Below are 49,978 nucleotides of genomic sequence, written 5' to 3'. Positions count from 1 at the left end.
CGCAGCGGACGGGACTCGAACCCGCGACCCTCGGCGTGACAGGCCGATATTCTAACCAACTGAACTACCGCTGCACTTTATATTCTCAACGTTAAAGCTTGGTGGGCGCTGACGGGATCGAACCGCCGACATTCTGCTTGTAAGGCAGACGCTCTACCAACTGAGCTAAGCGCCCTAACGACTTCATCGTTTGTGAGGTGCATTATAGAGAATCTTTACAGCGTGTCAAACGCTTTTCTCCATCATTTTAACTTTTTAGGTCTGAGTGATTAAAAAATAGATCATTTTGAGGTTTTTTATACTTTTTTGTTTATTATTTATCTATTTATCAATAAAAAACTTTCACTTTATATTTTCTTTTTCATACTTATTTTAAAAATCTAATGCAAATATCTCTCATTTTTTAAATGCTAGATGGAATTAACCTATTCCAATACTCATAAAATGGTCAGTATTTTCATGATCTCTCAAATATCATCATGAAATATAGAAAGACTAATGTGTATTTATTTTAACCTTTTTAGGTTCTGGACGTCGCCAAAGCCAAATTGCAACACACAACATTGTGCCATTGGTAAAAATTTTGACTGCTAAAGGTGCATTGGTAAATAACATGAGTATTCCACTAAAACTCATCATCATAGTCGCAAACCATTTTGCTTTGCGTGGCACTGTTCCATTTTCTTGCCATGCTCTTAAATTTTGCCCATATTTAGGATGATTCAGTAACCATTCATACATTTGAGGCCATCCTTTCGAAGCTGCCCACAATGCAAGAATAAGAAAAACAGTTGTTGGCATGCCCGGCAATAATGCACCAATAAATCCTAGTACAATAAAAATAATGACTAGACTACGCCAAAACAAGACTCTCATAAGCCAACTCAAAAGCATGAATTAGGTTAGTATATATGTTTTAAAATTAACTCTGTATTTTCTTTCTTACCATGCTTGCAAATTTTGGCGTTATTTATGTCTAATTACTTTGAACCTTGGTTGGTCTTTAACACCCCAATCGTGAGACAATTAGCTTTTGCTATTGCAAGTCCTAATATCATTCATCAAATCCCGACTGAACTCTCTTGCCAATATTCATTTCAACTGCATGATTCTGCAATGTGGCAACAGCTCTATCAACAATATGAAGGTCGTTTACAACAATTAGATCAAGATCCTACTGAATTAATTGATTTTATTAAACAACTCAAAAGCACACGCCTAGGTTTACGGTTTGAATACTTAATGTGGTTTTGGCTCAAAGATCATGCTTTTCATCACTTTCAGTTATTAGGACATAGCATTCAAATTTTTCAAGGTTCACAAACGCTAGGTGAAATTGATTTTTTAATTTTTAATGAAAAAACTCAACAAGTTGAACACTGGGAAGTGGCATTAAAATATTATTTAGCTGAGGCAGATTTCCAACTTAAGCACTGGTATGGTCTTAATCGACAAGATACGCTTTTAAGAAAATTACAGCATTTCACCTCAAAACAGTTTCAGTTCCAACAAGTAGAAAATCATCAGATTCAACAACGCTATGCAGTATTAAAAGGACAACTCTACTATCCAGCACTCCACTTTCCAAAACAACTGAATGATTGGGTAAATCCCGCTCGTCGACTTGGCTTATGGGGAAATCACATTCCAGATCAAAAATTTTATCGTGTTCAACGACATGAATGGATTTGCCCTGATTTAATACAAAGCTCATCTGCTGCATATTGGTGGACAAGTGGACTATATAAACAAGAAAATGAACACGTATTTTTTATGTATCGTCAACATCATCTACCCGATATTCGTGTTCAAAAAGTGTAAAATTCAAGCAAAAAAAATACGAATTTTAACCAAGCGTACATCAAACAATCATAGTTTTAATCTTCTTATTTCCCTTAAGCTAATGAGGCATCAAAATAATTTTAACTGGAGATGATGATGAAAAAAGTTTTAGCTGCTTCTGTTGTATTGGCATTCGTTCTTACTGGTTGTAATACCATTAAAGGGGCTGGTCAAGATGTTTCTAAAGCAGGTAATGCTGTGACGAATTCTGCTGAAAAAGTTGAAAATAAACTGTAATTTTCACAAAAAACACCAAAAGCCTTATCCTATTGATAAGGCTTTTTAAATGATACCTCAAATAAAATTTTTATAATTAATCAAAGCAATTGCGCTTTTTGTTTTCAATTTAATCGATCTTCTCTATTATATCCTTTCTTTTTGATGACGTTGTTTTGACACCATGAATGCCTCTGAAACATTAAATCTCAGTTTAGAACTCCTGCGCCAACCCTCTGTGACACCAGTTGACCATAGCTGTCAAAATATTATGGCTGAGCGTTTATCTGCGATCGGTTTTAATATTGAAAATATGAGATTTGATGATGTCGATAATTTATGGGCACGTCGTGGTACAGAAGCACCAGTTTTCTGCTTCGCAGGTCATACCGATGTTGTACCTACAGGTCATTTAGATGCATGGGAATCTGACCCATTTTTACCTGAAATTCGTGAAGGTAAACTCTATGGTCGTGGCAGTGCGGATATGAAAACAGCACTGGCTGCAATGGTGGTTGCTTCTGAACGCTTTGTTAAAAAGTATCCTCATCATAAGGGCTCAATCGCCTTTTTAATTACTTCAGATGAAGAAGGTCCTTCTATTAACGGTACAGTAAAAGTTGTTGAAACACTTGAGGCTCGCAATGAAAAAATGACATGGTGTCTTGTTGGTGAACCTTCGAGTACCTCAACACTTGGTGATATCATTAAAAATGGGCGTCGTGGCTCTTTAAACTGCGTACTAACAGTTAAAGGAAAACAAGGGCATGTTGCTTATCCTCATTTAGCAATCAACCCTATTCACACCGCATCGAATGCCTTAGCTGAGCTTTGTGAAACAGTGTGGGACAATGGCAATGAATATTTCCCTGCAACCTCTTTCCAAATTTCAAATATTCAGGCAGGTACAGGTGCAACAAATGTTGTCCCTGGCACAATGACAGTTACCTTTAATTTTCGCTACTCAACTGAAGTGACGGCTGAACAACTAAAAGCACGTGTGTTTGAAATCCTAGATCGTCATGAGGTTGTTTATGAAACTCAATGGACATTGTCTGGTTTGCCATTTTTAACGCCTGTTGGTGAGTTGGTGAATGCAGCAACCCAAGCCATTAAAAATGTTACTGGAACAAATGCTGAGCTTTCTACAAGTGGTGGCACATCAGATGGTCGTTTTATTGCCCCAACAGGCGCACAAGTACTAGAACTTGGTGTATTAAATGAAACTATCCATCAGATCAATGAACATGTCAATATTGATGAGTTAGATCCATTAACAGACATTTACGAACAAATTTTAGAGCAATTATTAACTTAAAAATTGATATTCATAAAAAAGGAATGCTTAAGCATTCCTTTTTTTAAGATGTTAATCCTAATCGTTTTTGAATTTTGACGAGATTTGGAATATGGAACTGCTGTGCTCCAACACGAACCAGATATAAAATTGTTTCATCTGAGGATTGCTGTTCCTCATCAATCACTTCAGAAATACGTAAACGAATTGAACGAGGCATTTCATTACACAATAAGGCAAAACGCTCACTTGCAACCTCACCTTCAATCACCAAAGCGACCCCTAAAGTCGTATTTGGATCACTCACTCGAAAAGTTGGCAACTTTGTTTCATGCCACTCTACGCTTTTAACTTGTGTTGGACTATCAAGTGCTGAAATAACAATATTTTGAGGCAATAACATTGCTGCTTTTCCATAGCAATCAATAATATATGCATCAATAAAACCTGTTGACACAGTAATGAGGTGCTGAAGTTCCTGTGTGTTAGTTTGATCTAAAATAGACCCACTTCCATTTTTAGACATCATAACTCCTTATTGTACAACCAACAAATTTTGGATATTTTGCAATAAATCTGCTTCTTGGAACGGTTTACCCATATAGTTCGTTACACCTAAGCTAAATGCTCGCTCACGATGTTTTTCACCTGTTCTAGAGGTAATCATGATAATTGGTAATTCATGATGAATCTCATGATGTCGAATCCAATTTGTTACCTCAAAGCCATCCATTCGTGGCATTTCAATGTCAAGTAACATCAAATCTGGTTTAACATTTTCCAACTGTTCAATAGCATCGACACCATCTTTTGCAGTAATCACATCAAAATTATGACGCTCTAGCAAACGAGAAGTAACTTTTCGAACTGTAACAGAGTCATCGACAATCATCACTAAATGACGTTGATCACGACTACGTGTTAACTCACGTTGATCTTTGGTGACTTGACGTTTTTGACTTAATGTCTGACGAGCAATATTTTGTGCGTCTAAAATTAAACAAACTTGACCATCACCTAAAATGGTGGCACCTGCAACAGCACCAATCGAAGTAAACTGCTTACCGATAGGTTTTACAACAATTTGTGATCGTGAACCAATTAATTGATCAACCAATAATGCTGTATTTTTACCACTATTATTTTTGATCAAAAGCACAGGCAATGAATGCGCAATACCTGAGAAACGAGGCATTGGTTGGTGAGCAACAAACTCTGCCAGATAACGTAAGTTATAAGATTGCTGATCTATTTCAAAACGATCTTTCTTACTATTGAAATATTCTTCCAATGTGCTTGGTGCAATACGAACAATACGATCAATTTGTGATAATGGTACCGCAAATTGCTGATCGCCAACTTTTACCATCAACGCATCACTTACCGCCACTGTAGTTGGTACACGTATCGTAAATACTGAACCTTGCCCTAAGATTGAAGCAACACTAACTTGACCACCTAAAGATTTAATTTCACTTTGCACAACATCTAAGCCAACGCCACGACCTGAAATTTGTGTGACTTGTTGTGCAGTACTAAAACCATGATGGAAAATATATTGTAATACTTCATCATCTGACAGATTTTGATCCGCTTGAATTAAACCACTTTGCAGGGCTTTGGTTCTGATAATATTTGGATCAATCCCTTTACCATCATCCTTAAATTCAACCAGAACATCTGTACCTTGACGACTAATATTTAACTCAATCCTTCCCGTAGTCGGTTTAGCAAACTGTTCACGTGTTGCAATGTCTTCAATTCCATGGTCAATTGCATTACGTAGCATATGCTCCAATGGGGACATTAACTTTTCAAGAATATTTCGATCTAATTCGCCTTCTGTATTATGAACAATTAACTCAGTTGGACGATTTAAAGTCGAAGACGTTTGACGAACTAAACGTTGTAAACGTGGCAATAAACGCGTAAATGGCACAAGACGTGTGCGCATTAAACCTTCTTGAATTTCGGCTTGAATACGCGCTTGTTGTAATAACAATCCTTCAGTATCACGAATTTTTTCAGATAACGTTGTCTTAAAATCAATTAAATCCGATGCAGATTCGGCAAGAGATTTAGACAGTTGGTTTAAAGAAGAATATTGATCCATCTCTAAAGGGTCAAAATCTGCATAACGTGCTGTTGAATCACCATGTTTTGCAATAATTTGTGACTCTAACTCACCTTCCATTCGACGCAACTGGTCAGCCAAACGCTGAATCGCAAGCTCCATTTCCTGCAAAGTATTAACAAATTGCCCCAAGTCCATTTCAATACGTGAACGGTTAATGGAATTTTCACCAGACAAATCAATCATTTTCTCAATGAGATCTGCCGAGATACGAATCATCTCATTGCTATTTTCAGTATTTTCAATCTGCCCCCATTCACCCAACATTGAAGGAGGTTCTGTACCATCACCTTGCACAAACTCAACGGTTGGATTATCCCAAAAAACATCACCGCCCGTGATTTTTTCAGGTAACTGCACAGAAACATCAACATACTGAATATTTTTAAGGCTTAACTTGATTGATTCAAATAAATCATACTTTTGCAATAGAATGGCATTTTTTAACCAACTTAATGCCTTAGAAATTAAATGATCATAAGCATTTGAGTTAAAATTATATAAGCCAAAACGTTCAAAAGTATTTTCTAGTTCATATGCAATATCTGAAATTTGTATATTATTAGTCATTTTTGCCCCACCTTTTAAGGTATGGGCAATACGTTGTAATTGTAATAATAAACTACGGTTACTACGCTCATCAAACCATTGTTCAAGTGCTTCATTTGCACGAACTAAAAGCTCTTCTGCCTCTTCTACAAATGCTGCATATACAACATCTTCGACTACTGAGTCTTGAGCTATTAAAGGCTCAGCATCAGAAAGTATCGCTTTTTCATTTTCTAGATTAGTTTGACTGTCAGAGGTCAAACTCTCAGATGCTATCGTTGTTTTTTCTGATTCTAATTGTTCTGAAGTGGCGTCATCAAAATCATCCATGCTCACTGCTGCAATTGGTTGTTGTTTTTCAATTGCATTTAAAATTTCTAAAACATGAACTGCTGGATAATCAACGCCTTTTTCACGAATAAGTTGTATACGTTCAGCAATATCATCCTGAACCATACGAATAGTTTGCATCAAACTTTTATCAACAGGAATCTGCTGCTTAATAATTCGCTCATAAATCGATTCAAGGTGATGGGCAATCAAACCGATATGCTCCGCCTGAACCATATTTGCTCCCCCTTTAAGGGTATGCAAATAACGCATTAGATTATTTAATGATGTTAAATCTTGAGCATCTGTAAACCATGCAGCCAAATCTTGATCAATTCCAACCAATAATTCGTCCGCTTCCTCAAGGAAAATATCCAATACTTCTTCATCAAAATCATGAAAACTTTCAGCAGATTGCAGGTATTGTTGGTCTTTGGAAATTAAAGCAAAAATTTGGTTTGTATTTAACGCTAATGCCGAACCTGCAACAGACTCAATACTTTCTGTTGCAGGTTCTACAACGGCATCAACATTTGGTGCTGTGAGCAACTCCAAATCTTGCGTTACATAATCGTGTAGCTGTTCTAAAATATGCTGACTATTTTCATTTAGTACAACACGCTGACCAGAAGCCAAGGCATCAAATAAATGAATAAATTCTTGATGTGCTTGATTAAAAAGCTCAAAAACATAATCCGTATTTAGCAAATTTTGGTGTGCCAAAACTTGCTCATACGCCATTTTCAAAGCAAGGCTAATTTCATAAATACCATGTGCAGCACGATTATCGGTGTGTTCAATTAACACACTTGCTTCTTGCACTAGGCTTTCAAAATACTGAGGATATTCCACCTTCGCTCTTTGATCAAAATCGAACTCTGCATCAAGCAGGTGTTCAATATTCAACTCAACAAGTTGTGAAACAAGGTCTTGCTGATGATCATTGTGCTCAAAATATTCAGTTTGGAAGTCATAACGATCCCAAGCATCATTAAACTTTTGATAAATTAATTGTTGTTGCTCACCACTATTTTCACGACCTAAAGTATGTAAATAGTCGCGAACAAACTCAGTATAATGTGTCAATAAAGCATTTTCATTTGTACTGTGTTGAGTATCATCTTTTAATAAGACTTTAAACAACTGTTCAACTTTACTACTTGCATGAAATACATCATCAACATGTGCCATCGCGGAACTACCGCGCAAAGTATGCAATGCGCGGATTAAACGATTATAGTGGTCTGATGTGTGGTTTTCTATGCTTAAGAACGTGTCAACTGCTTCCAGATGTTCTTCAGACTCTTCAATAAAGATTGCAATAGTCTCGGCCAGAAATCGACGATCCTCAGCTTCGTCAACCGCCTCCTTGTGATTCTCAAGTGAAGTTGATGGTGTAGATACACTAACTTCTGGTTGTTTTGGCGCAGCTTGTGGTTGTTCTACAACAACAGAATCCTCAGCTAAACTTGGACTTGTAAGAGCCTCATCAGGCGATTCAACAGCTTCAGACTCAACCCCAGCAGAGTATTCTAAACCTGTAATAAATGACGCACTCTTCAATTGTTCAGACAGAAGCAACAGTTCTTCTAACGCAGGCTCCACGCTGATGTTTTGCTGAATTTGCTGTCCTAACAAAACAAGCGGTCTGAAATCTATACGATGCGGTTGAGGCTTTTTAAAATCATCATAAAGTTTAAACTTATAAACATTAAATACAGCATTTACATAATGCTGCACAGGTACAGACAGAACCACAGCTTTTGAAATGACACGATTTAAAGTGTCTTCAACAGTCCATGCCAGCTCTCCTGATGATTTTGCCCCGACCATACGTCCTGAACCTTTCAAAGTATGAAAGTTACGACGAATGACTGTCAAAAGCTCTGCATCTGAAGGGTTTTGTAACCATTGAATCAGCAAAGGCTGCAAGTTTTCAATGATTTCCTCTATCTCTTCCACGAAAATTTCTAAAATTTCTGGATCCTGATCCAAAAACTCATCTTCAGGAAGATTTATGTTTTCCACTAAATCTTTTAATATTTTTCTCATAGCTCAGGCTTCTATGTTAGTTCCTTTACAGGACTAAAACCTATCAACATCTTAATTTTAATAAAATTAAGTGATCCAAGTGTACTTAACACTCTGAAGAATATTTAAAATAAATATTCTTCCTTGAGTAGCTGATTTATTGCTCTGGTAATTTAAAGTCAGATACAGATTGACGTAAAGAGTCTGCAATATTTGCCAATTCAGAGACCGAACGTGCCGTATCAAATGTTGCCGTTGTGGTTTGAGATGTAATCTCTTGTACAACGTTCATCGTATTCGCAATATGACCTGCTGAAGCTGACTGTAATTTTGCTGAATCTGAAATGTTTTCAATTAATTTCGCTAAGCTTGTTGATACGCTTTGAATTTCGTCCAAAGCAACACCCGCATCTTTTGCTAAGTGAGCACCACGTACAACCTCAGAAGTCGTTTGCTCCATGGAAATAACGGCTTCATTTGTATCTGTTTGAATGGTTTTTACTAAAGTTTCAATCTGTTTCGTTGCTGATGCTGAACGTTCAGCAAGACGCTGTACCTCATCGGCTACAACTGCGAAACCTCGACCTGCCTCTCCTGCCATAGATGCTTGAATTGCCGCATTTAAAGCCAAAATGTTTGTTTGGTCTGCAATATCATTAATTAGAGAGACGATATTACCAATCTCTTGAGAAGACTCACCTAATCGTTTAATACGCTTAGATGTTTCTTGAATCTGCTCACGAATCGTGTCCATCCCTTCAATTGAACGATTTACAACTTCTGCACCATTTGAAGCAATTTGTACAGAACGTTGTGCTACATCCGCAGACTCTGTGGCATTCGCAGATACGTGTTCAATAGATTGAGCAATTTCATTAATCGCTGTAGATGCACCAGCAATCTCTTGAGCCTGATGCTCAGAAGCTTCAGCTAACTGGTTCGTAATGGTCTGAGTATTTTGGGTATAGTTTGCAACTTCTTGTGAGGTTTCATTAATTCGAGATACAAGATCACGTAGCTGGTCGATTGCGAAGTTAATCGAGTCGGCAATTGCACCTGTAAAGTCTTCAGATACTGTTGCATACGAACTCAAATCACCATCTGCCAAATCTGCAATCTCATCAAGTAAACGTAAAATTGCGTTTTGGTTACGGTCATATTCATCTTGTAAACGTGTTACACGAACTTTATCTGAAACACTACGCAAGTTCAGCAATTTAATCACTGAAAATAAGAACCCAGCCAAGGCTAAAACTAAAAGAATACCTGGAATAACTGTTTTCGCCCATGAACTGGTACTTAAATTATTGAGGTCTTTTAACAACTGATCTGATTGTGAAAAAATATTAGAAGATGCTTGACGAACTTTAACAATTTTTGATGAATTTTTTAAAATTGAGTTAGATGCAGATTTTAAAATATCATTATAGTCCGCTTGAATACTTTCTAATGATTCACGCATAGAAGGTTGTTCAATACGCAATACACCAAGTTCCGAATTTCCTTTTAACTGCGCTTCTAAATAAGCACCAAAAGTTTCTGTATCCGCGTTAAAGTCATCTGCTGATGCACGTGCATTTTCAGAACCACTTAATACTGAGGAAATAGAACGTAAAATACGTTCAGCAATGAATACTTGGTTTTTTGCAATAACAACCTGAGAAGCTGGCATATTTTCACGTGCCATTTGGTTCACCATGAGGTTATATTCCGCTTGGATCCCAGGAATCGCTTCTTCCATTGTGATATTTGTATCATATAAGTGGTTAATTACTTTCTGTTCAGAAGCAATTAAATTAATATCATCAGATACCTTAGCCCATAACTGACTAACCACTTGCATTTCTTTGTTTGATGGATGAATATCCTCAACAATTTCTAAGTTTTCATCAAATCTTTTTTGTGAAGCAACCAGTTCTTTGATTGCATCTTCTTTACCTGAAGCCGTTGCCTCGGTTGCCTGACGTGATATTTTTTGTGATAAGAGCTTTAACTCACCAACACTACGCGTTAAATCATTGTTTCGTGGAACATTATATAACAATGCAAGCAAACAAATAAGCGCCAATACAATTGTTAAAAAAGCAATAATAATATACGGCTTGGATTTTTCACTCTCACCGAATAGCTTTGAAAAGTGATCAAGTCTAGATTGTAGTTTTGACACTACAACTGGACTACCTTTCTGCGTATTCTCAGATGTATTTTTCTTTTTTAGCTTAAAGCCCATTCAGCTTCTCCCCGAAACGCGTAACTGTCATTGAGCGTAGAAACTCATTTATTTAAATTTTTCCGATGCATTCATGTACTTAGGATCATTCAACAATTGACTAAACAAGAATATATTCCATGCACGATTGTGCTGTTGAAAATATCCCTGACAATATGTTTTTAGATTTTTTTCTAAATTGTTATTCTCTGAAAAAAAACCTTTTTTATTAAAATGTTGAATACCTAAAACTTGATCTACAACCAGCCCGACATAATGATCATTATGGCTTATGCATAAAACTTTTTGTGTTGGTGAGAACTGACTTCGTTGTCCAGAAATAAAAAATGTTAGATCTGAAACAGACAGTAAACGCCCTCGAATATTAGCTAACCCTTTCACCCAATTTTGTACGTTAGGAACAGGTGTACATTTAGGTGGATAAATAACTTCGGTGACTTCACCTAATGGAGCAACAAAATATTGCCCCATAATTTCAAATGCAATGCCTGACCATCTATTTACTTCATTTTCTTTGTCTGCATAGTTTTGATTACCACGCTTTGACAGCCGAAGTAGTTCGATAAATCCATTTGCTGCCATAATTATCCCACATTGAGATATTGTTTAATCACATTGATTAAGACATTCTCGTCAATTGGTTTGGTTAAATAATCACAAGCACCTTGGCGTTTTCCCCAAACACGATCGGTGTCCTGATCTTTGGTACTTACAATTACAATGGGAATATGTTTGGTTGTTGCACCACGTGCAATTTGTCGTGTTGCCTGAAAACCATTAACGCCAGGCATAACTACATCCATTAAAACTAAGTCTGGCTGTTCAGCTTGTGCTAGTGTGACACCATCTGCACCATTATTTGCTTCTAAAACTTCATAGCCATGTTTACTTAAAATTTCCTTAAAGCGATACATCTCTGTAGGAGAATCATCAACAATTAAAATTCGTGCCATTTTTTACTCCCATTCAGAATTTCGTTTTTAAACATGCTTCCGAATAGCATTTAATAATTCATCTTTACTAAATGGTTTTGTTAGATATTCGTCAGAACCAACCACCTTCCCTTTTGCTTGATCAAACAAACCATCTTTACTTGACAACATAATTACAGGGATATTTTGATAATTTTGAGAGTTTTTAATCAGTGCACACGTTTGATAACCGTCTAAACGTGGCATCATAATATCAACAAATACAATATCTGGATTTGCTTCAGCAATTTTTGATAACGCCTCAAAGCCATCAACAGCAGTAATCACCTCACAACCTTCACGTTGCAAAAGCGTTTCAGCCGTTCGACGAATTGTTTTAGAATCATCAATGACCATGACTTTTAAATTTTGGAATTTCTCTTCCATTTAATGCCCTTCCCCATAAATTCAGAGATATGAAGTTCTGAATACATTTATTTTTTGAAATTTATCAGCCTTATTTAACATACATTTGCTCTCTTTATCAATGAAGATTTAAAGAAACTTAGGAATATGCCGAAAAACAGTGATAAAAGCTGAGTAAATGCTAATTTACAGTTGATTAGAGAACTTATATATTCTTAGAATGCATCATTAGATTTATATACGATTCAATTAAGTTATTAAAAAAATTATTGAGTGATGTTGTCGCTTTATTTGGGGAAAAAAGGGATGCAACAACTAATTTCTAAATATATGCTCTATAAAAAATCTTTCAAAAAAAGCTTTTTAGCATTATTTTTTGGGGTTTTAAATATCATATTACTGTCGCATAGTTTTGCGGCTGAGACACAGCCTAAAGCAGTATGGTACCGTTATTATGATCAAGGTGTTGCAAATATCAGTAGCTCGATTACACCTGCTCATATTCGTCATGGCTATGAAGCACTTGATATTAATATGCAAGTGATTCGACGGGCTCATCCCTATAATGCTGAAAAAGACCTACAACAAGCAGGTGCTCGCGCCCAGCAAGCACAACGCTATGAACAAAATGCACGACTAAAACGAGCTTATAGTAATAGCACTGTTGCGACCAATAAGAAAAATGAACATCTTGCAAGTATCAAAAAACAAATTTCAACGCAACAAGCACGACTGAAGCTTTTACAAAATGACCGAATTATATTAAAACGACAAGAAATTGAACATTTCCGTAAAGGGACAACTGTGCCCATCGAGCTTAAGCAATCGATCCAATATAATAGTGAAAATATCAACCAAACCAAGAACAATATTACAAACTTACAAAATAGTTATCGTAAAACCCAAACTTTTTATGATGATATTATTCATCGTTTACAATCCCTAGAATAATTTTAAATACAATCAGACTCAGCACAATTCTAAATCTTGTTTTGTGCATTTATTTAATTTCATACCCCCACATCTACACCATATTTTCTCAAATTAAAGATCTTCAATAATAATTTTCCTCAAAAGCACATTATCAAATGTTGCCTTGTTTTTTTTATCGTATAATCTCCTCTTTAATGCTTAAATTTTTAGGACAGTTTCCATGCGCGCGAGTCGCTTTTTATTTGCAACGTTAAGAGAAACCCCAAACGATGCTGAGGTAATTTCTCATCAGCTCATGTTACGTGCTGGGATGATTCGTAAATTGGCTTCAGGGTTATACACTTGGTTGCCAATGGGTGTACGTGTGTTAAATAAAGTTGAAGCCATTATTCGTGAAGAAATGAATCGTGCTGGCTCATTGGAAACACTCATGCCCGTAACACAGCCTGCATCTCTTTGGGAAGAGTCAGGACGTTATGTGCAATATGGTCCTGAACTTTTACGTTTTAAAGATCGTCACACCAATGATTTTGTGCTTGGTCCAACACATGAAGAAGTCATTACTGATTTAGCACGTAATGAGCTAAAGAGTTATAAACAGCTTCCAATGAATTTTTATCAAATTCAAACAAAATTCCGTGATGAAATTCGCCCTCGTTTTGGTGTAATGCGCTCTCGTGAGTTTATTATGAAAGATGCTTATTCTTTCCATGTAAACCAAGCATCACTACAAGAAACCTATGATGTTATGTATGACACTTATTGTCGTATTTTCACACGTTTAGGTTTAGATTTCCGCCCTGTTCAAGCAGATACAGGTTCTATTGGCGGTTCAGGTTCTCATGAGTTCCATGTACTTGCTTCTAGTGGTGAAGATGATATCGCATTTTCAACTGCCTCAGACTATGCTGCAAACGTAGAAATGGCTGAAGCTGTTTTAGTGGGTGAACGCGCTGCTCCAACACAAGAATTAAGCATTGTTGAAACTCCAAATCAAAAAACAATTGCTGATGTTTCTGCATTTTTAAATACTGATCCAGCTCATTCTGTAAAAGCATTATTGGTTCAAGGTATTGCAGATGAACAAGGTAAAACACCTGTTATTGCTTTATTCTTACGTGGCGATCATGAACTTAATGAAATTAAAGCAGAAAAACATCCACTTATTGCATCTCCTCTAACATTTGCAACAGAAGCACAGCTTGCAGAATATGGCTTAACTGCTGGTTTCTGTGGTCCACAGGGCTTAGTTGAAAAAGGTTTAACGGTTATTGTTGACCGTGCTGCTTCTGTATTATCTGACTTTGTTGCAGGTGCAAATGCAATAGACCAACATGCAACTGGTTTAAACTGGGAGCGTGATGCACAATTTACTGAAGTTTATGATCTACGCAATGTTGTAGAGGGTGATCCATCTCCAGATGGTCAGGGTACTTTACAAATTAAACGTGGTATCGAAGTTGGGCATATTTTCCAACTTGGGCAAAAATACTCTGAAGCACTAGGTTGTAAGGTTCTAGGCGAAGATGGCAAACCTTTGGTTGTCACAATGGGTTGTTATGGTATTGGTGTAACTCGTGTTGTTGCCTCTTCTATTGAACAAAACTTTGATGAAAAAGGTATTATTTGGCCAACCGCAATTGCACCTTTTGAAATTGCCATTGTTCCAATGAATGCACACAAATCTCCTCGCACCCTAGAAGCGGCAGAAGCACTTTATACAGAGTTACAAGCTGCGGGTTACGATGTGCTACTTGATGACCGTAATGAGCGTCCTGGTGTGAAATTCTCTGACTTAGAGTTGACAGGTATTCCACATCGCATTGTAATTGGTGAAAAAGGTTTAGATGCTGGTACTTTTGAATATAAAGGTCGCCTTGATAGCGAATCTGTAAATATTTCTAAAGAAGAATTATTGGCAAAAATCGCTAAATAATCTTTAAATGGAAATAAAAAATCCCGCTGAGTGCGGGATTTTTTATACCAATTTTTAGCAGAATTTGAGAGTGCCGTAGCAGTTCTTAGCAGGTATTTGTCCTAAATCAATACCTTGAATATCAACTCTCCCTCCAAATAATCCAACACCCGCACTTAAAAGAGAAAGCTCAATTCTCTGCGTAATTACTGGGTCCTTGATCGTCACATCAGGAAGAGATAACCACCAACCTCTTTGTGCTGCTACACTACGAAATGTTCCAGGAGATGCAACTGAAGGCCATTTAACACTTTGCTTTTGTAAACTTAGATAAAAGTCTTTTGTTCCACCCGTCCCATTAGAATTTTGTAATATAATCTCATGAATTGCTTTTACACTTTGGTTCACCAAATGCACATTGTCTAATTTTAAAGTAATCCCTAAGCTTGCATTAGCAACCAATGGACCAATATCATTTACCACAGATGTCCTATTTAAGACCAAAGGAACAGTTGTATTATCTATCTTAGCATTTGTAGAAATAGGAAATAGACAAGTCAAAACACATATCTTAATATTTTGGATATATGCTCCGACTAAATTTAAATTCAAATCCCCTGATATCGAATTAATACCAGTATCATCATTAGGAGTTGAGGTATTATTATTTGTTCCTAATGAAAGTTTACCTAATGCTTCTAATGATCCAAAGCGAAATCCTACTATTTCTCGAGTTGCACTATTATCTGCATTTTTTACAGCAAACTCGATAAAAGGATTGGTAAGCTTAGCGTCACTTGCTGCATATTCACCATTGACTGGGTTGACCCCTGTTAATGCTAAATTATCAATATCAATATCACAGTTCCCTGCACCATTTACACCACCACATCCTAATTGCAACTTCTTAATATTAGCATTTAGTTCAATCTCAGCCTCCATTCCTAAACGATAAAAATTAAGTCCTTGGCTTGTATCATTCGTTCTAGTTAGGTTCATCAAAGCCTGTCCTTGTACTGCTGACAATTCTTCATCATTCAAAGACACCATGTGATTTTCTTTTCCAATGGTCGTACTTATACTTGGTAGAGCTTCTAGATGAGCATTGTCAACATCATTTACATTTGCATAAGCAAATGATGTAAATGCTGAAAAAAGTAATATGGGTAAACCTTTCATGTGATCACCTATCCCTATATATTTTTTTATTTTTGTCTAAACACATAGACAGTTGATTATTTTTAATACAAAAATCATATCATTTATTAAAAAAACTAAACAGAAAATATTATTATTTCAGATGAATTACAAAAAAAGCGCCAAAAATGGCGCTTAAAGGTTAACAACAGAACAATCAGCAGAATGTTAGTGAACCATAACAGTTACGATAAGGAGCTTGTAACATCACGGCATTACCATTTCTAGCATCACTACTATTCACAATATTTTGTACAAAAGTAGTTGTTCTATCTGAGATATTTAATTTAAAACCTTCAGGAATATACATTGCCCACCCTGTACTTACAGGTGCAACATAGCCAGGATATTGAATACTTTGCTTCTGTAAAGATAAACCAAATACATTAGATTTAACATCCAATTGATGCACATTGCTTAAATTATATGGAAGTCGATAGCTATTATTATTTAAACTTGCAACAGTGGTTCCCAAACCCTCTGCGAGTTGACTACTAATTTTATTACCAGCACTAGTTTTAATCAGTCCCAATACGATGTTCAATAAAGTTGAACCAAAAACATTTGTTGTTCTTTCTATTTGCATTGAGTCCGTAATGGACTTAACAACTCCCCCTGTTCCCATACCTAAGTTCGCATTTAATACAAATGCTTGTGATTGGCGATTACCTGAAACAACAACAGGAAGATTTGTTCTTTTTACACCAGAAAACTTAATTGTAAGCTGTCGAAATTCAGCACAAGCCACTATAAGAATACATTCTGTGGCATTATCTAAACCTAAATAACGATAATCTGCCATACCCTGATATGCACTTTGCCCACTAGCATTAGCACATAAAGTTGGTGCTTTACAAGTTACAGCAACATCCTCTAAATTATTTGGTAAATTTCCTGCTAAGTTACCTTGCCCTTGCATTTCCAGATCTGCAAAACCTGTTAAATAACCACTAAAACTTGTCAATGCACCAAAGCTCATTGGACCTTCAACTTCTGCGGCACCAATACGAACCCCAACTACTTCACGTGTAGAAGCTGAATCAGCATTTTTGATCGCAAATTGGTAAAAAGGATTGGTTAAATTAAAATCCTTCATTTGACCTTGAGCTTTATCACCTGCTTGAACTTCTTGTACTGCCCCATCTGGTTGACGTGAGTCACTTTTTGGTATGGTAATACATGTTCCAGAAGCGTTCGCAATACATCCAAATGAAACATTTTGAATATCAATGTCACATCCAGCCTTACTACCACTATTCACCCCTCCACAGCCAAGTTGTAGGTTTTTAATATTCGCATTCAAGCCAATATTTGCCTCCATACTTAAAGTATAAAAGGATAATCCTCCCTGATCCTGTCGATTTAAAGAATATAACGCCTGCCCTTGTGTTTCAGACAACTCATCATCAGTCATTGCAACAAGTGAACTCATCTGTGCAAAATTATGATCCTGTAATTTTACTTCTGCGACAACTTGATTCTCTGTATCTGCGTAAATACAGGAGCTTATGAGCCATAATACAAAAAAATATAAATACTTCATCCCCATCCCCATTTTTGTATTAATTTAATTAATTTATTTCATAATCACGAGATATAGTACATATTTTAACACATTTAAGACACATTAAAAAAATAATAATAAATATAAAATTCAAAAACTTAAATTAAAGTAAATCAAAAAACAATCAATCAATATTTAATAAAACTTAACAATAAAAAAGCACCATTTCGGCGCTTTAAATATTTTTGAATAAAAATCAGCGTGGTGTAATACCAAATGTGCTACGAATGTTGCCGCCTGTCATCACCATCTGTCCTAATGTTTGTGGTGCAGGCAATACTGCTGGGGCAGTTGGCGTACCTGACACTTTTGGATATAAATTTACATCCGCTTTTAGGACATAAGTAGGACTATTACCCCCATTTACTCTTAAGTTATTTGTAAAAGATGTTGTTGTTGCATTCATTCCAATTTTACTGTCTAAATTTAATTGTCCAGATAAGTTATCTATACCTAACTGTGATGGAGAGTCATTTTCAGTACTACCCGATTTATCACTAATTCTTAGGTAGTTACGAGGAACTGAACCAGAACTCCCACCATACAATACTATATTACCATTGATTCCTAAACCGTCTCCCGAACTTGGAGTTACTGTTAATGTTGCACTACCATCAATACGTGCAGAAATTCCAAACAATACATCAGCAGTTTGAGTAAAATTATTACTTGGCACAAAACAATTACTTGCTATTGTTGTCGCTGCTTTACACCCATCTGTTACAATCAAAGAGCCAGGTAACTGACCAATAGCAAGCTCTGTATCAAGCGCAGCCACTATTTTAGGTAAACTTAGGCTAAGACCATTATTTTCAAAACTTAAAGTACCTGTTAAATCAGCCAATAAGTTAATATTTCTTAGACCTGCATAATAGTTTACGGTCTCATTGGCATTAAATGGATTTTTTGCTCCATCAATCAACATGATGGAAGTCGTATATGTACCTGTTGAATTACGACCTTCGGTACTCATTGAAAGACCAAAACCAAGACTTTGCTTGGTATTCGCTGTATCTTTAATACCATAGAGTCCAAGATTGGCATTTAAATTATAGATAGGTAAACCTAAACCCCAAGAATTATCAGTATTGGTTACAGGTGCAGTTACACTATTATCCGCAACAAAACGCCCTTGTCTTGCAACTGCCTGAAAACTCATTCCTCTTACTGTTGCAATCAAGGCATTCGGGTTGGTAAGACCCGTTGTATTATAATGCAAAGCTGTTTTTAAAGTTGTTGGTGTAAAACTACCGCTATAGATTCTATTTAATAATGCACTTATGGGCATATTCACAGTATTTGTTTGCGCTGCATTTATATAAACATGACCAAAATCAATAAAAGCCAAATCATTATTTAATGCTGTTGAGCCAATCCCTGTATCTTTACGTATTTGTAAAGGTGTTAAGTTTCCATAGCGTAATACATAAGCATTTTTTCCAGATAAACCCAAATCAAAATAAGTTTTTTGATCCGCTGCATTTGCTGTATCTTTCGCAAAGTCAGCTTTCATTTGCATATGCAAACCACCGCTACCAGCCAAATTACCAGTACCTGTTGCAGCAGTACCAATATTTGTTGTCGAAGCACCTAAAGCTGGGGTATCACCATTGACTTTAATATACGCATTTTTAAGCGTACCAGAAGCCCCAATTCGACCAAAACTTAAAATATCTGTATCCTTACCAGTCGCTTGATACGCCTTATAATCTGAACCCACATTGGTTTTATAACGTAAGTCTACATTTAGACCAGGTTGTTTTTTCCCACTAAAATCTGGATCATCAACATCACCAAGGACTACAGTGTTCGCACTAGAGGTTTCTCCTTTTTTATTGGTTGATAATACTAAACCATCTGCTGGATCTAAATATAAATAACCATTACCTGCAAAGTTAAAGTTAAAGTCCTTTAAAATAAGTTGGTTAAATGACGAACCTGTATCTAGGGTGTAAAAAAGGTTAGCATTTTTAAGACCGAAGCCTAAACTTGCTAAACTTCCACCATTAAATAGACCACTTTGAGTTTCAAGTGAAAATGTTAAGTCTTTACGGTTTTGAAAAGTTAACCCACCCAAAGATTGACTATTTGCACCACTACAGTTGGCAGTAATGCCTGCACCATTAGGACAAACAGCTAAACTCTTGATATTCATGGTTGCTGGACCAAATACCGCATTTAAACGCAATCCATTGGATGCAGCAGCACTAGCACCTGGTTTTCCGCCAACGTCTGCTGTAAATGCTGCCTTAAGTCCATCAGACTTATAAGGTGTGGTTTCAATATTACTCATATTGACGTTAAGGACACTATTTGCGCCTGCTGAAGTTTGAGTGCTATCTTTCCAATTGACCTGACCAATTTGCACTTTGGTTGCATCTATTTGCAGACTGATCCCATCTTGACCTGAGATCTGACTTAAAGAGCTATCTTCTAGTTCCTGTAAAGCAAAACCATGCTGAGCATATAAAATACTCAAAGTTAATAGATTTAACTGTATTATTTTTTTTCTCATCACTTATTCCTACCTGTGATTATTGTCCATCTTAAAACTATAAGACAGTTTTTAACAACGTGATGCACCCGATGTATTACCACTACATCCAAAAACTTTTAATGTTCCTGCAAGCGCAAGATTTCCATGCATATTTAATCCCGTAAAGCCCGTTTCCTGACCACGGTCATAAACCGATGCTATCGTATCTGGATATCTACTATTATTTAAATACCCTTTTGTTGCTGGGTTTGTGCCACCATCCGCATCTTTTTCGATTTGTAACGCAGCATAACCAAAGTTACGAATTTTGAGCGGTTGAAAATAAGTCTCAGCACCTGCACTATCTTTACCAATACCAAATGTAAGCTGCAAAGCAGTTCGATTGACTGGTGCAGAAGGTGCACCAACACTCACAGGAACACCATCTAGTTGAAATTTATCCAACTGTAATGTGCCTTGTAATTGTTTAAATACCAACCAGTACATATTACCAGCAGCATCTTTACGGTTATTGGGTGAAATTGCTAAACGACAATAAAGATTATTGCTACATTCATATTCTCGAGATAGCGTTCCATCTGAAGTAGCTTTGTGGTTTAAAGATAATGTCCAGCTTAAATCAGCCCCACCTTGTCCATTGACCTCACCTAACTGCTCATTATCCAAACCCACCAAACCTGCTTGAACCGATGTTGCTAAAAGCAATAAAGAACCTAATATTAATTTCATATAAAGCTCCTATAAACCTGTCGTCGTGATTTTAAAGTGCTGAATCAATAAACCATCTATTGCAGCCGAACCTAAGTTAACATCGCCACTTGGTCCTCGCATTAAAACCCCTGTTGCACTCGTTGATTTATCTGTGATACTAAGATTTTTATTTGCAGCATCAAAACCGACTTTACCAATCGAGATACTACTATGCGTTGCATTAGTACCTTGATATGAAGTACCTGCTATTGTTCTAACATCACCACAAGAACGAACATTACAAGTGGAACCTTTATAACTGGTATCACTTCCTGAATAGTCTGTATAAATATTTTTATAGACACTCGCTTGATTTGGAATACGGGTCACTTCGAGTGTTAAGTTCTTACCGTCTGGAGTATCAATGATAAGAGGTTGATAAATATTGCCTAAAACTAAGTTAATATTTGGGCTATACATATAAAGCCCTTCTGTATCTTCGAAACCTGGAGCTAATCCACCATCAATCGCAGGTGTTGTTAAATCCTTGGTTGTTCCTGTTTTTTCACGCGTACTAATACGTAAAACTTTATCTGCCGAAGTTCCGCCCCCATCTGAATTAAGATGCGTATTTAGCCTTAATAACAATCCAAGACCTAATGTATTGTTATAACTTGCAGACAATCCACCTGTACCTGTGGTTGCACCATCTAAGGTTTGGAAGATACGCATTTGTGAGCCTTCTAATAACAAACCGTTTGCAATCATTTGAAAACGCAGTTTTTCTTTTAAAGGATTGGCAGCATTTGTATTCGGATTGGTTACTGGAGATGGTGCACCTGTTGCAGGATTTATAGGATTACTTGCAAGTGTCTGATCTCGAGCAAACACATCTCCCCATAAACCTAATTTTATAGTTTTATCATTTGTAGGCTGAAGACCAACTTGTGCTAAAGGAGCCTCTAATTGCAAATAACTTAAAGGTTTAGAAACACCTGCAAAGTTTGGAATAGATTGAGTCTCAACACTCATCACCCAAGGGTTACTTTCAGTACCAGAATCTACACCTACATTACTAAAACGAGTGGTTACATTATTATCATTTCTAGAAAGTGCCAAACCATATAAGAAAATATCTGCTTTTTTTGCACCAGCATTTGCAGCTACTGTGGTTAATGGTCCTACAGGGATTATACGAATTAGCCCTGTGTCTTTATCACGATTTGCCCAATCTGCTTTGGCATCGACTAAACCGTCATTTGCTGCTTGGAAAACCATTTTCACATTTTGAGGTAAAAATGCAATTCCTTCACCTGTAGACTCGCTTAAGCTCTCATCTGTCAATGCTTCCAATGCAAAGCATGACTGTGTCAAACCAAGTCCTAACAGTGAAGCCAGCACCGTCTTTTTCAACTTTACCGTATAACTAAACTGAGTCATCTTGACCTTCCTAATTTATACGATGCTCCGCACCATATTTTATTTTTCTAAACACTCTTTTTTGAACAAATGACCACTAATTTTGTTCAACTACGGCAATAATCCAATTTTGCCAACCTTTTCTCATTTTCTATTATGCTTAAAATTTTAGCAAATGCAAAAAAAATAAGCCCGTAGACTTATTTTTCCGATGAATGTGGAGCATTCTGTTTTTTAACTCAATTATTTCAATTGGTTAGTTTAAAACTCAGCTAAAAATATTTGTAATGTTCTGTATCTTTAACAGAACTTTAAAGTTCCATAACAGTTAGGTGTGAAGTCCTGATTTTTTAAGGATAGATTTGTCATATCCATATTAACAGGATTAGCGTTATTGGGTAAATTTGCAGTTCCTAATGGAATATTACCTAATAAACAACTTGCTGCTAGTGTGCCACATTGTACATAGTTTGCCCCTAGATATTTATTCACCTCAGCTAAAGCATCTTTAATAGTCGGCATAGCAATATCTACATTTTTATTTGGAGTAATATCCCCAATATCAATTGGGTTTGAAAACTCAAGCCACCAACCTTTTTGAGCAACTGACTTTGCACCTGTCCACTGAATATCTTTAGACTGTAAAGATAATGATGCAGAAGTTCCATTTAAACTTGCTTTATGAAATAGACCTAAATTTTCATCAATAATCGCATTTACCTTTAGATTATTAAGCACACCTGAGGTCTTACCTGAGATTTTTATCCCCAGTAAATCAGTATCTGCTGCTAAATTACCTGATAAAAGAATATTATTCACTGTTGTACTGGCATTTAGCGTCGCTGAATTAATTCTTTTCCCTGTAATGACTTGCTGAGGTAAATCTAAAGTCGCAACAGACTGAGGGGTTAAAGTAATATCATAACTTGTGGTCACATAATTAGGTCTGAGCAAGCCACATCCGCCAATAATAAGCAGCGTATCACAAGCCTTACCTTTCAAAGCAACATCTGTTGGATTCATTGTGCCATTTTGGCTGATTGTAATAGGATTAATGGTTGCTGAACCTTTTTGTGGGGCAATTTCCATATAACCACTTAGGCTATTGATACCATTTGGTATCCCATTGTTGTTATTATCTTTTAAGTTTTCCTTACCAAAAGAAATTAAGCCTAATGCCTTTTCGGCACTTAATCGAACTCCAACTAGTTCTCGCTGTGAGGCTTTATCTGGATTTTTGATCGCAAACTCCATAAATGGATTTGATAAAACTGCACTAGAACCCGCTCTTGCTGCACGATCACTTTCACTGTTTGTATTGGATGTTGCGGCATTACCTAAGCCACTTAAACTGATATTATCAATATCAATATCACACAGCCCACCCTTACCTGCTATTGCACTATTATTTCCACCACAGCCAAGTTGTAGTTTATTAATATTTAAGTTTAGTTCTAAGTTGGCTTCCATACTGAGTTTATAAAAACCTATTGTGGTATCACCTTTGCGACCTGTCTCTAAATTCCTTACATCTGTTGGTGAAACATAACTCAAACTCATCAAAGCCTGACCTGTCGTTGCTGATAACTGCTCATCAGTCAACGGTTGTAATGGTGCTGCATGAGAAACTCCATTCCCTAGACCACTTAATGCGCACAACATTGCTAAATATTTTAATTGAAATTTCACGCCTCTATCCTTAGTCGGTTTAAATTTTATTTCTACACTAAAAATACTGATACAAAAAACAGGAAAATTACCCCAATAAAATAGGGGAAATATTTACATTTTCAGCGACAAGATAATCAAAAAAATTGAAATTTGATAACATTTTCAGATAAAAAACATTATCTTAAATAAACCTAAACAAAGGATTAAAACAATATTAACAATAATAAAAAAAATATAACATTTAAAGTTAAAATAAAGAGAAATATCTCACATTATTTTTAGCAATAAAAAAAGCAAGTGATTAACACTTGCTTTTAAGCTCTAAATCAAATTTAAAGGAGTTTATGCCTTAGGCAAAGTCACCCCTGTTTGACCTTGATATTTACCACCACGATCTTTATAAGATGTTTCACACACTTCATCAGATTCAAAGAATAACATTTGCGCAACACCTTCACCCGCATAAATGCGTGCAGGCAAGTTTGTCGTATTTGAAAACTCTAAAGTCACATGACCTTCCCATTCAGGTTCTAATGGTGTGACATTCACAATAATGCCGCAACGTGCATAGGTCGATTTTCCTAAGCAAACCGTCAAAACATTACGTGGAATACGGAAATATTCTACTGTACGCGCTAAAGCAAAGGAGTTAGGTGGAATAATACAAACATCAGACTCAATATCGATAAAGCTTTTATCATCGAAATTTTTTGGGTCTACAATTGCAGAATGCACATTGGTAAATACTTTAAATTCACGTGCGCAACGAACATCATAACCGTAGCTTGATACACCATATGAAATCAACTTTTCCCCATTTTCGTCATAACGAACTTGGTTCTCAGCATACGGTTCGATCATACCGTGTTTTTCGCTCATTTCACGAATCCAACGATCAGACTTAATTGCCATGTATTTTCCCAAAAATGCTTAACTCAAAACTGTGTCTACTTTAACTGAAAATAGCTTTGATTGAAATGTCACTGGGTTTAAAACTCGTTTTTACTTTTGCTTAATAAACTAAAAGCTCAGTAATGCAGAATAACAAATAGGAACAGAAAAACCGACCAAAATTAAAGAAGCTGTACGTTGCATATTAAACGGATTTAACCAAGAGATTTTATTTGATGTCAGCTTTTTACCCAAAAATATCCAAAAAAATGCAATAGGAATAATCAAAATTAAAAAAGTGAGCATATGTGTTACATAAGCAGACGTATTATGCCAAACATGAGTTGGAAAAATTACTGAAGCAAAAAGTAAAGCTTTCGGATTGAGTAAAGTTGCACAAAATAACGATCTTGGACGTATCGTAGCTTGATTATAGTCAGGATTTGGCTGTGCTTTATGCCACAACTGAAATGCCAAATAAATAATAAAAGCAGCGCTAAATAGTTTTAATATCACAGGAATCATTGGAAATTGTTTAGACAAACCACCAATCAAAGTTCCCCAAACAGTAATTGCGATAAAATAACCAAGTGCTTCGGCAGGAATGAGTCCTAGAGATTTACGGATACCCACTTGTATGCCTGAAGAAGCCAATAAAGTATTGGTTGGACCAGGAGTCAATAAAATTGTGGTCACAAGACCAATAAAGAACCATGAAATCATTAAATGACCTCATCAAATGATTGAGCGCAGATTAAATCAGTTGCTCAGACTTATCAAAAAAATAATTGTAAGTAGAGATATAAAATCTATATAAATAATGAAAATAACATTAAATATCAACAAAATAAAAACAATTTACAATTTATTACTTTTAAGTCATTTTATTGCAATAATTTAGATAAGCGTTTATTTTTGAATATTATTTATGCAAATACACTCAACATTGTGTGCTTTTAAGCCATTTTTCAGTTGAGCTTGGTATTGTCTCTTCATCTTTTTTTAACAAAATATCATTTTCCTGTTGTTTTTATAAACAATCATGCACAATAACCCCTTATGATTTACGTTCAATGATTATGGCAAAACATTTTTTCAAATCATGGCTTCCTTCTCCCGAAAAAGTCAATCATCTGAAAATTATGAAAATTTTTGGTCAAAACACACTAAATCCACAGCTTTGGTATGTGAATCGTCGCTCTATTTCCAACGCGATGTTTATTGGTACATTTTGGGGTATTTTACCAATCCCCTTACATAGCGCTTTGATTGTATTAACAGTCTTAATTTTTGAGGCGAATTTACCTATTGCCTTACTTTTGGCATGGATTATGAACCCATTCACGATTGTTCCTATTCTTATTTTTGCTTTTTGGATTGGTGCAAAAATTTATCAGGTGCAAATGATCAATCAAGATATGCTCTTAGGTGTATTTCATCAAATTATTCATTGGATTCAAAACTTTGGTCATGGTCATATTGATTTTAGTTTAGCTAAAATTTTAGCCACAGGTTTATTTTTTGAAGCTTTATTATTTGCGATTTTATTTTTTCTAGGCACACGTATTTATTGGCGTTGGAGTGTCGTGCGCAAATGGCAAAATCGGCATTTAAGTTAAACGGACTTTTAATTTAAGACCACTTCAATCAATTCAGAATATCCTGTTGATAAATCACCATTTAACCATTGCCAATTTTCAACCAATTTAATGACATCATTTTCTAGTAATTCAATTTTGGTTTTGCATTGTCCTGTACGTAATTCGCCAGTAACTGTTAAATGTTGATAACAAATTTCAAAGTGATCATCAGACAACATTTGCCCGATAATCGAGCCAATCTGTACCACACCACCCTCATATTTTGCAGTAATGACTTTGCCTTTTTGTGTGTAATAAAAACGTGTTGCACCATTTACATCACCATTTGCTGTATTGGCAAGGCTCATAAATACTTTATTATTGAGTAAATTTAAATTTTTCATCGTCTGACTCCCCAAGTCATCATTTTCCTACGCCATGCCAAAAAGCAAGGCGTAGGATGACAATATCAGAAAATTCTTTGTGGGTCTTTTTCAACTTTATTGAGCGATTGGGCAATTTTTTCTGCTATCGCAATATAGTGAGGCGCTGCATCATCTCCAGCCACTACAGATGGCTTACCTGCATCTACATTTTCACGAATTTGTACATTTAAAGGTAAACGCCCAAGCAGTGGAATGTCATATTGTTCAGCAAGTTGATCACCGCCACCTGTACCAAAAATTTGCTCTTCATGACCACAGTTCGAGCAAATATGTGTGGACATATTTTCGACTACACCCATCACTGGAATTTGTGCCTTATTAAATAACTCGATGCCTTTTACCGCATCCATTAACGCGACGTTTTGCGGTGTTGTTACAATCACTGCACCTGTCACAGGTATACGCTGTGCCATCGTCAATTGGATATCCCCTGTTCCTGGTGGCATATCAATCATAAGCACATCTAAGTCAGGCCATAATGTTTGGTTAAAGAGCTGCATTAAAGCGCCTGTTGCTTTTGGTCCACGCCAAGCGACAGGTGTATTTTCTTTACCAATCAAATGCCCAATAGACAGCACTGCCATGCCATAAGCTTCAAGCGGGACAAAATTTTCAGCTTCAATCATTGGGGTTTGCCCCGAATTTCCAAGCATAGTAGGAATACTTGGTCCATAGATGTCCGCATCGAGCACACCGACTTTTAGCCCTAATTTTTGTAAAGCCAAAGCTAAATTTACAGTTGTTGTAGATTTACCTACGCCACCTTTACCTGAAGAGACCAAGATGACATTTTGTATCCGTTGATGTTTAGGCACATCACGTTGTTGGGGTGCAGCTTTTTGAATAGGTGGATTATTTGGATCAGTTTCAGCTTGTGATTGTGGTGCTGAAGCATCGACTACAGGAGGTAACTTTTGGCTTTGATTCTGATTCTGAGTTTGTGTTTGTGGTTTAGAAGAACAGCTATGACCTTCTTTGCCATGTTGATCACTTGAGCAGCTATGACCGTGTTTATGATCATGTTGAATTTTTTGTTGGATCACATGCATATTCAACTCTTGAATACCACATTTTTCCAAAGCATCAGCCAAATCATCATGAATTTTTTGTAAATGTTCAGCTTCTTCAGGAAAAGTATTAATCGTGATTTGTAAAACTCGCCCTTGTACATTGACCTGTGTAATACGATCTTTTAAGGCATTTTTTGAGTTTGGTAAAATATAATTTTGAAGCACATTTTGGATTTCTTCCTCTTTCACCTCTTGTGCAGGAGAAAAAACCGATTTTAAAGAAGAAAGCCACGACATATATTTGCTCCAAAAAGTGAAAATGCACCTAAAACACCTATAGTCTATCTGTAAATGACGCTTAGGTTAAGTCAAGTTGTATCAAGCTTTTTGAATGTACTTATAAATCTTAGTCATTTAGTTGGTTTTAATCTCATTTTAATCAACAAAAATAAATAAAAATTAGATTCTTAGTCTTTAAAAATGCACTTCATCCATCTCAATAAAGTGCATTTTTTAAATCGCTTCAGCAAATTTCACGTTAAACTTGTTGATCTTTATCTTGCTCATCCACTTTTGCCGAATCATCTTTTTTGAATGAATTAATTTTTTCAGTTGCCGCTTTTTTTAATTCATCAAATTTCGTTGTTGCTTGTGCTTTAAGCTCATCAAACTTAACCGATGCTTCTTGCTTGAGCTCATTGGCTTTGAGTTTAGCCTCTTCGAACTTATGGGATGCTTCAGTTTTCAAATGCTCTATTTTTTCCTGTGCCTGCTGCTGTGCATCACTCCATTTGGCTTTAGCATCATCTAATTGTGAATGTGCAGCGTCTGACTGTTCTGCATGCTCTTCTTTAAAATCATGTTTTAATTCATTTAGTTTTTCCTCACCTGCAAGTTGTGCTGCCTTTGCTTCATGCTTGACATCATCAATCACTTTTTCCCCTGCAAGTTTTGCCTCATCTGCTTTCAACTTGAGATCATCTCCTAACTCAGATGCTTTTTCTTTTAAATCGTCCACTTTTTTTTCAATTGTCATGTCTTGATCCTCTGAAGTATGTGTATGGCGTAATTTTTAAGCTCAACTAAGCTTATCAATGATTTAGTTATACACCGATTTTTTTAATGGTGAATTATTACACAGCAATTTGCAATAAATACCATACGTAATGTTACGTATGGAACTTTTTGCCACTCTATTATTTATAATCTATTTTTAAATCATTGACGAATCATTTATTGCGCTGAACTTTTTCAGTTTTAAGATAAGATGCCAAATTGTATGTATACAATAATGATGGAAAATCTAATGACACCCGAAATGACTCGCAAAATGATCACCATTTGCAATGAAAAAATTGCCAAAAAAGGTGAAAATGTCGGACTGTCGTTTTATGCATTTTTTGCCAATAAAAATGATGACCCTGAAACACTCATGCAAGTTGCAACATGGTGGATCCAAACCCACAAATTAGATCATTTTGAAAAAGCCATAAAAATTAAACAGATGATTGAAAATGAATGCTAAATATTATGGTGTTGAAAATAACTCATCATACTTTTGCATATGGGTAAATACACCCTCTTGTCTTTTATGAGCATCAATTAGAGGGACTAAGCGTTGGAAATGTTCAGATTGTACATGTGCATCCAATGCAGCACGGTCAATCCATTCTTCAATAAAAACAAAATGCCCTTTATTTTTTAAATCATGATAAAGATCATAGGCGATACAACCTTGTTCCTGTTTGGTTTTTTCAATCAGTTCAGCATATAAAGGCAAGACTTCAGCTATTTTATCCACCTGAATAAAGTCTTCTGCAATGAGTTTCAACATGGATAACACCTTGAATATTTTTATTAATTTATACTTTAGCTGAAATAAGGCTGTGTTTATTTTAAAATTTTTATAAAGGTGGAAACTGTAATCGTTTATATTTTCGGAACAATGGCAAAGCAGGTTTAAACACCCATTTTTTATTTAATTTTTTCAAATAGATATAATTTCCACTCCAAATACCAATCAACAAGGGTACAGCAAAAATACTCAGACTGATGATTGCAAAAATCAGGCTTTCCATAATTTCAGCCATTCTGCCATCAAGAAATTGACACAGGAAAATCAAACCCAACCAAACGATGCCCAAACAACGTATAACAGTGAAAAAACGTTGTATTTCAAATATTTTATGCGGCGTTCTTAGAAACCTGAACATCAGCCAAAAACCAAAAAATGCCATGATCATTAAGAAAGGGGTGAGATAGAGCATGACCTCTATACCCCGTTGTGCACTACGTTCCGAAGCTGCTACAAACAAATCACCATGGTAAAGGTTTAAAAACAAACAAAATGTAAGAACCAGACTGAGCACAGACACGATACTGGCGCAAAGCGCCGAAAATAATAATGACCAAGATCTCATTTTTATGATCCTTTTTGAACTTGGTCTTATTGTGCCGAAATGAATTGTGATTTATATGAGAGAAATGTGAAATTTAGGTGAAGTTACTTAAGACCTGACTGTACTCATAAAACTCACCACACCAAATAACCAAATAAACAAGATAAAACAACGACCTTGATGAAAATGATTTAGATCTGTGCCATGTAAAATATTATGCCGTGTTGCTGTGACGGTGGAACTGCTATCCATTTTATAGGCTGCAAGTTCTGAGAAATACGGATTCAGTTCATGGGCAATTTTCGCCTTATGCCACAAACTCTTAATTTCATTGCCTTTTAAGCCCGGTACGATTTTATAGACATCGACAAATTTAGTATCTTGTTGTTTTAAATAACCATGTTGAAGCAATACAGCGGTGAGTAATCCTTCCAAAAGTGCATAAAGTAAAGGCACACATCCTGCATAAAACTGAGCTTCATACAGCTTAAAACTTTGCTGTAAAACTTCACGATACTGTACTTTCTGATCGCCTATTTCCAATTCATCGAAGGCTTTCAACATTTCAGATTGAAAAAATTCTCCGTTGATCACATCCAACAAATTAAAGGTTTTAACATCTTCAGCATCATGAATGAGTTTCCAAAAATGTATTAAATTCAATGCATCATTGGCAAATTTTGCCCCGATAGGCTGTTCAAGATCATCTGCCAAGACATTGAAGTACGATTCTTCTTCAGCAAGTTGATGCAAGGTTTTGATTAAAAATGAATGCTCATCTTCCGAAATATCTTCAAGGTAAATCTGTGCTTCTTTTAAGACATTTTTCTCAAGTTGTTGACTGCCTTTATTTTGTGGAATACGGGTGACTTCACGATCAAACTCATCGTCATAAGGATCAATATCAAAATCGTTATCATGCATCATCGGGCTGTCACTCTTGGCAATTACAGTTTGGGAAAGAAACAAAGCTATTCTAGCTGAATGAATCATTGAAAATGAGGAAATTGCATAAAATCTACATATGAAAATATTTCACAGATTCTGTCATGCATCTTGATCGCAATTAAGCTAAAATCATTGCCCTTGCATTAACTTTGAGAAAGAGAGTTATATCCGTGCGAAATATTTTAGTCACTAACGCCCTTCCATACGCAAATGGTCCTATTCATATGGGTCATTTACTCGGTTACATCCAAGCAGATATCTGGGTTCGTGCCATGCGTGCAATGGGTCATAATGTGACTTATGTCTGCGCGGATGATGCACACGGTACAGCAATCATGCTTCGTGCTGAAGCCAATGGCATCACACCTGAAGCGCAAATCGCCAATGTTCAAAAAGAGCATATTCGTGATTTTGACGGTTTTGGTGTACATTTCGATCACTATGATTCAACCAATAGTGACGAAAATAAAGCCCGTTCAGAAGAAATTTATATTAAGAACCGTGAAGCAGGCAATATTGCAATTCGTCCTGTCACTCAGTTGTTTGACCCTGAAAAAAGCATGTTCTTGTCTGACCGTTTCATTAAAGGCACATGCCCAAAATGTAAAGCGGAAGATCAGTATGGTGACTCATGTGAAGTTTGCGGTACAACCTATAATGCAACAGAATTATTAAATCCACGCTCTACTTTGAGCGGTGCAACCCCTGTAGAAAAATCATCAGATCACTACTTCTTTAAACTGCCAAACTTTGCAGAATATTTGCAGAAATGGACACGTGATGAAGGTCGTTTACCTGTTTCTATCGCAAATAAGTTAGACGAATGGTTTGATAATGGCTTGAATGATTGGGATATTTCCCGTGATGCACCTTATTTCGGTTTTGAAATTCCTGATGCACCAAATAAATATTTCTACGTTTGGGTCGATGCGCCAATTGGCTATATGTCAAGTTTTGAAAACTATGTCAAAACCAAACGTCCTGACTTAAACTTTGACGATTATTGGAAAAAAGATTCTCAAAATGAAGTGTATCACTTCATTGGTAAAGACATCGTGTATTTCCATGCGCTGTTCTGGCCTGCAATGCTTGAAGGTGCTAACTACCGCACGCCTACAGGTTTATTTGTAAATGGTTTCTTGACTGTGAATGGTCAAAAGATGTCGAAATCTCGCGGTACATTCATTAAAGCTGAAACCTATTTACAGCATTTGAATCCTGAATACTTACGTTATTACTTTGCATCTAAGTTGTCGGATAAAGTTGAAGATTCTGACTTAAACCTTGATGATTTTGTACAAAAAGTAAATTCGGACTTAGTCGGTAAAGTGGTGAATATTGCGAGCCGTTGTGCAAAATTCATTAACACCAAGTTTGACAATAAATTGTCTGCGACTTGTGCAGAACCTGAACTCGTTCAAAGCTTTATTGATGCGGGTGATTCGATTGCCAAAGCCTATGAAGCGCGTGAGTTCTCTACTGCAATCCGTGAAATCATGGCGCTTGCAGATAAAGCCAACCAATATATTGATGAGAAAAAACCTTGGGCGCTTGCGAAAATTGAAGGCGAAGAACAACAAGTTCATGATGTGTGTTCTGTCGGTATTAACCTGTTCCGTCAATTGGCGGTATATCTTGCACCTGTACTGCCTACACTTGCAGCGCAAGTTCAAAACTTCTTAAAACTTGAGTCTTTTGATTTTGTATCGAGCAAAACGGCTTTGCTTGATCATGAGATTGCTTTGTTCCAACCTTTAATGCAACGTGTTGACCCGAAAGCGGTTGCTGCGATGGTTGATGCTTCTAAAGATTCTTTGGCTGCTGCGGCTGAACCTGCAAAAGTTGAGAAGAAGAAAGAAAAGAAAGTTGAGAAAAAGCCTGAGCCTAAAGTGGGTGAGGCAGAGATCATTGGCATTGAAGATTTTATGAAAATTGATCTTCGTGTAGCAGAGGTTTTAGACGCGAATATCGTTGAAGGTTCTGACAAACTTCTTCAATTGACGTTGAATGTTGGTGAAGCTGAACCACGTAATGTATTTAGTGGTATTCGTGAGTTTTACCAACCTGAAGACTTAAAAGGCAAATTGGTGGTGATGGTGGCAAACCTTGCACCGCGTAAAATGCGTTTTGGTATTTCAAATGGTATGGTTTTAGCTGCGGGTAACGGTGAAGGTGTTTGGGTGATTTCACCTGAAACTGGTGCAAAAGCGGGTGATAAAGTTTCTTAATTATTAGATTAAGATGGAAGAAAGCCTCTACTGATGTAGGGGCTTTTTTTGTGTTAAACTCCACAAAACTAATTTTTCAATAACAATGAAATTACTAAAAAAATTCTTTAAATACTCATCATTTATGACAATTGGTCCTTTTATTGGGACATTTTGTGTAGCGATGACATTTCATGTATCCATTTTTCAAAGAGATCCACAACATTTTTTACAAGGTTTAATTACACCTTCTATTGTATTTCCTATGATAGTCGCATTAATTTTCATTACACCTTTTGGTTACTTGTTTGGTTTTATTCCTGCAATGATTACTAATTTATTATTTGAACATTTTTTTAAAGGAAAAATGCTTAGTACAAGTTTTTTAAGGGTATTTGGATATGCTTGTTTATTATGTCTCATGTGGGCAACCTTTATTTTTATTCTAACCATGTTGATATGGAATGATATTAATATTTTTCTTTACGTTATATTCATAATGATAGTTTCATCAACATTAATATGTACTTTGATTGAATGGAGAAAACTAACCGATCTACCAAAAAATGATATTCTAAATAAAATGCTATAATAAATTTAATATATAAAATAGATTTTTTTCATCAATAAAAAATCCATATTCCAACCAATTCATGTTAAAAACAAACAACACAATAAACTGATATAAATAATGAAAAAATTAAAACTTGTACTTTCTACCATATTGCTTTGCGTTACACCATTAATCACGCACGCAGAAATTACAAAAACTCTACCCATCATAGAGCAACAAGCCCAAGTTGCAGGCTTCTATCAACATCAAGTCGGTAATACGCAAATCACCGCTTTACTTGATGGTACAAACTTTATGTCACCCACTTTGTTTAAAGATATTTCTCAAGACAAAGTCCATGAAATTTTAAAAAAATATCATGCTGATCAAGCTAAAGGTATACAAACATCAATTAATGCTTTTTTGGTTAATACAGGAGACTCTCTGATTTTAATTGATAGTGGAACAACTGATTGCTTTGGGGCACATTTAGGCTCTGTACTGAAAAATCTAAAAAGTGCAGGTTATCAACCTGAACAAGTGAATACTATTTTACTTACTCATTTGCATCCTGACCATTCTTGTGGTGTAAGTAAAGATGGTGTAGCAAATTATCCAAATGCTACTATTTATGTATCTGAGGATGAAGCGAATTATTGGTTAAACTCAAAACAGCTCCGTAAAATACCAAAGGATAAACAGGAGGGTTACGCAGGTACAGTTGAAAAAATTAAAGCAGCACTTGCACCATATCAAACCAAAAACCAATTTAAAACGTTTAAATTGGGTGACAAAATAAATGGTTTTGATGTGATTTCAACAGCAGGTCATACACCAGGACATTTTAGCTATAAACTCAAAACAACAGATGAAGATATTGTTTTTATTGGCGATATTGTACATTCACATACAGTACAATTTGACCGTCCTGAAATAGCGATTGATTATGATATTGATCCGCAAAAAGCAGTAGAAACTCGTCTAAAACAATTTCCAATCCTTGCTAGAAGCGGTGTAACTATTGCTGCACCACATTTACCCTTTCCAGGAATAGGACATATTTATTCAGCAAATGAGAAAAGCTATCAGTGGATTCCTGTACATTTTAAGGATTGATTGAAATTTGAAAAGCTCTTTTTTTAAAGAGCTTTTTACATATTTACATTAAAATCAAAGTTCTCTGTCACTTCATCCCAAAGATTAACTTCAAACCAAGCAAAGTCATGACCCCACCTGCTACACGGTCAAATACCTTCTTAAACTTCAAGTACACACGGCGTGGTTTTTCCGCAGACAACGCAACAGCCACCAGCGAATACCAACCTGCATCAATAAAAAAGCACAGCATCGGTAAAACTGCATAAAAATAACTTGGTATTTCTTTTGGTAAAAGTGCAGTAAAAACACTGGCAAAAATAATGGCAATTTTCGGATTACTCATTTGAGTAATAAATCCCAAACGATATGCCTGAGCATAACTCATCACCTGAGTTTCCCCATCAGCTTGTTCCATTGGGTCTTTAGCATGTTTAATAATTTTATAGGCGAGCCAAAGCAAATATAGACCACCACAGATTTTCAAAACTAAATATGCTGAAGGCACTGCCAACAAAACAGCCTGTAAGCCCATGACAGCCAGAAAGCCAAATAAGGCTGCACCTGTACCCGTTCCCAAAGCCGTAAACAAACCATGTTTACGTGAAATCGCAATTGAATTTTTCGCTACATAAATAAATGTAGGACCTGGACTGATTGCACCGAGCATGAGCGCCAAAGCAATCGAGCCTAAAATCAATAAAGATTCCACAATACATACCTAAACAAAGTTTGCAGGCATTCTAACTGATCAGATCAAAAAAGAAATCGAATACTTTAAACAAAGTTCAATATTTTACTCAACTGTATTTCCTGAATGATCTTGAGCTGTTAAGCGATAATCTCTTTCATGTACTGGCATACCACCAATGATCATGGTACGAACTTCAGTCGTTGTGGGCTTAGGGGCTTACTGTGGTCACATCCTACCAATGTACCCAATATGATGAGACTGAGACCTATGCAAAAAAATTTCATGGCATATCCTCTTCATTATTTTTATTCTTTTTAGCATAACAGCTTTGCCTAAAAAAACAGCATTATTTTGCGACGATTTATTTCATCTCAATATTAGGTATTCTCTAAAATAATTCACGTAAATAAACATTTAAACTTAATTCATAATAATCCGATAATTCGACTGACATGGGTTTTGAATGACCACACTTTGCATGTCCATTTCACCATCAAATTTTGCGATATAGCTAAAAGCATAACTGCCATCATCTTCAAAACCTTGATCCATTGGATAAGAGAATTGATTAAATTGAGGTACTTTTTGGTTGATCACTTGGCGAACCCGAAAGTCAGGTACGCTATAAAACACGAGTGAATCAGGCATATTTTTCACATTTGATTCATAAGTTACAATACATGTTTTATTTTGATTGATTGCTAAAAAACTACCAAAATTTTTCTGCTGATTTTGATCATTTACGACCATCAAATTATGATCTGTGCCTGTTGCACCTATCATAAAACCCATTAGGTTTGGCGTAAATTGGTACACAACTGCAGTTTTATTCCATTGTTTTAGCAGCGTTTGCTTTTTATTTTTTGCATCATAAAGCACAAAATCACATTCTGCATTATTACTGTTACAACGCTCTTGTTTGATTTTAATTTTTCCTGCTGAACCAAGAATTTTATCTTTTAAATCATCTTCATCATCATTCGCATAACTCAACATACTCAGCAATGCAGTTGTTGAAAACAGTAAAATTTTAAAATAAGAATTGAATGTCATGTTGCTCTACTTCGTTGTCTTCAAACATGGTGAACTACTCGATTTATAGTCTTTACCCCATGTACGATATCCTTGCGTATCAATATAATAGCGATTATTTCCATAAACACCTAAACCCATTTTAAAATTTCCCCCTTCCTTCTGCCAAAACTGACACATTTTTTTGACCAATCCCTCACGTGCTTTTTGATCTGTCTCTTTCGGTGCTAGTACATGAAAATCAACTGCATAATTATATAAATGTTTACTACGTGAAGCGCCTTTTACACATTGATTAAGTTCAGGATTACGATAAATTGCAGTGATGGTATAATGCTGATAAAAGTCATTTTGATTGAGTTTTTCAACCAGTTTTAAACTTCCAACTACATTTTCCCAATACTTTTTGGGAGGTATGGCAAAACGCTTGGAATAACACTGCTCAGGCATATAGTTTCGTGTCGTTGTCAGCTCCATCAAACTCGGTGGATGTTTTAAATACTGTGTCATAAATTGATAGTATTCATTTAATAATTTCGGATCTTGTTGAGATTTCCACTGTTCAAATTGCAGCTTCAGTGGATCTTTATTTTTATTTTCTGGTGTTTTTTTCTGTTCAGACTTTTCACATCCACTGAATAAAATCAGGGTACACAAGATCATCACAAAACTTGGTTTAATTTTTTTTAAAATATTTTGCATTAACCTTTATTCTTCATATTAAAAAACATTATTTTTTATCAGTCCTCTATCAAGATGAATGATAGCGTGATGGTTTCGTTATTTTAGCGAGATTTATACAAAGAATATGGCAGATTACAAAAAATCAACAACGCAGGATTTTACAACGGACAAAAATGTCCGTTAAATATTATTAAGTCCTATTTTGCTTTCATATCATGCGTAAACGCCAACAACTTGCTGCACAAAACCGTGAAGACTTACTTTCTGCTGCACTTAAAATATTTCGCCAACAAGGCATACGTGCACCCTTACAGTTAGTCATCAGCGAAGCAGGTGTTGGACGCGCAACATTTTATCGAAATTTTAAAGATCGTCGTGAACTGGTGATCGCCCTGATGGAACAAGCTTTAACGCGTTTAGAAGCAAAAGCAAAAGATTATGCACAATATCCCGATGGCATGATTCGACTGATACGCAGTCATGTCGATAATCTTCCACTTCTCACCGCATTAATGGAATATTGGCGCGTGATTGATCGTGATGACCCAATTATGGTGGATATTTATTTACGTCGTGATGCTATTTTACAACCCTTGATTGATCAAGCGATCACTCATCAGATTTGCCGTGCAGATTTAACTACTAAAGATTATGCTTTGATTACAGGGATTCTAAGAGCCGCATTTCAAGGTATGACTGATGCGGAACAAGTTGCTTTAGCAACACGCGCAGTTGACTTACTCATCGATGGTATGAAAGCGTAGTTAAAAATGGATAAAACACCACGCCTCCTTGAACCTGCACCAGATTGGACACCCGAAGAACGCCCTACTTTACCGGGTTCTCCTGCTGCAATCGCTCACTCTACGCCCAAAAAACTGATCTATTTTTTTATCGGTCTAGTGGTGGCTATCTCAGGCAGTCTGAGCAATGGTTTTATTACGGCTAACTTGCCATTAATTCAAGGTGAATATTCACTGACTCCTGCTGAAGCAGCTTGGATTCCAGCAGCCTATGTCATGGCAAATATCAGTTCAAATTTATTGTTATTTAAAGCAAGGCAGCAATATGGTTTAAGACTATTTTCAGAAATTGGTTTAGTCCTATTTATCTGTGTGCTCATTTTACATATTTTTGTACAAACCTTTGAAATGGCATTATTAGTCCGTATTATCAGTGGCTTAGTGGCTGCACCACTCAGTTCACTGGGCATGTATTATATTATGCAAGCCTTTAAACGCGCTAATTTTGGACGTGGTATTTATTTGGCATTAGGTTTTCAACAGCTTGGTATTCCTCTCGCTTGGATCATTTCGCCTTATATTGTCGATGTCAATGATTGGTCAATTTTATATACTTTTGAACTGGGTTTAGCACTTTGTTGTTTAGCAATGGTGGTTTCTCTAAAACTTCCTCGCAGCTTACGTATTGCTGTGTTTGAAAAGCAGGATTTTTTTACTTTTGCACTGCTTGCTCCTGGTTTTGCCCTTATTTGTATTGTCCTCACGCAAGGTCCTATTTTATGGTGGTTTGAAGCGAAATGGTTGGGCTATGCACTCATTGCAGGTTTCAGTTTGGTCATTATTGGACTCACTTACGAGCATTATCGGGTCAATCCATTATTGATTACGCGTTGGTTAGGTTCGGCAACGACGTTGAAATTTATCTTTGGAGCATTGGCAATTCGCTTGCTCATGTCAGAGCAAAGTTATGCCGCAGTCAATTTTCTCAAAACGATGGGAATGGGACCAGACCAATTTGTTTCTTTGTATGTTGTGATACTTTTAGGAATTGCATCTGGGACAATCTTTAGTGCCGTCACCTTTAAACGCGAGCGCATTCCATGGCATTTGGCTGGTGCTGTGGTATTGATTTTATTTGCGTGTACGCTTGATTATCATCTTACTAGTGATGTTCGACCTGAAAATTTTTACCGTAGTCAATTTATTGTCGGTTTTGCCAGTGGTATGTTTATTGGTCCGTTATTACTTACGGGCATTATTCAAGCCTTGCAAAAAGGTCCATCACACATGGTCACTTTTGTGGTTTTATTTTCGGCAACCCAAAGTTTTGGTGGTTTATTGGGTAACTCATTCTTTTCTACCTATCAGCAAGTGCGAACTCAGAATTACCGCGCTGAAATTATTAGTGACCTGTCTCCAACTGACCCAATCGTATATCAACGTATTCACACTTACCAACAAAGTGCCAGTAAATATACTTTAGATCAGCATTTACAACAGAATCAAGCACTGCAAAACCTCCATCAAGGGGTAACCAAAGAGGCACAGGTTCGTGCCTACAATGATGTTATTGCAATGAATGGCATTTTTGCGATTATTTTATTTATTTGGAGTATGTTGAATATTTTTTGGGCAAAATATCAAATTAGAAAACAGCAGATGATGAATTCAAGTTAGCCTCATTTAATACGCACGTTCAACACAATCATGGCTAGTTACTTTATGTATTAAAAATTTGAGATGATCCTATGTCACAAGATTCAAAACCATCAGAACCAAAAACAGAACCTACACCAACGCCAATTACACCACTTGCTCCGCCGCCATCCAGTAAGTTAATTCCAACGGCGAAACGTACTTTGGTTTTCATGTTCTTGGTTTTATTACTTGGCATTAGCCTGATGATGTGGGCTTGGCAAATTGGTCCTTTTCAAAATACGCTGCAATCTACCGAAAATAGTTATGTCAAAGGTAAAACAACTGTTCTTTCTTCACAGATCAATGGTTATGTCAAAGATGTCATGGTGACTGACTTTGACCATGTGAAAAAAGGTCAAGTTTTAATGCATATTGATACGACGACATATGATCAAAAAATCACTCAAGCTGAATCTGGTGTCGACCAAGCCAACACGACTTTAGCCAATCAAACTCAAGCGATTGAGCAACGTAAAGCTGATATTGTGGCTGCGCAAGCCAAAGTTGATCAAGCACGTGCCAGCTACGAACTTTCAAATGCACAGCTAAATCGCTATCAACAATTAGGAAATAGTGGTGCAACCTCAAAAACAGAACAAGATAAAGCCGCAGCAGATGCAAAAAATAATTTAGCTCTACTCAAACAAGCTGAAGCCAATGTTCTTGTTGCACAAGAAGCATTAAAAACTGCGCAAGTGGCTGAGTCAGGTTTAAAAGCTCAAGTGACCAATGCCAAGGCACAGTTTGATCAAGCGGTGACGACCAAAGATTACAGCGTTATCGCTGCGCCTATGGATGGACAATTAGGTGAAGTTACGCCCCGTGTTGGACAATATGTAGCAGCAGGTACACAACTGATGTATCTCATTCCAAAGCAAACTTGGATAATTGCAAACTTTAAAGAAACTCAAATTGCAGACATGAAAATTGGGCAAAAAGCCTCTTTCACTGTTGATGCGATGAAACATCAAAAATTTACTGGACGAGTTGAACAAATATCACCTGCGGCGGGTGCAGAATTTAGTGTACTCAAACCTGACAATACCACAGGCAATTTTACCAAAGTGGTGCAACGGATCTCTGTACGGATTGCCATTGACCCAAATCAAAAAGGACTTGAGTTTTTAAGACCTGGGATGTCTGTTGTTACTTCGGTAGATACCAGTCACAATTAATCCAATATCAAATCCGTTTAGGTACAATACGTATCAATCCTTGTATTTAAAATTATCCAATGTTTGATCGTATTGCCGAAACTGTTCAATATCAGAAGCTTGACCTAAAAGCGCCTGTGCATGTGACCATAAAACGTCTTGACCAGATTCATCCAAAAATTTCAGGTAATAAGTTTTTTAAACTCAAGTATAACTTTCTAGAAGCTCAGGCACGAGGCTGTAAACACATCATCACTTTTGGTGGAGCCTATTCGAATCATATTGCTGCAACGGCATATGCTGCACATTTATTTGGGTTTCAAAGTATAGGAATCATTCGTGGGGAAGAACTCGCGACCCGCCCTCTCAATCATACGCTTGCAACAGCACAACAATTTGGTATGCAGCTTCAGTTCGTTTCACGTGAAAAATACAGATTAAAAGAGACAGAGGAATTTATACAAGCATTAAAACAAACTTATCCTGAGAGTTATATTATTCCTGAAGGTGGAACAAATACCTTGGCGATACAAGGCTGCCAAGAAATTCTTTCTCAGAATGATTTAGAACATTATGATGTGATTTGTTGTGCTGTTGGCACAGGTGGCACAATTACAGGCTTAATTGAAGCAAGTGCAGAACATCAACAAATTTTAGGCTTTTCTGCATTAAAAGGTGATTTTCTAGCAAAGGAAGTTGCTTTAAAAACTCATAAAAAAAACTGGGAAATTACGGATGCCTATTGTTGTAGTGGTTATGCAAAAACGACAATTGAATTACTACAATTTATTGAAAAATTTGAACAAAAACATCAAATTCCGCTTGAACATATTTATACAGGAAAAATGCTGTTTGGAATTTTAGATCTGATTAAAAAAAAATATTTTGAAGAAAACACACGAATTTTAGTGATTCATAGCGGTGGTTTACAAGGTCGCTTAAACACCGCAACCTCATAGCCCAAACTGTCTCTAATTATAGCTTTATACCAGTTTATTATCATTTAATGCGATCAGACCTTTAATGAGACGATAAGCATCCCAAATAAAAACTGCCAATAGAACAACAAATCCAATCACTACAATCGCTAAAAGCGCACCAACGATATAGCCGACAAAACTAATCCAAAAAGTTTTAATTTGATAATTAACATGGCTTTCTAACCATGTGCCACGCATATCATCACGTTTCACATAGTTCATAATAATTGCAATAAGCCATGTAAAACCAACGAGATAACCTGCAAGATATAAAATATAAGTGATTTGATTATATTGTTTTAAAGCTGCGATTTCGGTTTCAGTTTTTGTTAAATTATTCATTTTATTACCTCTATTTATGTCTATTATTTATACTCTATTTCTTTTTTAAGTTTCATTTAAGCTGTCTTACAAAATACAATTTTTTAATTTTTCTTTACCGATTTAAATTACAGTTACTTGCTTATAGTACCTGAATTTTCATCTCATTTTGTCTATAATGCCCTGCTTTCCTTCCTCACGAGTTTCCCATGTCTACAAATCAATACGATGTCATTGTTCTCGGTGCTGGTGCTTCTGGTTTAATGCTAGCAGCAAAAGCGGCTGCACGTGGTCGTAAAGTCTTGGTCATGGAAAAAGCCAATAAAATCGGTAAAAAAATCCTGATGTCTGGCGGTGGAAAATGTAACTTTACCAACCTTTATGTAGAGCCTGAAAACTTCATTTCGCATAATCCCCATTTTGTTATTTCAGCCTTAACGCGCTATACCAATTGGGACTTTATAGGAATGGTCTGTGAATATGGCATTGACTATGAAGAGCGCAAACATGGGCAATTGTTTACTTTAAATGGTGCTAAAGAAATTTTAGCGATGTTACTCAATGAGTGTGAAAAAACTCAATTGGTTGACATCAAAACCAGTTGTGAAGTCAAAGCAGTCACTGCAATCGATGAACAACATTTTCAAGTGGCAACCAATATTGGCTACTTTGAGGCAACATCGGTTGTGGTCGCGTCAGGCGGTTTGTCTATTCCAACTTTAGGTGGTTCAGATATTGGCTATAAAATTGCGAAACAATTTGGGCATCACATCTACCCAACCCGTGCAGGCTTAGTGCCATTTACATTTTCAGACCAGTTTAAAGAAGTCACAACTCGCCTCAGTGGCAATGCTGTTGAAGCAACCTTATCCAATGAATTAAACAGTTTCACAGAAGCTTTATTATTTACCCATCGAGGCTTAAGTGGTCCAAGTTCTTTGCAATTATCGAATTATTGGGATGTTGGGCAAAGTTTCAAAATCGACTTTTTACCATCAAAAGAACTTTTTGAATTTTTTAAAGCCAAGAAACAAAGTCAACCAAAAGTTCTCATTCGTACCTTGCTGAGTGAACTACTGCCAAAAAGTGTTGTTTTAGAATTACAAAGCTTAATCTGGGCAGAATTCGCTGAAACTGCAATTGCTCAGCTCAGTGATGAAAAACTGGAAAATATTGCGCAAAAACTGCATCAATTTGAAGTCAAACCTTCTGGAACTGAAGGTTATCGTACGGCTGAAGTCACTCTTGGTGGTGTAGATACCACAGAGGTTTCATCTAAGACAATGGAAAGTAAGAAACAAAAAGGCTTATTTTTTATTGGTGAAATTTTAGATGTCACAGGACATTTAGGCGGTTTTAATTTTCAATGGGCATGGGCATCTGCACATGCCGCGTCTGAATATGTTTAATCATTTTACATAAGCAGATTAGCCCACGATTTTACTACTGAGTTTGATGATCTGAGCTATTTTGCTCTACTGTTTCTGTAGAAAGCTCTTTTTGCGCTGCCAAATCTGGCTTTGTTGCTGATTTTGGCTTTGCAAAAACAAATTTATAAGCACTGGCTAAAAATCCAATGGTAATACCTGCAATCACTATAGGAGCTATAAACTTATTGGGTTGCTTTTTTGTCATATGGGTTCTCCTCATTCATGTTTTCATTATTTAAATAAAAAAGATCGACCAGTAAATCCTGATCGATCTTTATCATAAATTACAGGTTATTTCGGGTCATCTTTTAACGGATGATCGGTTTTTGTATCAAATGTCTGATCTAAAGGAGCTTGATATTCAGATTCAACGATTGGAGAGTCTGTAGTCACCTGATCTGCTGTCACTAATCCAGAATGCTCATTTTCCGCAGCTTTCTGTGCTAAAGGATTGGGTTGATTTCCTTCTTTTTTAGCTTTATCAATGAGGTCTGTCAATACACGTTCTGCTGGTTGACGCCCACCTAAACCAAAGGCAAGTGCAAAGGCAACAGCAACAGCACCTAAAGTTAAACCAAATGCTAAATTCACAATAGAATCAGCAATACCCATTGCTCGAAGTCCCATTGCAATCACCAAGCCCATGATCAGTACACGAACTAAATTTCCTAGCCAACGCGAACTATTATATTCACCACGCTGCACCACATTTGCAACAACATTTGCAAGCCAGAAACCGATCACAAGAATCACAGCACCCAGTAAAATGTCAGCGCCAAACTGGATAAACATCGCAATAAGGTCACTAATTTGGTCAAACCCTAAACGGTTTGCTGCTTCTGATACAGCAAAAAGCATCGTAAAGAATACAATCAGATAACCCACAACACACGAAACTTTGGTTTCCCCTAAAAAGCGCTGTATATCAAGTTTAGCGGGGATTTGGTCAACGCCTGTACCTGCAATCAGTTCAGCCACTAAACGTCCCACAAAACGTGAAACGACATAAGCAACGATTAAAATCAGCCCTGCTGCAATAATATGTGGAATCGCAAACATGATTTCAGCAAGCATAGCTGTTGCAGGTTGCGAAATTGCTTGAATTCCCAACGCTTCAAACGCAATAATCAATGAAGTGATCATGACCACAGCAAAGACAAAAGAGCCTAAAAACTTAGGTAAACCTTGCTCTGAATTTTTAAATAAACCGACTTTTTCTGCTTGCGCTTGTAAATTTAAACTATTACTTAAGCCTTCAACAATACCGCGGACAATTTTCGCTAAAATATAACCCACGAAAATAATCACACCAGCAATGAAGATATTTGGTAAATAAGATATTGCCTCATTCAGCATATTTTGCACAGGTATTAATAGCCCTTGCAAACCTAAAATAGACAATACGATTGGTAAAAATAAGAGTAAAATCAGCCAGTAAACAATATCTGCGATATTATGACTAATTGGACTTACGCCAACTTCTGCACTTAGTTTTTCATCAAGTTGTGTGCGGTCTAATAAGTTTTTAAGCCCAACTTTGACCAAATTTGCCACAATCCATCCAATAAAACCAATTGCAATAGCAGCAAGAAGCTGAGGAATAAACAACAGGAATTGCTGAATCATGTTGCTAAAAGGACTGCTGATACTACTCAAATTCAGTACATTTAATGCACCAATCACGGCAATAACCATGACCACCCAAAAAACAACTCTGGATACTATATTTTCAATATTTGAGCGATGTCCTGTTGCATTAGACAATTTTTGATTTGTGCCTAATTTAGTCAGTATTTTCTTAATTCCTGCTGCAATAATTAGCGCAAGTATCCAACCCACCAACAAAATTACAATTGCAGCAATAATGGGTTGGAATTGTTCCCAATAATACATGGCATCAAAACGACCACCACGTGAACCTAGATATTCATTCATTGTTATGTCCTCTATTCATCTTGCTCGTTTTAGATCATGATTTTCTTGTGAATAGCGTCATCTTTTTATGTCATGTTTCTGACTAAAATATTTAAGATATATGAAAATGATTTATATATCAGATACTTTTAGATGTATGCTTAAACAACATATTGGCTTATGTTGAAATGAAAAATCTTTTCATCTCAACATAAAACCCACGCGACTCTATTGAGAATCACGTGCTCCAGTTGCAGTTGCTTCTGCTGTTTCATCGGTTGCTGTTGCAATAGTATCTTGCTGTCGATTTGAATCGTGTTCACTTACAGCAGGAATGGACTGATTTGCAGGAATTTCTCCCGATTTAGGATTCATATCTGCAAACATATAAAAAATCAGAGCTGCCAGAAAAATACCAACAATAATCAATATATAGACGGGTAAACGTCTTTTTTGTTGTTTTTCCTCTGCACCCTCGACATGGGGTGGCTTAGTAAAATCATGAACCATGGTTTTCTCCCCCTTATTAACGTGATTGGTGTTTTTTTATACTAACAAGCTCTATTGTAGTATTGTGTAAAAAATTTTATATCTTAGTAAGTTAGTCTTGCTTATTATTTAACCACACTAATAACTGTTATTTTTAAATAGAGAGAATGAAATAGAGACAATCATGAAATTTTGAAATTAAAAAATTTTGCAGTTAATTTGAGCTATAATATCGACCCTCTTATTGGGCTATGGAAAATATGGCTTATCAACGGCAAAGTGTCTCACTCGATTTAGACACAGATGTCACTCATCAATGCTTTTTGCATACCACTCGTGATGAACATTTCATTGGAATTATCGAATTCAATAAACCTAGTGATGTTTTAAAATGGGGAGACCTTGAGTATTTTCGTCGTCGCACAGAAGAATTGTCAGTCATGCCTTTTCCTGACTGTATTAATGCGATGATTATAGATATTCGAAATATTGAACCTTTTTTAGATCAAGAAGTTCCTGTTATTCCTTGGCGCTTAGTCGAAGAAGAATGTCCGATTCGAATTATTGTTCCGTCAGAGCGTCTTGAGTTTTACTCAGGTTTTTTTGAACCAACATGGCTCAGCACAGATCTAGACTCAGCAATTTATGAGCTACGTGAATTTATGGATATGTTTGTTCATTAAAAAAAATCCTCTAATCAATAGAGGATTTTTTTAATCAAAAATGTTGATGCTCAAACAACTTACCAGTAATTTTCTACTGCAATATTTCCTTCACCACGACGATTCATGGTTAAACCACGTGCTTTTAAAGCATCTTTAGTATCATCAACCATCTGTGGATTTCCACATAACATCACATGTGTTGTTTCAGGATTTAATGCTAAACCAACCGTTTTTTCTAATTCACCATTTTCAATTAAAATCGGTAAACGATCATGTAAAGTTGCCTGCGGGTCACGGGTAATAATAGGTACAAACTGAAAGCCTGTATGCCCTTCACCAAATGTTTGTGCAATTTCTTCAATACGTGTTACATAAGCAAGTTCAGATGCTGTACGCACACTATATACCAAGGTAATTGACTGATATTTTGACCAAGTTTCAAAGTCTTGTAACATTGAAATAAATGGAGCTAATCCTGTTCCTGTTCCTAATAACCATAAATCTTTGGGTAATGGTAATTGATAACGTGCTAAGGTTAAAAAACCATAAGGAACTTTTTCTAAATATAATTCATCCCCAACTTCGAGATGTTGTAAATTTGAGGTAAAAGCACCATCTGGCACAACAATAGAAAAAAATTCTAAGGTTTCATCAAAAGGCGAAGAAACAACAGAATATGCTCGTACAACAAGATCATCTCCAACTTTTAACCCAATACGAGCGAACTGCCCTGCGGTAAATTTGAAATGAGCAGGTCTTGTCATGGTAAAACTAAATAAGGTATTGGTCCAACGGTGTACAGATAAAACCTTTTCTACGCTAAATTTTTCAATTGACATGATTTGAACGTGGCATGAATGACTATGCTCATGGTAGCATGTCAACATAATTTATTAATATTTATTTTAAATAGACCTCTTTCATCCTCCTCCTTTTTTTCCTCTAAAAAGAGAAAATTAAAAGGTCTAAAGTTTATATGAAAGACGTTTAATGTTAAGGCTATCTACATGCGCATGACTTTACGCCAATTGGCTGTTTTCGTAGCAGTCGCTCAAGAAGGCACTGTGACCAAAGCCAGCGATGCAGTTCGATTGACTCAAAGTGCTGCAAGCATGGCTTTGGCAGACTTAGAGGACGGACTCGGAGCTCCCCTATTTGACCGTCTTGGAAAAAGATTACAATTAAATGATTTAGGTCGTTTTCTTCTTCCGCAAGCACTTGAAATTTTAGGTCGTTGCGAAGCTTTTGAGCAAGCTGCAAAAGGTGAATTCCAAAGTATAGATTTACGTATTGGGGCAACGCTCACCATCAGTGACTACTTGATGCCAGATTTAATGGCTGATTTTTTACAAATTCGCCCACAAGCTCATTTACAGTTACAAGTAGGTAATACTCGCCAAATGATTGAAGCAGTAAATCAATTCCAACTTGATTTAGCTATGATCGAAGGTTCTTGTCATTTACCACAATTACAGTGTATTCACTGGCGTGATGATGAATTAGCTGTATGTTGTGCTCCTAGCCATCCTTTAGCTCAGTTAAAGCGACCATTAACGCCTGAAGATTTTTATCATGTAGAATGGATTTTACGTGAAGAAGGCTCAGGTACACGTGAAGTCTTCGATAATGCAATCTTACAAGATATTCCTGATGCCAATATACGTTTAACGCTTGGGCATAATGAAGCTATTCTAAAAATTGTAGCAGGTGGTTTAGGTGTATCATGTATTTCTAAATTAGCAATTGATCCGTTATTAGAAAAACAGCAACTTGTTGTCTTAGATACTCCATTTTGGACATTAACACGCCCACTCTATATGCTCGTACATCGACAAAAATATCAAGGTCCTGGTTTACGTTCTTTTTTACAGTTTTGCGAAAATCAAACAGGTAAATAAAAATCTTACGATCATAAGCATGCTCAATATAAAAACCGTGGCTTCAAGTACACGGTTTTTATTTAAAAGACTTTGCCAAAATATTACTTCCTTAAAGCAGCATTTTTTTGTGCAGCATTTTTCTTTTCTTGTTCCAATTTATACAAATGTAGCTTAACCTCCTGTTCTTGTTGATACTTCTTATATTTACCATAAGCTAGATAGGCAACATTTGTACCTAATAACAAAATAATCACACCAATCACATATAATGGATTAATATAAAATTTATGCTCTTTCTTTTCTTTTACGGGTTTCCATTTTCCATATAATATTTGTGTTTTTAAATTTAAATACATCGAATTTTCTTTAAAACTGGATCCTTCTCGCTCTTCTTGAAACTCCACTTTCGAATCTACAGGTTCAGTTTCTAAAAATGAATCTTGCTCTACTTTTTCATGAGTCACCAATGCTTGGGAGCTTTGTGATGTAGATGATATTTTTTGATCATTCTCTTCTAAATGTTCCTGTTTTTGCTCTTTATCTTCACTTGATTGATCATGCAAATTAATCGCTTTATTTAATGAAAAATTACTATACTTTTCTTCAATATCTTGAGATTCAGGCAATACTGGAATGCTATTTTTTTGTTCAATTAAATCTTCTGGTTCTGTGAATATTTGATGTTCTGTTGTCACTAAATCTATTTTTTCGGAAATATCACATGTTTGATGTTCTTCTATATCTATCTTTTGATGTTCTTGACTGAGTGGCTCAAGTAAATCTGCTGAATTATCTGCATAAACAACCGATTGTTGCTGATTTTTTTGTTGAGCAATTTCATCTTGTGTTTGATCCAAAGTCAAAATATCAGATGAAATCGCAGTTTCGATGAGAGTTGAGTCATTTTCATGATCAATTTGCAGTGTTTCACTCGTTTCCTGCTGTTGCAACTGATTTTGATCTAATTCAAGTAAAGGCACTGTAGCTAAAAAAGAATGATCTTCTGATTTAGCTTCCTCAACATCATTGATCATATTAAAAGAGGTTTCAAGTTCCTCATTTTGGCTTTCATGAATTTCTTGCGTACTCACATCAGTAAATTCAACAACTTCAGGTGTTATATTTGTAGCGTGTTGCTCTTCATTTTTCTCAAGCTCCCATTCAATCATCATCGGGTCAGCTTGTAATTCTTGAGCATTAAGTTGCTGATCTTCGAGTTCTAATAACGTAAAAGCTACAGATTCCACAGATTCCACAGATTCCACAGATTCCACAGATTCCACAGATTCCACAGATTCCACAGATTCCACAGA

Annotated in this window: 48 protein-coding genes and 2 tRNA genes; 17 read left to right on the top strand and 33 right to left on the bottom strand. The window is 36.2% G+C overall.

The genetic code is table 11. The annotated features are described in order from the left end of the window. The 3 genes from HX124_RS00995 to HX124_RS00985 all read right to left on the bottom strand — a co-directional run bounded on the left by HX124_RS00995 (position 1) and on the right by HX124_RS00985 (position 876). A tRNA-Asp gene (locus tag HX124_RS00995) sits at positions 1-74 on the bottom strand. Positions 75-99: 25 nt separating this feature from the next. Further along, positions 100-175, bottom strand: a tRNA-Val gene (locus tag HX124_RS00990). A gap of 320 nt (positions 176-495) precedes the next feature. Then, a complete protein-coding gene (locus tag HX124_RS00985; protein ID WP_107007433.1) occupies positions 496-876 on the bottom strand; it encodes a YbaN family protein in 381 nt (126 codons plus the stop codon). 96 nt (positions 877-972) lie between these two features. Between HX124_RS00985 and HX124_RS00980 the strand changes: the two genes are divergently transcribed. The 3 genes from HX124_RS00980 to dapE all read left to right on the top strand — a co-directional run bounded on the left by HX124_RS00980 (position 973) and on the right by dapE (position 3,376). Beyond that, on the top strand, positions 973-1,821 hold the full coding sequence (locus HX124_RS00980) for a DUF1853 family protein (RefSeq protein ID WP_286381676.1): 849 nt from the start codon (positions 973-975) through the stop codon (positions 1,819-1,821). Between the two features lie 114 nt (positions 1,822-1,935). Then, complete coding sequence (locus tag HX124_RS00975) at positions 1,936-2,079, top strand: entericidin A/B family lipoprotein (protein WP_171405084.1); 144 nt, start codon at positions 1,936-1,938, stop codon at positions 2,077-2,079. Between the two features lie 163 nt (positions 2,080-2,242). Continuing rightward, a complete protein-coding gene (gene dapE / locus HX124_RS00970; RefSeq protein WP_286381675.1) occupies positions 2,243-3,376 on the top strand; it encodes a succinyl-diaminopimelate desuccinylase in 1,134 nt (377 codons plus the stop codon). A 43-nt stretch (positions 3,377-3,419) separates the two neighbouring features. Here the strand turns inward: dapE and HX124_RS00965 are convergent, their stop codons facing one another. The 6 genes from HX124_RS00965 to pilG form a co-directional block, all read right to left on the bottom strand. Then, complete coding sequence (locus HX124_RS00965; RefSeq protein ID WP_502872794.1) at positions 3,420-3,884, bottom strand: hypothetical protein; 465 nt, start codon at positions 3,882-3,884, stop codon at positions 3,420-3,422. A gap of 6 nt (positions 3,885-3,890) precedes the next feature. Then, on the bottom strand, positions 3,891-8,420 hold the full coding sequence (locus tag HX124_RS00960; protein ID WP_286381673.1) for a hybrid sensor histidine kinase/response regulator: 4,530 nt from the start codon (positions 8,418-8,420) through the stop codon (positions 3,891-3,893). Between the two features lie 136 nt (positions 8,421-8,556). Next, entirely contained in the window at positions 8,557-10,629 is a 2,073-nt protein-coding gene (locus HX124_RS00955; RefSeq protein WP_286381672.1) for a methyl-accepting chemotaxis protein, read from the bottom strand. A 48-nt stretch (positions 10,630-10,677) separates the two neighbouring features. Further along, positions 10,678-11,211 (bottom strand): chemotaxis protein CheW, encoded by a 534-nt coding sequence (locus tag HX124_RS00950; RefSeq protein ID WP_107009617.1) that lies wholly within the window; start codon positions 11,209-11,211, stop codon positions 10,678-10,680. Between the two features lie 2 nt (positions 11,212-11,213). Further along, on the bottom strand, positions 11,214-11,582 hold the full coding sequence (locus tag HX124_RS00945; protein WP_107009618.1) for a response regulator: 369 nt from the start codon (positions 11,580-11,582) through the stop codon (positions 11,214-11,216). Between the two features lie 27 nt (positions 11,583-11,609). Next, the gene (gene pilG / locus HX124_RS00940; protein WP_107009619.1) at positions 11,610-11,987 is read right to left on the bottom strand and encodes a twitching motility response regulator PilG; all 378 of its coding nucleotides are present in this window, start codon (positions 11,985-11,987) and stop codon (positions 11,610-11,612) included. A gap of 285 nt (positions 11,988-12,272) precedes the next feature. Between pilG and HX124_RS00935 the strand changes: the two genes are divergently transcribed. Then, the gene (locus tag HX124_RS00935) at positions 12,273-12,917 is read left to right on the top strand and encodes a hypothetical protein (protein WP_502872793.1); all 645 of its coding nucleotides are present in this window, start codon (positions 12,273-12,275) and stop codon (positions 12,915-12,917) included. Between the two features lie 202 nt (positions 12,918-13,119). Beyond that, positions 13,120-14,835, top strand: coding sequence for a proline--tRNA ligase (locus HX124_RS00930; RefSeq protein ID WP_286381671.1), 1,716 nt, complete (start codon positions 13,120-13,122; stop codon positions 14,833-14,835). 54 nt (positions 14,836-14,889) lie between these two features. Here the strand turns inward: HX124_RS00930 and HX124_RS00925 are convergent, their stop codons facing one another. From HX124_RS00925 to HX124_RS00890, 8 genes are all read right to left on the bottom strand, one after another. Beyond that, entirely contained in the window at positions 14,890-15,993 is a 1,104-nt protein-coding gene (locus HX124_RS00925; RefSeq protein ID WP_286381670.1) for a hypothetical protein, read from the bottom strand. A gap of 175 nt (positions 15,994-16,168) precedes the next feature. Then, complete coding sequence (locus HX124_RS00920; RefSeq protein WP_286381669.1) at positions 16,169-17,554, bottom strand: hypothetical protein; 1,386 nt, start codon at positions 17,552-17,554, stop codon at positions 16,169-16,171. A gap of 217 nt (positions 17,555-17,771) precedes the next feature. Next, on the bottom strand, positions 17,772-20,090 hold the full coding sequence (locus HX124_RS00915; protein WP_286381668.1) for a DUF6160 family protein: 2,319 nt from the start codon (positions 20,088-20,090) through the stop codon (positions 17,772-17,774). Between the two features lie 51 nt (positions 20,091-20,141). After that, the gene (locus HX124_RS00910) at positions 20,142-20,801 is read right to left on the bottom strand and encodes a hypothetical protein (protein WP_286381667.1); all 660 of its coding nucleotides are present in this window, start codon (positions 20,799-20,801) and stop codon (positions 20,142-20,144) included. Between the two features lie 9 nt (positions 20,802-20,810). Further along, entirely contained in the window at positions 20,811-22,202 is a 1,392-nt protein-coding gene (locus HX124_RS00905; protein ID WP_286381666.1) for a hypothetical protein, read from the bottom strand. 279 nt (positions 22,203-22,481) lie between these two features. After that, positions 22,482-23,843 (bottom strand): hypothetical protein, encoded by a 1,362-nt coding sequence (locus tag HX124_RS00900; RefSeq protein WP_502872800.1) that lies wholly within the window; start codon positions 23,841-23,843, stop codon positions 22,482-22,484. Positions 23,844-24,194: 351 nt separating this feature from the next. Beyond that, on the bottom strand, positions 24,195-24,764 hold the full coding sequence (gene dcd / locus HX124_RS00895) for a dCTP deaminase (RefSeq protein WP_005008040.1): 570 nt from the start codon (positions 24,762-24,764) through the stop codon (positions 24,195-24,197). Positions 24,765-24,872: 108 nt separating this feature from the next. Continuing rightward, a complete protein-coding gene (locus HX124_RS00890; protein WP_286381664.1) occupies positions 24,873-25,466 on the bottom strand; it encodes a LysE family translocator in 594 nt (197 codons plus the stop codon). A 356-nt stretch (positions 25,467-25,822) separates the two neighbouring features. Between HX124_RS00890 and HX124_RS00885 the strand changes: the two genes are divergently transcribed. Continuing rightward, a complete protein-coding gene (locus tag HX124_RS00885) occupies positions 25,823-26,362 on the top strand; it encodes a DUF2062 domain-containing protein (RefSeq protein ID WP_286381941.1) in 540 nt (179 codons plus the stop codon). 8 nt (positions 26,363-26,370) lie between these two features. Here the strand turns inward: HX124_RS00885 and HX124_RS00880 are convergent, their stop codons facing one another. From HX124_RS00880 to HX124_RS00870, 3 genes are all read right to left on the bottom strand, one after another. After that, positions 26,371-26,727 (bottom strand): avidin-fold protein, encoded by a 357-nt coding sequence (locus tag HX124_RS00880; RefSeq protein WP_107009626.1) that lies wholly within the window; start codon positions 26,725-26,727, stop codon positions 26,371-26,373. A 65-nt stretch (positions 26,728-26,792) separates the two neighbouring features. Further along, a complete protein-coding gene (gene apbC, locus HX124_RS00875; RefSeq protein WP_286381663.1) occupies positions 26,793-28,076 on the bottom strand; it encodes an iron-sulfur cluster carrier protein ApbC in 1,284 nt (427 codons plus the stop codon). A gap of 241 nt (positions 28,077-28,317) precedes the next feature. After that, positions 28,318-28,815 carry a hypothetical protein gene (locus HX124_RS00870; protein WP_286381662.1) on the bottom strand — a complete coding sequence of 166 codons (498 nt, stop codon included), beginning with the start codon at positions 28,813-28,815 and terminating at the stop codon, positions 28,318-28,320. 270 nt (positions 28,816-29,085) lie between these two features. Here HX124_RS00870 and HX124_RS00865 point away from each other — a divergent pair, with 270 nt between their 5' ends. Then, positions 29,086-29,304 (top strand): DUF6500 family protein, encoded by a 219-nt coding sequence (locus tag HX124_RS00865; RefSeq protein WP_286381661.1) that lies wholly within the window; start codon positions 29,086-29,088, stop codon positions 29,302-29,304. Positions 29,305-29,307: 3 nt separating this feature from the next. Here the strand turns inward: HX124_RS00865 and HX124_RS00860 are convergent, their stop codons facing one another. From HX124_RS00860 to HX124_RS00850, 3 genes are all read right to left on the bottom strand, one after another. Continuing rightward, on the bottom strand, positions 29,308-29,613 hold the full coding sequence (locus tag HX124_RS00860) for a putative quinol monooxygenase (RefSeq protein ID WP_286381660.1): 306 nt from the start codon (positions 29,611-29,613) through the stop codon (positions 29,308-29,310). Positions 29,614-29,683: 70 nt separating this feature from the next. After that, positions 29,684-30,199 (bottom strand): hypothetical protein, encoded by a 516-nt coding sequence (locus tag HX124_RS00855; RefSeq protein ID WP_286381659.1) that lies wholly within the window; start codon positions 30,197-30,199, stop codon positions 29,684-29,686. A gap of 87 nt (positions 30,200-30,286) precedes the next feature. Then, positions 30,287-31,102, bottom strand: a complete 816-nt coding sequence (locus HX124_RS00850; protein WP_502872799.1) for a hypothetical protein — start codon at positions 31,100-31,102, stop codon at positions 30,287-30,289. A 194-nt stretch (positions 31,103-31,296) separates the two neighbouring features. On the opposite strand from HX124_RS00850, the gene metG reads away from it, so the two are divergent. The 3 genes from metG (at position 31,297) to HX124_RS00835 (ending at position 35,002) form a co-directional block, all read left to right on the top strand. Then, a complete protein-coding gene (gene metG, locus HX124_RS00845; RefSeq protein WP_286381657.1) occupies positions 31,297-33,354 on the top strand; it encodes a methionine--tRNA ligase in 2,058 nt (685 codons plus the stop codon). Positions 33,355-33,439: 85 nt separating this feature from the next. After that, positions 33,440-33,925: a hypothetical protein gene (locus HX124_RS00840; RefSeq protein WP_286381656.1), complete on the top strand. Its 486-nt coding sequence runs from the start codon at positions 33,440-33,442 to the stop codon at positions 33,923-33,925. 99 nt (positions 33,926-34,024) lie between these two features. Then, positions 34,025-35,002: an MBL fold metallo-hydrolase gene (locus HX124_RS00835; protein WP_286381655.1), complete on the top strand. Its 978-nt coding sequence runs from the start codon at positions 34,025-34,027 to the stop codon at positions 35,000-35,002. A 67-nt stretch (positions 35,003-35,069) separates the two neighbouring features. Here HX124_RS00835 and HX124_RS00830 read toward each other — a convergent pair whose 3' ends face one another. The 4 genes from HX124_RS00830 to HX124_RS00815 all read right to left on the bottom strand — a co-directional run bounded on the left by HX124_RS00830 (position 35,070) and on the right by HX124_RS00815 (position 37,409). Beyond that, on the bottom strand, positions 35,070-35,693 hold the full coding sequence (locus HX124_RS00830) for a LysE family translocator (protein WP_286381654.1): 624 nt from the start codon (positions 35,691-35,693) through the stop codon (positions 35,070-35,072). An 84-nt stretch (positions 35,694-35,777) separates the two neighbouring features. Then, positions 35,778-35,858: an NF038215 family lipoprotein gene (locus tag HX124_RS00825; protein WP_286381940.1), complete on the bottom strand. Its 81-nt coding sequence runs from the start codon at positions 35,856-35,858 to the stop codon at positions 35,778-35,780. Between the two features lie 237 nt (positions 35,859-36,095). Continuing rightward, positions 36,096-36,728: a hypothetical protein gene (locus tag HX124_RS00820; RefSeq protein WP_286381653.1), complete on the bottom strand. Its 633-nt coding sequence runs from the start codon at positions 36,726-36,728 to the stop codon at positions 36,096-36,098. A 6-nt stretch (positions 36,729-36,734) separates the two neighbouring features. Continuing rightward, positions 36,735-37,409, bottom strand: coding sequence for a D-Ala-D-Ala carboxypeptidase family metallohydrolase (locus HX124_RS00815; protein ID WP_286381652.1), 675 nt, complete (start codon positions 37,407-37,409; stop codon positions 36,735-36,737). Between the two features lie 197 nt (positions 37,410-37,606). Between HX124_RS00815 and HX124_RS00810 the strand changes: the two genes are divergently transcribed. From HX124_RS00810 to HX124_RS00795, 4 genes are all read left to right on the top strand, one after another. Continuing rightward, positions 37,607-38,155: a TetR/AcrR family transcriptional regulator gene (locus HX124_RS00810; protein WP_107009637.1), complete on the top strand. Its 549-nt coding sequence runs from the start codon at positions 37,607-37,609 to the stop codon at positions 38,153-38,155. 6 nt (positions 38,156-38,161) lie between these two features. Next, a complete protein-coding gene (locus HX124_RS00805) occupies positions 38,162-39,811 on the top strand; it encodes an MFS transporter (protein ID WP_286381651.1) in 1,650 nt (549 codons plus the stop codon). Between the two features lie 71 nt (positions 39,812-39,882). Further along, positions 39,883-41,007, top strand: a complete 1,125-nt coding sequence (locus tag HX124_RS00800; protein WP_286381650.1) for an HlyD family secretion protein — start codon at positions 39,883-39,885, stop codon at positions 41,005-41,007. Positions 41,008-41,066: 59 nt separating this feature from the next. Next, positions 41,067-41,945: a 1-aminocyclopropane-1-carboxylate deaminase/D-cysteine desulfhydrase gene (locus HX124_RS00795; protein WP_286381649.1), complete on the top strand. Its 879-nt coding sequence runs from the start codon at positions 41,067-41,069 to the stop codon at positions 41,943-41,945. A gap of 24 nt (positions 41,946-41,969) precedes the next feature. Here the strand turns inward: HX124_RS00795 and HX124_RS00790 are convergent, their stop codons facing one another. Next, positions 41,970-42,308, bottom strand: a complete 339-nt coding sequence (locus HX124_RS00790; protein ID WP_286381648.1) for a DUF4870 family protein — start codon at positions 42,306-42,308, stop codon at positions 41,970-41,972. 188 nt (positions 42,309-42,496) lie between these two features. Here HX124_RS00790 and HX124_RS00785 point away from each other — a divergent pair, with 188 nt between their 5' ends. Further along, complete coding sequence (locus HX124_RS00785) at positions 42,497-43,696, top strand: BaiN/RdsA family NAD(P)/FAD-dependent oxidoreductase (RefSeq protein ID WP_286381647.1); 1,200 nt, start codon at positions 42,497-42,499, stop codon at positions 43,694-43,696. Between the two features lie 34 nt (positions 43,697-43,730). Here HX124_RS00785 and HX124_RS00780 read toward each other — a convergent pair whose 3' ends face one another. The 3 genes from HX124_RS00780 to HX124_RS00770 all read right to left on the bottom strand — a co-directional run bounded on the left by HX124_RS00780 (position 43,731) and on the right by HX124_RS00770 (position 46,141). Next, positions 43,731-43,922, bottom strand: coding sequence for a hypothetical protein (locus tag HX124_RS00780; RefSeq protein ID WP_107009643.1), 192 nt, complete (start codon positions 43,920-43,922; stop codon positions 43,731-43,733). An 86-nt stretch (positions 43,923-44,008) separates the two neighbouring features. After that, entirely contained in the window at positions 44,009-45,652 is a 1,644-nt protein-coding gene (locus HX124_RS00775) for a mechanosensitive ion channel (RefSeq protein ID WP_286381646.1), read from the bottom strand. A 207-nt stretch (positions 45,653-45,859) separates the two neighbouring features. Further along, entirely contained in the window at positions 45,860-46,141 is a 282-nt protein-coding gene (locus HX124_RS00770; protein WP_286376312.1) for a hypothetical protein, read from the bottom strand. A 239-nt stretch (positions 46,142-46,380) separates the two neighbouring features. Here HX124_RS00770 and HX124_RS00765 point away from each other — a divergent pair, with 239 nt between their 5' ends. Next, complete coding sequence (locus HX124_RS00765) at positions 46,381-46,803, top strand: hypothetical protein (RefSeq protein ID WP_286381645.1); 423 nt, start codon at positions 46,381-46,383, stop codon at positions 46,801-46,803. Positions 46,804-46,862: 59 nt separating this feature from the next. Here the strand turns inward: HX124_RS00765 and HX124_RS00760 are convergent, their stop codons facing one another. After that, complete coding sequence (locus tag HX124_RS00760; protein WP_286381644.1) at positions 46,863-47,624, bottom strand: ferredoxin--NADP reductase; 762 nt, start codon at positions 47,622-47,624, stop codon at positions 46,863-46,865. Positions 47,625-47,792: 168 nt separating this feature from the next. Between HX124_RS00760 and gigC the strand changes: the two genes are divergently transcribed. Then, a complete protein-coding gene (gigC, locus tag HX124_RS00755; RefSeq protein WP_107009647.1) occupies positions 47,793-48,683 on the top strand; it encodes a LysR family transcriptional regulator GigC in 891 nt (296 codons plus the stop codon). Positions 48,684-48,766: 83 nt separating this feature from the next. Here the strand turns inward: gigC and HX124_RS00750 are convergent. Next, positions 48,767-49,978: hypothetical protein (locus HX124_RS00750; protein WP_286381643.1), on the bottom strand; the 1,212-nt coding region annotated here is incomplete at its 5' end.

It is taken from the genome of Acinetobacter sp. 226-1, assembly GCF_030329325.1.
GTDB lineage: Bacteria > Pseudomonadota > Gammaproteobacteria > Pseudomonadales > Moraxellaceae > Acinetobacter > Acinetobacter sichuanensis.
The sequence above is the reverse complement of the archived record's forward strand: the minus strand, read 5'-3'. Positions and strand labels throughout refer to the sequence as shown.

Coding starts and splice junctions, on each gene's coding strand:
- HX124_RS00910 (WP_286381667.1), bottom strand. CDS start 20,801: ATGAAATTAATATTAGGTTCTTTATTGCTTTTAGCAACATCGGTTCAA.
- apbC (WP_286381663.1), bottom strand. CDS start 28,076: ATGTCGTGGCTTTCTTCTTTAAAATCGGTTTTTTCTCCTGCACAAGAG.
- HX124_RS00905 (WP_286381666.1), bottom strand. CDS start 22,202: ATGACTCAGTTTAGTTATACGGTAAAGTTGAAAAAGACGGTGCTGGCT.
- HX124_RS00825 (WP_286381940.1), bottom strand. CDS start 35,858: ATGATCATTGGTGGTATGCCAGTACATGAAAGAGATTATCGCTTAACA.
- HX124_RS00980 (WP_286381676.1), top strand. CDS start 973: ATGTCTAATTACTTTGAACCTTGGTTGGTCTTTAACACCCCAATCGTG.
- HX124_RS00810 (WP_107009637.1), top strand. CDS start 37,607: ATGCGTAAACGCCAACAACTTGCTGCACAAAACCGTGAAGACTTACTT.
- HX124_RS00770 (WP_286376312.1), bottom strand. CDS start 46,141: ATGGTTCATGATTTTACTAAGCCACCCCATGTCGAGGGTGCAGAGGAA.
- HX124_RS00835 (WP_286381655.1), top strand. CDS start 34,025: ATGAAAAAATTAAAACTTGTACTTTCTACCATATTGCTTTGCGTTACA.
- HX124_RS00870 (WP_286381662.1), bottom strand. CDS start 28,815: ATGACAATTGAAAAAAAAGTGGACGATTTAAAAGAAAAAGCATCTGAG.
- HX124_RS00850 (WP_502872799.1), bottom strand. CDS start 31,102: ATGCATGATAACGATTTTGATATTGATCCTTATGACGATGAGTTTGAT.
- gigC (WP_107009647.1), top strand. CDS start 47,793: ATGCGCATGACTTTACGCCAATTGGCTGTTTTCGTAGCAGTCGCTCAA.
- dapE (WP_286381675.1), top strand. CDS start 2,243: ATGAATGCCTCTGAAACATTAAATCTCAGTTTAGAACTCCTGCGCCAA.
- HX124_RS00885 (WP_286381941.1), top strand. CDS start 25,823: ATGGCAAAACATTTTTTCAAATCATGGCTTCCTTCTCCCGAAAAAGTC.
- HX124_RS00765 (WP_286381645.1), top strand. CDS start 46,381: ATGGCTTATCAACGGCAAAGTGTCTCACTCGATTTAGACACAGATGTC.
- HX124_RS00890 (WP_286381664.1), bottom strand. CDS start 25,466: ATGATTTCATGGTTCTTTATTGGTCTTGTGACCACAATTTTATTGACT.
- HX124_RS00880 (WP_107009626.1), bottom strand. CDS start 26,727: ATGAAAAATTTAAATTTACTCAATAATAAAGTATTTATGAGCCTTGCC.
- HX124_RS00780 (WP_107009643.1), bottom strand. CDS start 43,922: ATGACAAAAAAGCAACCCAATAAGTTTATAGCTCCTATAGTGATTGCA.
- HX124_RS00965 (WP_502872794.1), bottom strand. CDS start 3,884: ATGATGTCTAAAAATGGAAGTGGGTCTATTTTAGATCAAACTAACACA.
- dcd (WP_005008040.1), bottom strand. CDS start 24,764: ATGGCAATTAAGTCTGATCGTTGGATTCGTGAAATGAGCGAAAAACAC.
- HX124_RS00860 (WP_286381660.1), bottom strand. CDS start 29,613: ATGTTGAAACTCATTGCAGAAGACTTTATTCAGGTGGATAAAATAGCT.
- HX124_RS00865 (WP_286381661.1), top strand. CDS start 29,086: ATGACACCCGAAATGACTCGCAAAATGATCACCATTTGCAATGAAAAA.
- HX124_RS00840 (WP_286381656.1), top strand. CDS start 33,440: ATGAAATTACTAAAAAAATTCTTTAAATACTCATCATTTATGACAATT.
- pilG (WP_107009619.1), bottom strand. CDS start 11,987: ATGGAAGAGAAATTCCAAAATTTAAAAGTCATGGTCATTGATGATTCT.
- HX124_RS00960 (WP_286381673.1), bottom strand. CDS start 8,420: ATGAGAAAAATATTAAAAGATTTAGTGGAAAACATAAATCTTCCTGAA.
- HX124_RS00820 (WP_286381653.1), bottom strand. CDS start 36,728: ATGACATTCAATTCTTATTTTAAAATTTTACTGTTTTCAACAACTGCA.
- HX124_RS00915 (WP_286381668.1), bottom strand. CDS start 20,090: ATGAGAAAAAAAATAATACAGTTAAATCTATTAACTTTGAGTATTTTA.
- HX124_RS00985 (WP_107007433.1), bottom strand. CDS start 876: ATGAGAGTCTTGTTTTGGCGTAGTCTAGTCATTATTTTTATTGTACTA.
- HX124_RS00920 (WP_286381669.1), bottom strand. CDS start 17,554: ATGAAGTATTTATATTTTTTTGTATTATGGCTCATAAGCTCCTGTATT.
- HX124_RS00775 (WP_286381646.1), bottom strand. CDS start 45,652: ATGAATGAATATCTAGGTTCACGTGGTGGTCGTTTTGATGCCATGTAT.
- HX124_RS00790 (WP_286381648.1), bottom strand. CDS start 42,308: ATGAATAATTTAACAAAAACTGAAACCGAAATCGCAGCTTTAAAACAA.
- HX124_RS00975 (WP_171405084.1), top strand. CDS start 1,936: ATGATGAAAAAAGTTTTAGCTGCTTCTGTTGTATTGGCATTCGTTCTT.
- HX124_RS00900 (WP_502872800.1), bottom strand. CDS start 23,843: ATGTTGTGCGCATTAAGTGGTCTAGGGAATGGAGTTTCTCATGCAGCA.
- HX124_RS00795 (WP_286381649.1), top strand. CDS start 41,067: ATGTTTGATCGTATTGCCGAAACTGTTCAATATCAGAAGCTTGACCTA.
- HX124_RS00945 (WP_107009618.1), bottom strand. CDS start 11,582: ATGGCACGAATTTTAATTGTTGATGATTCTCCTACAGAGATGTATCGC.
- HX124_RS00950 (WP_107009617.1), bottom strand. CDS start 11,211: ATGGCAGCAAATGGATTTATCGAACTACTTCGGCTGTCAAAGCGTGGT.
- HX124_RS00760 (WP_286381644.1), bottom strand. CDS start 47,624: ATGTCAATTGAAAAATTTAGCGTAGAAAAGGTTTTATCTGTACACCGT.
- HX124_RS00805 (WP_286381651.1), top strand. CDS start 38,162: ATGGATAAAACACCACGCCTCCTTGAACCTGCACCAGATTGGACACCC.
- HX124_RS00815 (WP_286381652.1), bottom strand. CDS start 37,409: ATGCAAAATATTTTAAAAAAAATTAAACCAAGTTTTGTGATGATCTTG.
- HX124_RS00955 (WP_286381672.1), bottom strand. CDS start 10,629: ATGGGCTTTAAGCTAAAAAAGAAAAATACATCTGAGAATACGCAGAAA.
- HX124_RS00785 (WP_286381647.1), top strand. CDS start 42,497: ATGTCTACAAATCAATACGATGTCATTGTTCTCGGTGCTGGTGCTTCT.
- HX124_RS00930 (WP_286381671.1), top strand. CDS start 13,120: ATGCGCGCGAGTCGCTTTTTATTTGCAACGTTAAGAGAAACCCCAAAC.
- HX124_RS00935 (WP_502872793.1), top strand. CDS start 12,273: ATGCAACAACTAATTTCTAAATATATGCTCTATAAAAAATCTTTCAAA.
- HX124_RS00855 (WP_286381659.1), bottom strand. CDS start 30,199: ATGAGATCTTGGTCATTATTATTTTCGGCGCTTTGCGCCAGTATCGTG.
- HX124_RS00925 (WP_286381670.1), bottom strand. CDS start 15,993: ATGAAAGGTTTACCCATATTACTTTTTTCAGCATTTACATCATTTGCT.
- HX124_RS00800 (WP_286381650.1), top strand. CDS start 39,883: ATGTCACAAGATTCAAAACCATCAGAACCAAAAACAGAACCTACACCA.